This is a genomic window from Deinococcus sp. Arct2-2, assembly GCF_004801315.1.
Taxonomy (GTDB): domain Bacteria; phylum Deinococcota; class Deinococci; order Deinococcales; family Deinococcaceae; genus Deinococcus.
Genome location: NZ_SSNW01000030.1, coordinates 1 through 54,066 on the forward strand (window position 1 = coordinate 1; position 54,066 = coordinate 54,066).

At 61.1% G+C, this 54,066-nt stretch carries 46 protein-coding genes and 2 pseudogenes; 28 read left to right on the plus strand and 20 right to left on the minus strand.

Going from position 1 to position 54,066, the window contains the following annotated elements:
- A partial coding sequence (locus E7T06_RS12935; RefSeq protein WP_136366201.1) for a GGDEF domain-containing phosphodiesterase occupies positions 1–1,034 on the plus strand: 1,034 nt, incomplete at its 5' end.
- A 188-nt stretch (positions 1,035–1,222) separates the two neighbouring features.
- On the plus strand, positions 1,223–2,080 hold the full coding sequence (locus tag E7T06_RS12940; protein ID WP_136366202.1) for a BTAD domain-containing putative transcriptional regulator: 858 nt from the start codon (positions 1,223–1,225) through the stop codon (positions 2,078–2,080).
- A 249-nt stretch (positions 2,081–2,329) separates the two neighbouring features.
- Here E7T06_RS12940 and E7T06_RS12945 read toward each other — a convergent pair whose 3' ends face one another.
- From E7T06_RS12945 to E7T06_RS12960, 4 genes are all read right to left on the minus strand, one after another.
- Complete coding sequence (locus E7T06_RS12945; RefSeq protein WP_136366203.1) at positions 2,330–3,196, minus strand: CBS domain-containing protein; 867 nt, start codon at positions 3,194–3,196, stop codon at positions 2,330–2,332.
- A gap of 339 nt (positions 3,197–3,535) precedes the next feature.
- Entirely contained in the window at positions 3,536–3,769 is a 234-nt protein-coding gene (locus E7T06_RS12950) for a WGxxGxxG family protein (protein ID WP_136366204.1), read from the minus strand.
- 336 nt (positions 3,770–4,105) lie between these two features.
- The gene (locus E7T06_RS12955; RefSeq protein WP_136366205.1) at positions 4,106–4,525 is read right to left on the minus strand and encodes a hypothetical protein; all 420 of its coding nucleotides are present in this window, start codon (positions 4,523–4,525) and stop codon (positions 4,106–4,108) included.
- Positions 4,522–7,041, minus strand: coding sequence for a heavy metal translocating P-type ATPase (locus tag E7T06_RS12960; protein WP_136366206.1), 2,520 nt, complete (start codon positions 7,039–7,041; stop codon positions 4,522–4,524). Before E7T06_RS12960 ends, E7T06_RS12955 begins: the two co-directional genes overlap by 4 nt.
- Before the next feature lie 177 nt (positions 7,042–7,218).
- Between E7T06_RS12960 and E7T06_RS12965 the strand changes: the two genes are divergently transcribed.
- The 6 genes from E7T06_RS12965 (at position 7,219) to E7T06_RS12990 (ending at position 14,264) form a co-directional block, all read left to right on the plus strand.
- On the plus strand, positions 7,219–7,428 hold the full coding sequence (locus tag E7T06_RS12965) for a heavy-metal-associated domain-containing protein (RefSeq protein ID WP_136366207.1): 210 nt from the start codon (positions 7,219–7,221) through the stop codon (positions 7,426–7,428).
- Between the two features lie 83 nt (positions 7,429–7,511).
- Positions 7,512–7,775 (plus strand): metal-sensitive transcriptional regulator, encoded by a 264-nt coding sequence (locus tag E7T06_RS12970; protein ID WP_136366208.1) that lies wholly within the window; start codon positions 7,512–7,514, stop codon positions 7,773–7,775.
- Between the two features lie 1,311 nt (positions 7,776–9,086).
- Positions 9,087–11,537, plus strand: coding sequence for a copper-translocating P-type ATPase (locus E7T06_RS12975; protein ID WP_136366209.1), 2,451 nt, complete (start codon positions 9,087–9,089; stop codon positions 11,535–11,537).
- 359 nt (positions 11,538–11,896) lie between these two features.
- Positions 11,897–12,580, plus strand: a complete 684-nt coding sequence (locus E7T06_RS12980) for an ankyrin repeat domain-containing protein (protein ID WP_240741049.1) — start codon at positions 11,897–11,899, stop codon at positions 12,578–12,580.
- Between the two features lie 113 nt (positions 12,581–12,693).
- The gene (locus tag E7T06_RS12985; RefSeq protein ID WP_136366210.1) at positions 12,694–13,581 is read left to right on the plus strand and encodes a C39 family peptidase; all 888 of its coding nucleotides are present in this window, start codon (positions 12,694–12,696) and stop codon (positions 13,579–13,581) included.
- A 287-nt stretch (positions 13,582–13,868) separates the two neighbouring features.
- Positions 13,869–14,264, plus strand: a complete 396-nt coding sequence (locus tag E7T06_RS12990) for a heme-binding protein (protein ID WP_136366211.1) — start codon at positions 13,869–13,871, stop codon at positions 14,262–14,264.
- Between the two features lie 47 nt (positions 14,265–14,311).
- Here E7T06_RS12990 and E7T06_RS12995 read toward each other — a convergent pair whose 3' ends face one another.
- Positions 14,312–14,953, minus strand: a complete 642-nt coding sequence (locus E7T06_RS12995) for an SMI1/KNR4 family protein (protein WP_136366212.1) — start codon at positions 14,951–14,953, stop codon at positions 14,312–14,314.
- A gap of 408 nt (positions 14,954–15,361) precedes the next feature.
- On the opposite strand from E7T06_RS12995, the gene E7T06_RS13000 reads away from it, so the two are divergent.
- Positions 15,362–17,545, plus strand: a complete 2,184-nt coding sequence (locus E7T06_RS13000) for a heavy metal translocating P-type ATPase (RefSeq protein ID WP_136366213.1) — start codon at positions 15,362–15,364, stop codon at positions 17,543–17,545.
- A 62-nt stretch (positions 17,546–17,607) separates the two neighbouring features.
- Here E7T06_RS13000 and E7T06_RS13005 read toward each other — a convergent pair whose 3' ends face one another.
- The 4 genes from E7T06_RS13005 to E7T06_RS13020 form a co-directional block, all read right to left on the minus strand.
- Positions 17,608–18,294: an aquaporin gene (locus E7T06_RS13005; RefSeq protein ID WP_136366214.1), complete on the minus strand. Its 687-nt coding sequence runs from the start codon at positions 18,292–18,294 to the stop codon at positions 17,608–17,610.
- Complete coding sequence (locus E7T06_RS13010) at positions 18,295–18,756, minus strand: arsenate reductase ArsC (RefSeq protein ID WP_136366215.1); 462 nt, start codon at positions 18,754–18,756, stop codon at positions 18,295–18,297.
- A gap of 7 nt (positions 18,757–18,763) precedes the next feature.
- Positions 18,764–19,087, minus strand: coding sequence for a metalloregulator ArsR/SmtB family transcription factor (locus E7T06_RS13015; RefSeq protein WP_136366216.1), 324 nt, complete (start codon positions 19,085–19,087; stop codon positions 18,764–18,766).
- Between the two features lie 271 nt (positions 19,088–19,358).
- Positions 19,359–21,674, minus strand: coding sequence for a GAF domain-containing protein (locus E7T06_RS13020; RefSeq protein WP_136366217.1), 2,316 nt, complete (start codon positions 21,672–21,674; stop codon positions 19,359–19,361).
- Positions 21,675–22,291: 617 nt separating this feature from the next.
- Between E7T06_RS13020 and E7T06_RS13025 the strand changes: the two genes are divergently transcribed.
- The 3 genes from E7T06_RS13025 (at position 22,292) to dinB (ending at position 25,912) form a co-directional block, all read left to right on the plus strand.
- Positions 22,292–23,986: an ATP-binding protein gene (locus tag E7T06_RS13025; protein WP_136366218.1), complete on the plus strand. Its 1,695-nt coding sequence runs from the start codon at positions 22,292–22,294 to the stop codon at positions 23,984–23,986.
- 287 nt (positions 23,987–24,273) lie between these two features.
- Complete coding sequence (locus E7T06_RS13030) at positions 24,274–24,720, plus strand: DoxX family membrane protein (protein ID WP_136366219.1); 447 nt, start codon at positions 24,274–24,276, stop codon at positions 24,718–24,720.
- 121 nt (positions 24,721–24,841) lie between these two features.
- Positions 24,842–25,912 carry a DNA polymerase IV gene (dinB, locus tag E7T06_RS13035; protein ID WP_136366220.1) on the plus strand — a complete coding sequence of 357 codons (1,071 nt, stop codon included), beginning with the start codon at positions 24,842–24,844 and terminating at the stop codon, positions 25,910–25,912.
- A gap of 90 nt (positions 25,913–26,002) precedes the next feature.
- On the opposite strand, the gene E7T06_RS13040 is transcribed toward dinB, so the two are convergent.
- From E7T06_RS13040 to E7T06_RS13055, 4 genes and pseudogenes are all read right to left on the minus strand, one after another.
- On the minus strand, positions 26,003–26,647 hold the full coding sequence (locus tag E7T06_RS13040) for a class I SAM-dependent methyltransferase (protein WP_136366221.1): 645 nt from the start codon (positions 26,645–26,647) through the stop codon (positions 26,003–26,005).
- Between the two features lie 97 nt (positions 26,648–26,744).
- Positions 26,745–27,674 (minus strand): NAD(P)/FAD-dependent oxidoreductase, encoded by a 930-nt coding sequence (locus tag E7T06_RS13045; RefSeq protein ID WP_136366222.1) that lies wholly within the window; start codon positions 27,672–27,674, stop codon positions 26,745–26,747.
- Positions 27,664–28,140, minus strand: coding sequence for an Rrf2 family transcriptional regulator (locus E7T06_RS13050; protein ID WP_136366223.1), 477 nt, complete (start codon positions 28,138–28,140; stop codon positions 27,664–27,666). Before E7T06_RS13050 ends, E7T06_RS13045 begins: the two co-directional genes overlap by 11 nt.
- 199 nt (positions 28,141–28,339) lie before the next feature.
- Positions 28,340–29,008, minus strand: a pseudogene (locus tag E7T06_RS13055) (IS6 family transposase).
- A gap of 352 nt (positions 29,009–29,360) precedes the next feature.
- On the opposite strand from E7T06_RS13055, the gene E7T06_RS13060 reads away from it, so the two are divergent.
- The gene (locus E7T06_RS13060; protein WP_136366224.1) at positions 29,361–29,660 is read left to right on the plus strand and encodes a hypothetical protein; all 300 of its coding nucleotides are present in this window, start codon (positions 29,361–29,363) and stop codon (positions 29,658–29,660) included.
- A 409-nt stretch (positions 29,661–30,069) separates the two neighbouring features.
- Complete coding sequence (locus tag E7T06_RS13065) at positions 30,070–30,441, plus strand: hypothetical protein (RefSeq protein ID WP_136366225.1); 372 nt, start codon at positions 30,070–30,072, stop codon at positions 30,439–30,441.
- Between the two features lie 142 nt (positions 30,442–30,583).
- Here the strand turns inward: E7T06_RS13065 and E7T06_RS13070 are convergent, their stop codons facing one another.
- On the minus strand, positions 30,584–30,763 hold the full coding sequence (locus tag E7T06_RS13070) for a hypothetical protein (protein ID WP_205750924.1): 180 nt from the start codon (positions 30,761–30,763) through the stop codon (positions 30,584–30,586).
- A 224-nt stretch (positions 30,764–30,987) separates the two neighbouring features.
- On the opposite strand from E7T06_RS13070, the gene E7T06_RS13075 reads away from it, so the two are divergent.
- The 6 genes and pseudogenes from E7T06_RS13075 (at position 30,988) to E7T06_RS13100 (ending at position 37,504) form a co-directional block, all read left to right on the plus strand.
- Positions 30,988–31,710, plus strand: a complete 723-nt coding sequence (locus E7T06_RS13075; RefSeq protein ID WP_136366226.1) for an SDR family oxidoreductase — start codon at positions 30,988–30,990, stop codon at positions 31,708–31,710.
- A 490-nt stretch (positions 31,711–32,200) separates the two neighbouring features.
- On the plus strand, positions 32,201–32,497 hold the full coding sequence (locus E7T06_RS13080) for a hypothetical protein (RefSeq protein ID WP_136366227.1): 297 nt from the start codon (positions 32,201–32,203) through the stop codon (positions 32,495–32,497).
- Between the two features lie 75 nt (positions 32,498–32,572).
- Complete coding sequence (locus tag E7T06_RS13085; protein WP_136366228.1) at positions 32,573–32,851, plus strand: hypothetical protein; 279 nt, start codon at positions 32,573–32,575, stop codon at positions 32,849–32,851.
- Between the two features lie 948 nt (positions 32,852–33,799).
- Positions 33,800–34,715 (plus strand): annotated as a pseudogene (locus tag E7T06_RS21835) (IS630 family transposase); the annotation flags it as partial.
- 579 nt (positions 34,716–35,294) lie between these two features.
- Positions 35,295–36,977: an NPCBM/NEW2 domain-containing protein gene (locus E7T06_RS13095; RefSeq protein ID WP_136366229.1), complete on the plus strand. Its 1,683-nt coding sequence runs from the start codon at positions 35,295–35,297 to the stop codon at positions 36,975–36,977.
- A gap of 98 nt (positions 36,978–37,075) precedes the next feature.
- Positions 37,076–37,504: a hypothetical protein gene (locus E7T06_RS13100; RefSeq protein WP_136366230.1), complete on the plus strand. Its 429-nt coding sequence runs from the start codon at positions 37,076–37,078 to the stop codon at positions 37,502–37,504.
- Positions 37,505–37,700: 196 nt separating this feature from the next.
- Here the strand turns inward: E7T06_RS13100 and E7T06_RS13105 are convergent, their stop codons facing one another.
- Positions 37,701–38,306, minus strand: a complete 606-nt coding sequence (locus E7T06_RS13105; RefSeq protein WP_136366231.1) for a GAD-like domain-containing protein — start codon at positions 38,304–38,306, stop codon at positions 37,701–37,703.
- Between the two features lie 316 nt (positions 38,307–38,622).
- Between E7T06_RS13105 and E7T06_RS13110 the strand changes: the two genes are divergently transcribed.
- Entirely contained in the window at positions 38,623–39,597 is a 975-nt protein-coding gene (locus E7T06_RS13110; RefSeq protein ID WP_136366232.1) for a tyrosine-type recombinase/integrase, read from the plus strand.
- A 153-nt stretch (positions 39,598–39,750) separates the two neighbouring features.
- Here E7T06_RS13110 and E7T06_RS13115 read toward each other — a convergent pair whose 3' ends face one another.
- The gene (locus E7T06_RS13115; RefSeq protein WP_136366233.1) at positions 39,751–40,698 is read right to left on the minus strand and encodes a 2-dehydropantoate 2-reductase N-terminal domain-containing protein; all 948 of its coding nucleotides are present in this window, start codon (positions 40,696–40,698) and stop codon (positions 39,751–39,753) included.
- A 90-nt stretch (positions 40,699–40,788) separates the two neighbouring features.
- On the opposite strand from E7T06_RS13115, the gene E7T06_RS13120 reads away from it, so the two are divergent.
- Entirely contained in the window at positions 40,789–41,394 is a 606-nt protein-coding gene (locus tag E7T06_RS13120; protein WP_136366234.1) for a TetR/AcrR family transcriptional regulator, read from the plus strand.
- A 246-nt stretch (positions 41,395–41,640) separates the two neighbouring features.
- Here the strand turns inward: E7T06_RS13120 and E7T06_RS13125 are convergent, their stop codons facing one another.
- Positions 41,641–43,539, minus strand: coding sequence for an ATP-binding protein (locus tag E7T06_RS13125; RefSeq protein ID WP_136366235.1), 1,899 nt, complete (start codon positions 43,537–43,539; stop codon positions 41,641–41,643).
- Between the two features lie 121 nt (positions 43,540–43,660).
- Between E7T06_RS13125 and E7T06_RS21260 the strand changes: the two genes are divergently transcribed.
- The 5 genes from E7T06_RS21260 (at position 43,661) to E7T06_RS13145 (ending at position 47,501) form a co-directional block, all read left to right on the plus strand.
- On the plus strand, positions 43,661–43,810 hold the full coding sequence (locus E7T06_RS21260) for a hypothetical protein (RefSeq protein WP_168733524.1): 150 nt from the start codon (positions 43,661–43,663) through the stop codon (positions 43,808–43,810).
- 737 nt (positions 43,811–44,547) lie between these two features.
- Positions 44,548–44,748: a hypothetical protein gene (locus tag E7T06_RS13130; RefSeq protein ID WP_136366236.1), complete on the plus strand. Its 201-nt coding sequence runs from the start codon at positions 44,548–44,550 to the stop codon at positions 44,746–44,748.
- 3 nt (positions 44,749–44,751) lie between these two features.
- Complete coding sequence (locus E7T06_RS13135; protein WP_136366237.1) at positions 44,752–45,339, plus strand: cytochrome c oxidase subunit II; 588 nt, start codon at positions 44,752–44,754, stop codon at positions 45,337–45,339.
- The gene (locus tag E7T06_RS13140) at positions 45,336–47,060 is read left to right on the plus strand and encodes a b(o/a)3-type cytochrome-c oxidase subunit 1 (RefSeq protein WP_136366238.1); all 1,725 of its coding nucleotides are present in this window, start codon (positions 45,336–45,338) and stop codon (positions 47,058–47,060) included. The genes E7T06_RS13135 and E7T06_RS13140 overlap by 4 nt, the downstream gene beginning before the upstream one ends.
- A gap of 30 nt (positions 47,061–47,090) precedes the next feature.
- Complete coding sequence (locus E7T06_RS13145; RefSeq protein ID WP_136366239.1) at positions 47,091–47,501, plus strand: cytochrome c; 411 nt, start codon at positions 47,091–47,093, stop codon at positions 47,499–47,501.
- A 391-nt stretch (positions 47,502–47,892) separates the two neighbouring features.
- On the opposite strand, the gene E7T06_RS13150 is transcribed toward E7T06_RS13145, so the two are convergent.
- Both E7T06_RS13150 and E7T06_RS13155 read right to left on the minus strand, forming a co-directional pair.
- Positions 47,893–49,002: a HAMP domain-containing sensor histidine kinase gene (locus tag E7T06_RS13150; RefSeq protein WP_136366240.1), complete on the minus strand. Its 1,110-nt coding sequence runs from the start codon at positions 49,000–49,002 to the stop codon at positions 47,893–47,895.
- Positions 48,999–49,667: a response regulator transcription factor gene (locus E7T06_RS13155; protein ID WP_136366241.1), complete on the minus strand. Its 669-nt coding sequence runs from the start codon at positions 49,665–49,667 to the stop codon at positions 48,999–49,001. The genes E7T06_RS13150 and E7T06_RS13155 overlap by 4 nt, the downstream gene beginning before the upstream one ends.
- A gap of 262 nt (positions 49,668–49,929) precedes the next feature.
- On the opposite strand from E7T06_RS13155, the gene E7T06_RS13160 reads away from it, so the two are divergent.
- A complete protein-coding gene (locus tag E7T06_RS13160) occupies positions 49,930–50,553 on the plus strand; it encodes a DUF305 domain-containing protein (RefSeq protein WP_136366242.1) in 624 nt (207 codons plus the stop codon).
- A 243-nt stretch (positions 50,554–50,796) separates the two neighbouring features.
- On the opposite strand, the gene E7T06_RS13165 is transcribed toward E7T06_RS13160, so the two are convergent.
- Entirely contained in the window at positions 50,797–53,775 is a 2,979-nt protein-coding gene (locus E7T06_RS13165; RefSeq protein WP_136366243.1) for a PAS domain S-box protein, read from the minus strand.
- Between the last annotated feature and the right edge of the window lie 291 nt (positions 53,776–54,066).

Below are 54,066 nucleotides of genomic sequence, written 5' to 3' on the forward strand. Positions count from 1 at the left end.
TTGGCATCGTTCACGGACGGTCACCCTACTCCGATCGCGTTAAGGCAACACAACCCGCCAAAGTGTTCGTCGGGACGCTGGCCACGCGGTTTCTGGTGGGCAACCGCGAACTGTACATGATGGCCTCGGTGGGCATCAGCGTGATTCCGGAAGGGGGCAACGATGCCGAGTCACTGCAACTGACAGCAGATCTGGCGATGTACCGGGCCAAAAGCCGGAAAACGGGATTCGCCGTGTTCGAACGGGAGTTCAATCGCCGCAGCCACGAGCGGTTCGAGTTGGCGAACGCGCTCAGGACGGCTCTGGCGCTCAACCAATTTGAGGTGTACTATCAGCCGTTGGTGAGGCTGGACGATCAATGGCTCATCGGGGTAGAGGCCCTGCTGCGCTGGTACCACCCCCGTCTAGGACGGATTCCCCCCCATCAGTTCATTCCCGTCGCAGAAGAAACCGGGTTGATTCTGGAGATCGGCGAATGGGTTCTCCGAACAGCGTGTCTTCAGGGCGTGAGGTGGTTGCAAGAAGGCTTTCCCCCTGTGCGGATAGCGGTCAATGTCTCTGCGGTACAGTTCGAGAACCCTGACTTTGAAGAGACGGTGGCCCGGTGCTTAGAAACGACTGGTTTTCCGGCGGGCCTCTTGGAACTGGAACTCACCGAGCGGGTCGTCATGAGTACGCCGGAAACCTCTGCGGTTCAAATGAAGCGGTTACGCGCTCTGGGACTGTCCATCGCCATCGATGATTTTGGAACGGGATACTCCAGCCTCAGTTATTTGGCCCGCCTGCCCATCAACATTCTTAAAGTTGACCGGTCGTTTGTCACAGGGTTGAGTGAAACCTCGGCCAACTACTTGATCGTCAAAGCAATTATGGGCCTCGCAGAAGGCTTGCAACTCCTGACGGTTGCAGAAGGCATCGAAACGCGGGCAGAACTTGACCTCCTGCGTGACCTCGGGTGTCACCGGGGTCAGGGCTACCTGTTTGCTCGGCCCAGCTCGGCAAGGGCCATTTCCGCGATGTTCAGGATGCCGTGAGCCAAAAACTGACCGGATGGTGCAACACTGAGACGACTTCTTGACCCGCTTGAGAAGCTTACGCCAGCTCCGGTTCAGGGTGGGCCGCTCCGGTTCACACGGCAGGTACAACCACACGTTGCCGGGCCACTTGGCTCAGCACGGAACAGAGCTGAGCGTGCCCGTTGTTCGGCGTTTTTGGAGGGCCTATGCACGACCTTGATATTCGTACCTTTGGACAAGTGCGCGTCACCATTTCAGGACAAGACGTCGTCTGGCAGGCCGCCAGCGCCCGCAACCTGCTGTTCTTTCTGCTCTCTTTCCCCGAAGGGCGTGGCCGCCACGACATTGCTTTGGCCCTCTGGCCGGACGACGATGAGGCCAGCCCTGTGGTGAGTGCCCGGTTCCGGGTGGCGCTGCACCGCCTACGCGCCGCCTTGGGCGACATCGGCAGCGTCATTGGCGAACGCGAGCGCTACCGGCTCAGTCCCGAGGTGCTGGCCGCCAGCGACGTACACACACTGAGTGCCGCCGAACATGTTCAGGGCGCTGAACCTAGGCAGGCCGCCCTTCAGCAGGCTGTCATGGCCTATCGGGGGGAGTATTTGCCCGATCACCGCGCCGAATGGGCCATCACGGCCAGAGAGCAGCACAAGGCCACCTATGTCCGCGCCGCTTTGGAACGGGCGATGCAGCACTGCGTAGCCTCACAGTGCGGCCTAGCCATCGGGCATTTGGCGCAGGCGCTCAGCACCGACCCGCTTATCGGCGAAAACTACCATCAGGACCTGATGACTTGTCTGGCGAATGTGGAAAGCCATTACTCGGCGGTCGAACACTACCGGCGCTTCATCAAATTTTTGCGGGACGACCTCAGCGATACGCCCATGCTGGAAACGGTGACCCTAGCCGAGCGTCTCAAGGCAGGCGACCTGATCTGTCCTCACAAGATTGGCACGCACGCGCCCTGCACCAAGCACCTGATTCCGAAGTTGGGCTCCGAGGCCGATGGCGCTGAAATTCGTCCAGAAACTGAACCTAGCCAGCGCAGGTTCCCCTCGCTTTAGCTTCCGGAGAGACGCTTGGAATAAAAAGCCAAGTCCATTTCAGATACGAGATTAGACTGAATCCTTGACGTGAAGTGGGAACGCTTGCCCGGTGGCCCCCTCTGCTCCTTGCGCTCTGCGAGCCACCCGGCTGTTTCACAGCGCCCTTCTCCCACAACTGGAGAGGGCAACGACACATGTCCGGGACTCCTTCTAATCCCGGATCGGACGGCGCTCCGGTTGGCCCCTACCACCACTCCGGGCAGTACTTCAGGCTGGTTGAACCGGGTAAACGTCTTGGGCAACCAGCGCTCCGAGGATGTCGCGCACCGTAATGACCCCCAGCAGTTTGTGGCCGTGCCCCACCACCGGCAACCCGTGGACATCCGCGGCCAACATGGCTTCCAGCGCGTCGACGAGCAGCGCCTCTCCTGAAACCTCGGCGGTGGGCGGCGTCATCAAGTCCGCGACCGTCTTGCCTTCCAAGTAAAAGTGGTCTTCCATCACGGTGGGTCCGTGTGCTTCGGCAGGACGAACCATCAGGGCGCGAATATCTTGCTCATGCAGCACGCCCAACAAGACCTGATCCCGTACCACCGGCAAGACGCGGAGCCGGGTGATGACCAAGCGGGCCGCCGCTTCCGCCAAAGGCAGTTCAGGAAGCACCGTGACCGCTTCCGCCGACATGTGATGACGCACGGTGCCTAGGCCCGGCCGGGGATGCGCGACCACCGCCCGCAAGACATCGGTGAGACTCAAGAGGCCCAGAACGCTGCCGTTGCCGTCCACCACAGGCAATCCGCCCACATGCCGGTCGAGCATCGTCTGGATGGCCCGGTTCAGATCGTCTCCGGGACGGGCCGTCACCACCTCCGAATGCATCAGGGCCTGCACCTTCACGCTGCCGATCTGATACGCGAAATCCCACGCACTGTGCAGCGTTCCGAGTTCCGACAACGCGCGTTTGACCTGACCATCCGTTAAAAGTCCCACCAAGCGTCCTTCCTGTAAGACCAGCAAGCGCCGAACCCCAAGGGTTTGAAGCAAGACGACGGCTTCGGGCAGGGTTTGCTGGGCATTGATGGCGACGAATTGGTGGTGCATCGCACTCTGTACAAGCGCACTCTTTACAAGCATAGCGGCCTCCTGAGGCCAAGCATCTCGCGCAGATGTTACAGACCCATTACCTCACTCGGCCTTGCGGCCAACAGAGCAGTCACGCACGGCCCTGAACTTCATCTGACGCCAGAAGACAAGCCTTGATGCACGCCGAACTCGGTGGTGACTGTTGTAGTTCGCCGGGCTGTGTCTGGAAAAAAAGGGTGCTGCTCACCGAAAGGCCGCAGCACCAGAAACATAAGGGCAGGACACGGCTGTGATGCTCCCTCGCCGCATGGACAATTCAGCGTCAAAGTCGTCCTGCGAGCAACACGAAAGCCCAACCCATTGCCGGGCCGGGCTTCCGGGGACTAAGGCTTAGCGCTGGGCAGTGGTAGGCGTAACGATGCGTTCGCGCTCCGGCTCCCGCCGTAGGCCTGCCAGACCTGCGAGGCCCAAGAGGCCGAGCCAGCCCCAATTGAATCCGTCGTCATTGTTGTTGTCGGTCGTAGTGGTGGCCGTATCGGTCGCGGTGGTGTCCGTGGTGTCCTGTGCCAACGCGGGGCTAGCGAGAACCAATGTGCCGAGCAGTAGAGCAGTCTTGATGTTCATAGTGGTCTCCTCAACATCGCAGACTTCGTCCGAATGTTTGAACGCCTACACTGTGCGGGAAGACCACCACAGCAATCCTTGGAGTGATCTCAAGGAGCATTGAAAAACTGCAGAGATGGCCTTAGGGTCAGATTCAGTGACCCTTTAAGCCTGCGTGTACCGATAAGGTTTGCGTCCAGCCAAGGAAATGGAGCCAGAAAATCCAGCTTCTGCACACTGATCTGCCCACTACAGCGCATTTCTATTGGTGGGGGCGTGCCCTATAGACACCGCAGTGGATAATTCAGCCGGGCCACGTTCGCCCCCATCTCAGGGTTCTAGACCACGGCTTCCGACCTACCCCTGCACTGGGGGCCGGAGCGTCTCCAAAAGGCGCGTGAGGAGTTCTTCGGCCTGTCGATACCCTGGCCGCAAGTAGACGGTGGCACACGTCGTCCAGTCCTGCACGGCCGCGACTTCCTGACCGCCGTCGTGCAGCTTGAGGTGCGGATACACGCCGTACTCCACGAAGCAGCCGAACGCGGGCGCCAGTTGCTCCAGCGCCCGCGTGTTGGCGTCTGTCCAGATCAGGGTATAGGGCAGCGCGAAGCAGGGTTTGCCGCAGGAGCCGCCCATGCCGATCAGCGGGAGTCCCGCCACCGTGGGCGTGGTGGCGCGGGTTCGGCTCCGTTCCAGAAACGCGAGACGGTCTAGCGCAAGGTCTTTGCTAGGAAGTTTCTGGGCCGCAACCCAGGGACCGACCGTCAGTTTGGTCAGATCAGGTTTCCTTTCACGGGAGGTGCGGCAAGCAGGTGGGGTAGGGGGCTGGCTGGGCCGGGCTTGACCGGGGGCTTGAAGCGGCGCAGGCGCAGGGCGTTGCTGAGCACGAACACGCTGGAAAAGCCCATTGCTGCCGCCGCCAAGACCGGGCTGAGCAGCCAGCCGAGCGCGTGGAACAAGGCTCCCGCCGCGACCGGAATCAGCACGATGTTGTAGGCGAAGGCCCAGAAGAGGTTGAGGCGAATGTTCTTCAGGGTGGCGCGGCTGAGGGCCACGGCGTTCGGGACGCCGCGCAGGTCACCGCTCATCAAGATCACGTCGGCGGTCTCGACAGCCACATCCGTTCCTGTGCCGATGGCGAGGCCCACATCCGAAACCGCCAGTGCGGGCGCGTCGTTGATGCCGTCCCCGACGAACGCCACCCGTTGTCCACTGGCCTGCAATTCTTTCACGGCGTCGCTCTTGCCGCTGGGCAAAACCTCGGCCAGCACCGTGTCGATGCCGAGCTGCTGGGCAATCGCGTGGGCCGTGCGCCGGTTGTCTCCCGTGATCATCGCCACCTTCAGCCCCTGAGCGTGCAGCGCACGGACCGCGTCGAAGCTGCCGGCTTTAATCGGATCCGCCACCGCCAAAATGGCGGCCAGCTGGCCATCAATGGCCGCGTACAAGGGACTCTTGCCTTCATCCCCCAGCTGGGCTGCCTGTGCTTCAAAACGGGTCACGTCTAGGCCGAGCTGCGTCATATAGCGGTCTGCACCCACCTGAATCAGACGGCCCTGCACAGCCGCTTCGAGGCCAAATCCAGGCACGGCCTCGAAGCGTTCGGGCTGGCGCAGCACCGCGCCCTCCTGCTGGGCCGCTGCCACGATGGCGCGGGCGATGGGATGCTCACTCTGCTCCTCCGCCGAAGCCACCAGAGACAGCACCTCTGCACGTTTGGATCCCGGCGTCAACACGAAATCGGTCAAGGCTGGACGGCCTTCCGTCAGCGTGCCGGTTTTGTCCAGCGCCACGACCTGCACCCGCTGGAGGCCTTCCAGCGCCGCGCCGTTTCTGAACAGCACACCGAGTTCAGCGGCCTTGCCCGTGCCCACCATCACGCTGACAGGGGTCGCCAGCCCCATCGCGCAGGGACAGGCGATAATCAGTACCGCCACCGTGTTCACCAGCGCGTAGCTGAGCGCCTGTGGGCCGCCGAACAGCATCCAGCCCAAGAACGTCAGCGCGGCGATGCCCAGCACGATGGGGACGAACACCGCCACGACCTGATCCGCCAGTCCCTGAATGGGCGGCTTGCTGCCCTGAGCGCTCTCCACGAGTTTGATGATCTGCGCCAGCGCGGTGTCTGCACCGATCTTGGTGGCCCGGAACTGAAAGGCCCCAGTTTGATTGATGGTGCCGCCCACCACCGCCGCGCCCGCCTGCTTTTGCACGGGCACAGGTTCGCCAGTAATCATGCTCTCATCCACGTAACTGCTGCCGCCCGTGACCTCGCCGTCCACCGGGACTTTTTCACCGGGCCGCACCGCGATCAGGTCTCCGACCAGCACCTCATCGGTGGGCAGTTCCAGCTCCGTCCCGCCCCGAACCACACGGGCGGTCTTGACCTGCAGGCCGAGGAGCTTTTTCATCGCTTCGCTGCTGCGGCCTTTGGCGATGGCCTCGAAGTACTTGCCCAGCAAAATCAGGGTGATGACGACCGCCGACGCTTCGTAATAGACGTGCGCTGTGCCTTCCGGAAAAATCTGCGGCATCAGCGTCACTGCCAGACTGTAAAAAAATGCTGCGCTGGTGCCGATCATGACCAGCGTGTTCATATCCGGCGAGCGGTGCCGCAGCGCCGCCCAGCCCTGACGGTAAAAGCGGCGTCCGGGGCCGAACTGCACGGGAACTGCGAGCGCCAGCATGATCCAGTTCATGGCTGCTCCCAAGCGCTCCATCAACCACATTTCGGCGGGCATCCACAGCATTGGCAGCATGGCGATCAGCAGCAGCGGGACGGCAAACAGGGCGCTGAACAGCACCGAGCGCCTCAGTTCCTGCACTTCCCTCTCTTTGGCTTCCCGTTCCGCGTCGCCTCGGGTTTCCCCGGCGGCCGTTTCCAGCACCGCGTAGCCGCTCTCCCGCACCGCCGCTTTGAGTTGACCGGGACTGACCGCAGACGGCAGGTACTGCACGGTGGCCCGTTCAGTGGCGAGGTTGACGCTGGCGTCCAGCACGCCGTCGACCTTCTTCAGCGCCCGCTCCACGCGGCTCACGCAGTTGGCACAGGTCATGCCCTGTACCCCCAGTTCAAGGGTACTGGTGACGGGTTCGTAGCCGACGTCTTTGACCTTGTCGAGCAGCAGTTGCGGCGTGGTCAGGGCGGGATCATAGGTCACGGAGGCGCGTTCGGTCGCCAGATTGACTGTCACCTCATCGACCCCTTCTACTTTTTTCAGGCCGCGCTCGACCCGGCCGACGCAACTGGCGCAGGTCATGCCCTGCACCCCAAGTTCCAGTGTTTTGATCATCGTTGCCTCCAAATCCCCCCTGAGGGGTTTAGAGAAAGCATAGGACGAATCTCGGCAGAGATCAAGCGCAGGTGTCACGCATAAAATGCAGCCCAAATGACCTTTTTATACTTTGGTAGGCTCTGTGAACGTATAAGTTATCTTGACACCCTCCTGGGCAGGGTATAAGATTCGGATATGAATACGGAACTGAACATCAGCGGCATGACCTGCGGGCACTGCCAGACCGCCGTCACCAAAGCCCTCCAGAGCGTTCCCGGCGTTCAGGCCGTTCAGGTCGACTTGGCTACTGGGCAAGCTACGGTCGAAGGTCAAGCAGACCTCTCGGCCCTGCTGGCCGCCGTGACCGAAGAAGGGTACGGCGCGCAGGTTCGGCAGTCACAGTAGTGACTAAAGCCCCAACCCCCCGGCGCAAGCAGGCCGAAGCGTCCACTCCGGACACGTCGCCCCCAGCGCACCCCCACCTCTGTATGCCCGAAGACTCACGGAAGCGGGCGGCCCGGCGGCTCAAGATCGCCCGTGGTCATCTCGACAGCATCGTGACCATGCTGGAAAACCCAGACGTGTACTGCGTCGATGTGCTGCGGCAGATTAAGGCCGTGCAGGGGGCGTTGTCCGGCGCGGGTGAGGTGGTTTTGCGCGGGCACTTGGAAGCCCATGTGGCGACCGCGCATGAACGTGGCGACGGCACCGAGATCATCGAGGAACTGATGGAAGCCCTCAAATACACCTGATTTAGACCGGAGATGAGTTGCCAGAACCATTCGATTTGTGAAGCTGCGAAGCAGAGCGGAACGAGAGGCAGTAAGGACGAGAAGAGTGGCGTCCGTTCACGACGAGGGCGGGCGGCGTTTGCTGAACATTCATTGCTTTTACTGATGTTGGAGAATCGGAGCAAGTCCATATGAGTTGAGGGCAACGTTTGCGTGGGGTGGCAGTGATGCTGCCCTATTTTGTTTTGGGGCATCAGTCGAACGAACGTGCTTCCGTTCTCTGGAGGAACGCGGCTTCTGCGCCCTGTGTCAACGAGCGGTCAGATTGAACGGGTGACAATCTTGGGAAGGCTGCCTGAGGATAAGTGGCCCAGCAAAGTGTTGAAGTCATACGAACTCCGCTTCATTCCGCCCTCCTCTCCCATTCAGGGTTTCGCAAGTCGGATAAAAGCGCCAAACGGTCGCGCCTTCAGTCGGAATTCGCATCATGCCGCACTGGCAAGCTTGCCCTTGACGTTGAAATTGGATCAACCACATGGCTCCCGTGCATTTCTCTGCACACTGGCAGCCAAGTGAACCCGATGTGGTCGACAATCCTGAGCGGCGTCACTTCACCTTCAACTCCCTGCTGAATTTCAAATCCAGTCTGATGCCCGCACTGCCACACCGAAAACGGTTCACAGGAACACGTTCGCAGGCGGAGTCATACGGAGTTGCTCCGATTCCCGACCCTATCGCAACAGCACTGATAGGGTCGTCCATTACCGCCAGCCTTCGTCGTCAACGGACGCGGTTGACCACGCCACTCCTCCCGTCCTTCTTGCCACTCGCTCTACTCTGCTGGGCAGCTCTGCGAGTCGGATGATTCTCGCGCAGTCTCGCAATTTGGCATCACCTGATGCAGCGTTCGCCGTTAGAGGGCAGCGCGGTTGGCGTCCCTCTTTTTGCCGCTTATTGAAATCCTCCCCCGGAGGGTCTAAGATACCGAGAGCGGGAGTGGTGATGGCTTGCCAATGAATGACCTGCACTTGTTGGTCTCTCAAGCGTTCGGAGTGGCGTATTTCGTCTGTAGTGCGATTGATCTCCCGGCTTCTTTGAGCGGCTTCGCTTGGTTTGACCGCCCTGTTTCCACATAAGCTGTGTATCCCCCTCGGGGGGTTACTGCTATGCGCGGATGCTCTCTCCTCCCGTCGACTTCTCCAGAGGGCCAAGATCAGCCCACGGCTCTCAACTCGAACCGCACGGATGACCCCAGCCTAAGGTGGCGCTGAAACGCAGAGCCAGATCTCTCTTCAAGTACCAATCTCAAGCCTGCACGAACGGGAGAAGACCATGCAAGACCACCAGACCCATCATGGCCAGACCTCACCCAGCCCAGTGTCCTCCAGAGTGCTGGAGGTGTCGTTTAAAAACTGCTACGACGCGTCTGAATTTGCCGATCTAGAAGGTCACCTTGCTCGACTGGAGGGCGTTGAGAGTGTGCACCTCGACCGCACCCGCGGCGTCGCTCACCTCGGCTACCTGCCGACAGTGGTGACGGAAAGCGTCTTGCGAGACCGGCTCCATGCGGCTGGCTATGCCTGCGCCTGCACCGATTGCGCCCCCTCTGCGGCTCAGCCGGGCCATCCCCGTGTGGGCCACGAGTTATCCGAAACCCACCATCCGCACAGTCAAGGTGGACACGGAGGGTCGACGGCCTCTGCGCCTGCCCCCGCTTCAGGCCACGCTGCTGCGGGTCACAGTGGACACGGCGACGCCCTCATGAACCATGACGAACACGCCGGACACGGGGCCGAGATGGCCACCGATCTGCTGCGGCGCTTTCTCTTGAGTTTGCTGCTGACTCTTCCCGTGGTCTTGTTCTCCCCGATTGGAGAGATTTTCGGGTTCACGGCCATGCCCCCCTTCGGCCTGTCGATGGCTTGGTTCGGATTGATCTTGGCCACGCCCGTCGTGTGGTGGGGCGGCTGGCCGTTTATTTCGGCGGCGTGGCGTGCCCTGAAACGCGCTGAGGCCAACATGATGACCCTGATCGCCACCGGCATTTTGGTGTCCTGGTTGTTCTCGGTGGTGGTCACGCTCTTCTTGGGCGGAGGAGAAGTCTTCTTCGAGGCCGCCGCGATGCTGACCTCACTTTCTTTGCTGGGGCACTGGCTGGAGATGCGCTCCCGGTTCGCGACCGGGCGGGCCGTGGAGGCGCTGCTGAAGCTCACCCCGGCCACTGCCCGCGTCCTGCGTGCCGGACAAGAAACCGAAGTTCCGCTGGATCAAGTGCTGGTGGGCGACGAACTGACGGTTCGTCCCGGCGACCGTGTGCCCGTCGATGGGGAAGTGATTCGGGGCGAGAGTTACGTCGACGAGAGCATGATCACCGGAGAACCCATTCCTGTCGTGAAAAACGCAGGGGTGAGAGTGACCGGCGGCACCGTGAATCAAAATGGGGCTTTTACCTTCCGCGCCACCGCCGTCGGGAGTAACACGGCCCTGTCACGCATCGTGCAACTGGTTCAAAATGCTCAGGCCAGCAAAGCCCCCGCTCAGCGCCTAGCAGATACGGCTGGGAAATATCTGGTCTTCGTGGCCTTAGGCTCCGGCTTGCTGGCCTTCTTGGTGTGGATACTGCTGGGCGAAAGTGTCGTCTTTGCGCTGACGGCCGCGGTGTCGGCCATCGTCATTGCTTGCCCTGACGCATTGGCATTGGCGACGCCCACAGCGATCACGGTGGGGGTGGGCAAGGGGGCGCGGGAAGGCGTGTTGTTCAAGAATGCCTCGGCGCTGGAAGCGATGGCCAGCGTCAATACCGTCGTGTTTGATAAGACGGGCACGCTGACTGCCGGGAAACCCGCCTTGACTGACCTGATTCCGGCAGACGGCGTGAATGAACTCGACTTGCTGCGGTTGGCCGCTGGAGCAGACCAGCCGTCTCAGCACCCTCTGGCCGAAGCCATCGTGGCCGGGGCGAAGCAACGAGGCTTGGACGTGCGGCCACCGGAAAGCTTCGATTCCATTCCGGGCTATGGCGTGGTAGCCACGGTGGACGGTCAACAGGTGTGGGTGGGCAACCGCAAACTGATGGAGCGGGAAGGCCTGACGCTGGGTGCGCTGGCCGAGCGGGCGGAAGCGCTGTCCTCGGATGGAAAGACCGCCATGTACGTGGCAATAAAGGGCCAAATGTTGGGTGTGGTGGCGGTGGCCGATACCGTGCGTGACACGGCCCGCCAAGCCGTGCAGCTGCTCCATGCGGCGGGCGTACAAACTGTGATGCTCACGGGCGACAACCGACGGACAGCCGAGGCGGTGGCGCGGGAGTTGGGGATTGACGTGGTGATCGCGGACGTCTTGCCTGAGGACAAGGCGGCGCAGATCATCACCCTGAAAGCACAGGGCCGGAACGTGGCCATGGTGGGGGACGGCGTGAACGATGCTCCAGCCTTGGCCCAAGCGGATATCGGGGTGGCTATTGGGGCCGGAACCGACGTCGCCGTCGAGACTGCTGACGTGATCCTGGTGCGCAACAATCCAGCCGATGTGGCCAGCAGCATTGACCTGGCCCGCCGCGTTCGGGGGAAGATCAAACAAAATCTATTCTGGGCGGCGGCGTACAACGTGCTCGCCATTCCCTTCGCGGCGGGAGTCCTGTACCCCAACTACGGAATCTTGCTGCGGCCGGAATGGGCGGCGCTGTTGATGAGTGCCAGCACGGTGATCGTGACGGTCAATGCCCTGCTGCTCAACCGGGTACAGTTGCGCCGTCCAGCGCTGGTGCCCGCGACGGCGGCCTGAGCGGACTCGGCAAAGAATGAACAAAGCGCGCGCGGTGTTCTCATACGGACTTGCTCTGATTCCCGCCTTCTTCGTAAACGGACGCCCATGACTGGCACAGCTCTGCACGGGAGCGCCACTCCTCCCGTCTCTGTTGCCTCTCGCTCCGCTCCGCGACTTGTTCTCAGTTTCTCACCGCGCCCCCTCCAATCACCGTGCAGCTTTTTCGACTGCATTCGGGCGGCGTATTGGTCATGGGCGGCGTACCCACTGGACTGACCGACGGGCAGTGCGCCCCCGCCGCTCTCAAGACAGGAGTAGAACAGTAAGATCATGGCAGGGGCGGCCCCAGTACTGCGTCCTCCTCAGAAGGTGGACTTGTGAATCTCAGTTTCCTCAAACGTTGGTTCCCCTTGCCTGTGCTGGCGATGCTGGTGCTGGGGGTCAGTGCCTCCACTCCGGTCACCGGCAACACTCGCCTTCAGGCAGAATTGCTGCGTGCTGTACAGCGGGGCGACGTTCAAGCGGTGAAGCGTTTCCTAGCAGCAGGCGTCAGTGCCGATGCCCAAGACGCGAGGGGCCGCACGGCGCTGACGGTGGCGGCACTGGGCGACCATGTGGCTGTCGCGGCCCTGTTGGTGGCGGCTGGGGCCAATCCGGATTCTCAGGATGAGGAGCGCAACAACGCCCTGCTCGTCACGGGTGAGACAGGCAGTGTGGCGATGCTGCGGGTGATCTTGCGGGCCACTCCGGACTTGACCCGCACCAACCGCTTTGGCGGCACGGCGCTGATCCCTGCCGCCGACCGGGGCCACTTGGAGTATGTCCGCGAACTCCTCACGACCACGACTGTCAACGTCAATCATGTAAATAATCTGGGCTGGACAGCTTTGTTGGAAGCAGTGATGTTGGGCGACGGTGGAACAACGCACACCGAGATCGTGCGGGTGTTGCTGGAACACGGCGCTGACCGCGATATTGCCGATGGAGCGGGAAAAACGGCGCTGGAACATGCCCGGCAGCGCGGGTACTCGGCGATGGTGCGCCTGCTCAGCCCCCGGTGAGGCCGGAGCTGGCGACATCAGCCTCCGCGCATATGGGCATCCCTGAAGACCTGCTCAACAGCACGGGGAGGCCCTCTTATCTGCTGAAGGGAGGCTGTACGGCAAGATAGGACATGACGTCTTTCCGTTGGTGGCCGGTGGCGCTGTGCCTGTCGGGTTCTCCCGCTTTTGCTGCGCCCACCAGCGCCACCCTGAAGAACATTCGCCACGAGTATCAGCGGCTCAACAATTGCGCCCCCGTCACGGCCCTGACCTTGCTGAGCTACTACGGAAGTCCAGTCACTCAGGCACAGGCAGCGGCGGTGATGAAAGACGGCCCCAACGATCCTCAAGTGACCAGCCTTGAACTGGCGGCGTATCTGGGACGGTTCGGGTTACAGAGCGTGATCCGCTATGCCGGGGACGCCGAAGTGGTGCGGGAACTGGTGTCCCGCGGTCTGCCGGTGGTGGTGCAGCAACGCCTTCAGGCGGGCAGTACGGTGGCCCACTTCCGCACGGTCTACGGCTACAGTGCGGGGCGGTTCTTGGTCAGCGATCCGCTGCGGGGGCCGAGCCTGAGCCTGACGACCGCTGAGTTTACCGAGTTGTGGCGTTACTACAACGGAGAATATTTGGTGGCTTTCCCAGCGGCCAAGGCGGCGCTGGTGCAGGGAATCCTCGGCAACGACTGGAACGTGACGGCCAACTGGCAGCACGCCAAACTGCACGGCGAAGAGGACGTCAAGGCCCGGCCTAGCGATCCTTTTGCGTGGTGGGGCCTAGGCAAAGCCAATCTCAGACTGGGCAATCTTCAGGCCGCCGCCGCCAATTTTGACCGGGCTGTTCAGATTGGAGTACCCACGCCGTATTACGTGTACCGCCAAGAGGCGTTCGAAGCTTGGACGCAGGCGGGGCAGCATCAAAAAACCCTGACGTGGACTCAGCGGGGATTGAGTGTCGATCCCGGCAGCAAAGAGCTGCTCCGCTTTAAAAACTTGGCCAATCAAGCGCTGGGCGGCTGAACACGGACAGTCCTCGGTAGCCTGCGGCATCAGCGCCTCAAGTGGTTAGACTCCGTCGAACATCGTTTTCCCCTTCACAGGAACGAAATCTAAAGCCACAGGAAGGCCAAGCCCACCCAGACGGTTCCGAGCGTGCAAAAGCAGAACCCTCCTTTCGTCAGGCAGCAGTGGTCGCCTTGCCTGCCGCACGTTGCTCGGGCAGTTGCTTGGGGCAAGCCCATTCGGACATCGGTTCTGGGGCCTTGTCCGCGTATGCTGAGCGCAGCACCACCCTCAAGGAGAGTCCTATGTTGACCTTAGACGACGCCCGCAAAATCATTCACGCCGCCGAACAAAAAGCCGCCGAGATCGGTCAGCCGATGAACATTGCCGTCGCCGACAGCGGCGGAAACCTGATCGCCCACGTGCGGATGGACGGCGCGTGGATCGGCAGCATCGACATTTCCATCAAAAAAGCCTATACCTCGCGGGCCTTCGACATCGCCACCAAAGATTTGGCGGGCGAGAGCCAGTCGGGCGGGCAGTTCTTCGGCATTCACGCCTCGAATGACGGGCGGATCATGATCTTTGCAGGCGGAATCCCGCTGAAGCGGGACGGCCAAGTGATCGGGGCCATCGGCGTGAGTGGCGGCTCAGGCGAGCAAGATCACGCGGTAGCTGAAGCCGGAGCCGCCGCTGTTTAAAGCCTAATTGTGGGTGAGTGGGGCTGGAGCTTGGGTCAAGTGCTCCGTCAGGTTTCACCGTGTTTGGCGCGCCATGTATCCAAATCTCCGGCGGACAGCGGGTGTGTTTCATCCAGCGTGTCCCGTGCAGCCAACCCTTCCGAAGCCACATACCAGCCAGCCTCCGAGAGATCGGCGACGTCGTTCAGGTAAGACGCGACTCCGGTAGCCAGGAGGGGACGGTCAGCGGTTTCATGATCGATGCCAATGACCTGACCGAGCTGTCCGCCAGGTGCGGGCTGAAGGTCGAGCGCTGTCCCGTTTCCTCCGCCATCCCGCTCGAAGCTCCACCACGCGCTGTGCCACCAGACCTGCTCCACGCCGTCAATGGAGGGCTGCTCCTCTGTAGGGGAGAGTCCGAGGGCGTGCCGCCGCGACTGGGTCAACGTCCACGCTTCTTCTAAAGGAGGCAACCCCTCGCCGCCGGGCCACAACGCCGCGCCGTCATGACGCTGTAGAGAAGCGCGGAATTCTGCGGGGAAGGGACGGCCAAAGAGGGTTTCCGCCTCAGCAATCTGCAGCTCGGTGGCTCCGGGGTGGAGCAGGTCAGCGAGGGCGGCATGGCGAACTTGGCGGCGGAAGATCGGCAGCAGCTGCGCTTCATACCAAGTTTCGATGCGCTTCCACGCCAGATCAATCTCAGTGCTCATGCCCTCAGTATCGCTGGCGAGAGGAGTGGAGGGGCCGCATCTGTCTTGTCGTGCTTAGGGCATAAGTACGCCAAAGCTGGGGCGCTGCGGTCTTCTGGAGCGGGCGGGGAGAACTGTTCGTGAGTAAGAAAGAGTACGGGCTACGTGGTATGAGGCCGCAAGCAGCATTTTTCCGATTGTGGCGGAATCAGAGCAAGTTCGTATGACTTCCAAAAAGCCTGCTCCGTGCGTCCTGCCCCACACCGCTTGGGTTGATTCGGGTCTGTCGAGCAACGTTTCCAACGTCGGATGTCACCGACAGGTGGCCTAGCCGGTTGCTCCCGCCTGCCTTCTCCTCTGAATCTTGCCAGATCCTAGAGAGATGCCACCACCTAGAAATCTGAGTATCTGCTCAGGTATAGTCTGCCTATGACTGCTCCCGCCCCAGCTTCCGGCACTGCCTTGACGCGACTGGACTACTTTGTGGAAGGGATGGACTGCCCCACCTGTGTCCGCAAGATCGAGGGGGCGCTGGAACGCACGCCGGGAGCCGCCAACGCCAGCACCAACCTGACCAAGCAAAGCCTGACGCTCACCCTCGACGAGAGCCAAACGCCCCGCGCCGCCCTAGAAAAAACCCTGCGCTCACTGGGTCATGAGCCGCGCCTGCTCAACGGAGACGGCTCAGACAGTGTGCATACGCCCAGACCTTGGTACGCCACCCAACAGGGCCGGTTGGTCCTGACCTCGGGCACCCTGTTGGTGCTGGCCTTCCTGTTCGGTCTGGTGGAGCCTGCCTTGGCGACGTGGGGGTATTTGGCCGCCACTTTGCTGGGGACGTGGCCGCTGGCGAAAAAGGCGTGGGCTGCGGGCCGTGCAGGCGATCCTTTCAGCATCAACACCCTGGTCAGCCTCGCCGCCGTGGGGGCGCTCCTGATCGGGGAAGGGGCCGAGGCCGCCGTCGTGGTGTTCTTCTTTGCCATTGGTGAGCTGCTGGAAGGCATTGCGGTGGGCCGCGCCCGCAGCGGCATTCAGGCGCTCGCCGCCCTCGCACCCAAGACGGCGCTGGTTCTGAAGAAAGGCAAAATCTTTGAAGTGCCTGCCGACACGCTGAAGGTGGGCCAATTCGTCCAAGTTCAGCCGGGGGGCCGCGTGCCCGCCGACGGCACCATCTTGGAAGGCCAGTCCAGCCTCGACGATTCCCCCGTGACGGGCGAGAGCGTGCCCGTGTTCAAAACGGTGGGCGACGCCGTGTACGCGGGCAGCATCAATACCGACGGCGTGCTGAAAGTCCGTGTGGACACCGACGCCAGCGACAACACCATCGCCCGCATCATCCACCTCGTGGAGCAGGCCGAGAGCAACAAAGCGCCTGTGGCCCGCTTCATTGACCGCTTTTCGCGGGTCTATACGCCCATCGTGGTGCTGATCGCGGGTCTCACGGCGGTGTTGCCTCCTTTGCTGGCCGGGGGCAGTTGGAGCGAGTGGCTGTACAAAGGCATTTCGCTGCTGCTGATCGGCTGCCCCTGCGCGCTCGTCTTGTCGGTGCCTGCCGCCATCACCAGCGCCGTCAGTGCGGGCGCGCGGCGCGGCCTGCTGATCAAGGGCGGGGCCGCGCTGGAAGCCATCGGCAGCGTCAAGACCATCGCGTTCGACAAGACGGGCACCCTGACGCAGGGGAAGCCCCAAGTGACGGACATCGTGCCGTTTGGCATCGGTGTAGGCGAGGTGCTGCGCCAAGCCGCCGCCGTGGAACAAGGCTCCAGCCACCCCCTCGCCAAGGCCATCTTGGGTCATGCTCAAGGCTTGGCGTTGCCCGCCGCAGAGGACGCCCGCGCCCTGCCCGGCCAAGCGGTGCTGGCGACCGTCGATGGCCGGACTCTGGCTGTCGGCTCTCCCCGCTATGCCCAAGCACAGGGGGCCATGACCGCTGAAGTCGAGGCTAAGGCGCAACTTTTGGAAGGTCAGGGCAAGACGGTGGTGGCCTTGATGGACGGCGCACGGGTGCTGGGGTTGCTGGCCCTGCGGGACGAACCTCGTGCTGATGCGCGGGAAGCCGTTGCCGCCCTCAAAGCACTGGGCATTCGGCCCCTGATGCTGACAGGTGATAATGCCCGCACCGGGCAGGCCATTGGGGAAAGTCTCGGACTGGACGTGCAGGCGGAATTGCTGCCCGCCGACAAGCTGCGCGTCATCGAAGAACTCAAGCGGCAGGGGTCTGTGGCGATGGTGGGCGACGGCATCAACGACGCCCCGGCGCTGGCCGCCAGTGACGTCGGCATTGCGATGGGCGGCGGCACCGACGTGGCGCTGGAAACGGCCGACGCCGCCCTGCTGCGGGCGGAAGTCGGGGGCGTCGTGGAACTCGTTCAGCTCTCCCGCGCCACCCTGACCAACATCAAGCAAAACGTGATCTTCGCGGTGGGCCTCAAGGCGATTTTCTTGGTCACCACCCTGCTCGGCATCACCGGTCTGTGGCCCGCCATCTTGTCGGACACCGGCGCGACGGCCCTCGTGACCGCCAATGCGCTGCGGCTCCTGCACTTCCGGGGACAGCGGATGGGTCAGGTGGCCTCACCTGCGGGCCGTCTGCGCCCAGCCACACGCCGCTAAGCCGTGAGTGAGCTTGCCCACAACCACGGCGAACAGGGGGTGAGTAGCAGCATCAGTTTGGGTTACAGAGTCTCTCTGGTGGGCGCAAATTCCTGCGCCTGATGGGGTTTGGTTTTAACGGGTTCGCTGGGACTCAGGAAGTGATTGGCCGCCACCGCAAGGGCCGCCCCCAGCAGCGGAGCCGCCCAGTACAGCCAATGTGCCGTCCAGATGCCGCTGGCGAGTGCGGGGCCAAAACTGCGGGCCGGATTCATACTCGCCCCCGTAATCGGGCCGCCCATCATGGCTTCGAGCGCCACCACACCGCCCACCACCCACGGCAACCCGGAGCGCAAGGCGACGAGCAAGAGGAAAAACGTCAGCACCGTTTCCAGTGCAAAAGCCTGACCCACGCTTCCGTCGGGCACGGTCACGCCCACATTGCCCTCTATGCCGAAGAGAGCCAGCAACAGGAAAGCCGCCAGCGTTGCGCCAATCAGTTGGGCTAGCACATAAGGCAGAGCGCGACTGATCGGGAATTTGCCCGCCAGCACCAGCGCAAAGGTAGCCGCCGGATTGATGTGTGCGCCGCTGATGGGAGCCAAAGCCGCAATCACCGTCGCCACAGTCAACCCGAAGACGAGCGCCACGCCTGCATGACCCAGTGCCCCGGTTTGCGCCTGCACCACCGCCGCGCCGGGGCCGAAGAAAATCAGCGCAAAGGTGCCGATGCCTTCGGCGGCGAGGGCGCGAGCTAAGGGAACGCTCACCTAGCCCACCGCGACGGCGGGACTGTTTTCGTAGGTCTCAGGTACCGGTTGACCGTCTTTCAAGTTCTGAACAAACGCATCAAATTGAACCTTGAGTTGATCGCGCACGGCCCGCCAGCGATCGAGGCTGCCGCCGCTGGGATCGGTAAAGGGGTAATGCAGGTGGTTCGTTGTGCCGGGATAGACCGGGCAGGCTTCGGCGGCAGAGTCGCAGACCGTGATGACGTAATCGAAGTTCTGCGCGTCTGGCACGTCCCACAATGTTTTACTGGTGTGCGCGTCCAGACTCAGGCCGATTTCCCCCATCACCGTCTTGGCCTCGTCCTTGACGCGGGTGGCCTCGGTGCCAGCGGAATGCACTTCCAGATCGAGACCCGAGCGCGTCGCGGCGTCACGGGTAAGGGCTTCAGCCATCTGCGAGCGGGCCGAATTGTGGGTGCAGAGAATCAGAACGCGGGTCATGTCCTGCCTAGCATATCGAATTATTTTGATGCGTCAAGTGAGGAGGCTGGGCAAAAATTTCGGTGAGTAGAGCGCCGCCCAGCCCAAAGAGTTGCTCTTGGCGCAGGATGTAATACATGTTTTTACCCCGCTGCTCGGCCCGCACCAGATCGGCGTCGCGCAGGATGCCCAAGTGATAGGAGACCTTAGATTGCGGCAGCCCCAGCAACGCTTCGAGGTCACACACGCAGCGTTCGCCGCCCGCCAAATACCGCACCAGATCGAAGCGGATCTCGTGCGATAAGGCTTTGAGTCGATCAAGGACAGTGGGGACAGCGACGGCAGTGGTCATCCATGCAGTTTACTGGGTCTCAATCTAAATGCTGAACCGATCTCGTTCAATGGGACATCAGCTTAGGCTGCGAGACGGCTCCATGTAAGGAACACGCCGCCCAATAGCGCCACAGGGCCGCGCTGAACTTTGAAGACGGGTGAAATTGATCGTACTTCCCGCCCCCAGTTCAGCTCTCACCGGGTTGTCATAATTGGTGATCGGAGCTTAAGCCACATTCCCACACAGGCGCAGTCTGCTTGAGCTTGGTAGCTCGGGGCCTGCTCCCCGCCTACGCTTTGGGCAGCGTGAAGGAAAAGGTCGCACCCTGATCCAGCACCCCTTCTGCCCTGACCGTGCCTCCGTGCCGCGTGATGACCCGGCGCACGTTGGCCAGCCCCACGCCGCTCCCCTCGAACTCTTCTTGGCGGTGCAGGCGCTGAAAGACCCCGAACAACTTGTGGGTATAGCCCGCATCGAAGCCCACGCCGTTGTCCCGCACGAACACGCGCCAGTGTGGTTCTTCCTCTTCGGCCCAGACCTCAATGTGCGCCTGTGTCCGTGGAGCGGTGTACTTCAGGGCGTTGGAGAACAGGTTTTCCATGACCTGCCTCAGCAGCCCGACGTCACCCATCACCAGCGGCACCGGGCCAACCGTCCACTTCACTTGACGGTCGAGGGCTTCGGCTTCAAACAGTTCCCGGACACCGCTCACGACTGCGCCCAAGTCCACTACTCGCAGGTGCAGCGGTTGTTGAGACGTGCGCGACAGTTCAAGGATGGCGTCGATCAGGGTCGTCATGCGCGTGGCGGCCTGATCCATGACGCCCAGATACCGCGCCGACTTTTCATCCAGTCGGTCGCCCAAGGTCTTGCGGAGCAGCTGGGCAAAACTGGTGAGGTGACGAACGGGGGTACGCAGGTCGTGTGAGACCGAGTAGGCAAACGCTTCCAGTTCCTCATTGGCCGCGCTCAGCAAGCGGGTGCGGGCCTCCAGCAGATCGCGTTGGACGGTCAGCTCACGGGCATGCTCAGCGCGTTCTAGCGCCAAGCCTAAGCTGTGCATGGTCGTCTCCAACACCGCTCGGTCGGTGGTCGTCCACGCCCGCTCGTGAAACAGAGCAATCAGAAAGATGCCCACCGTGGTTCCCGCCACTTGCAGGGGCAGCGAGACCACCGCTTGGATGTGCTTGACCACCTCGGCGTCTGTATCGCTGCCCTGCGCGTAGACGTCCTGATACAGCGGTTGACCCGTCTCGAACGGCTGGCGGAGGGTGGGAACCTCCTTTGGAAAGCCGGCATTTACCAAGGCTTGGAGTGCCTCGTTGCCGAGGTCTCCGACTTGAGAGTGGCAGCGCCACACGTCACCTTCCAGTTCGTAGTACACCGCGTAACCGGGCGGCAACAGGGTCAGCACGATGTCTTGGGCCCGGCGCACCAGCGGGAAGCGCTCGGTTTCGAACACGAACTCTTGCGAGAGCTGCGCGAACGCCTCCAGTGCCCGGTTGCGGTTTTGCACCGCTGCTTTTTGAAGTTGCACCTGCTCCACCTGCTCCGCCCGGTCGAGGGCCAAACTCAGCCCCCGGCAGACGGCCAAAAACAGGGCGCGGTCACTGGGCGTCCAGTGGCCCTGATCTTTGAGACCGATCCCCAGCACCGCCTGCACTTCGCCTTGCCGCACATACGGATAGGTGGCGACAGTGTGGTACATCTCGGTGTGTTCCACTCGCTCCTGCTGCGGGTTCCAAGCGTTCACAAAGACGGGCGCTTGGGTCTGAAGTACCGCAGCGAACACGGGAGTTTCCAAAGGCAGACCGGCCCGCAACTGCTCAAGCAGCTCTGGACTCTCGCCCAGATTCTCACTGTGTACCCGCAGCTTCCAGCGTCCAGCTTCGCGTTCGTAGTAGGCCGCGGTGCTGCCCGGAAAGCGTTGATCCAGTACGGCGACGCTGTGCTGCGCCAACAGCGTCACTTCCGTTTCGGTGCCGACGGCCTCGGTAAACGCGATGAAGGCTTCTTGGGCGCGGGCTTCCCGGTATACCTGTTGGGTACGCTCTTCGACCTGCTGCTGCAACTCTGACATCAGACGGGCGCGGCCTAGAGCGATGCCGCACTGGGTACTCAGGGTCCGCAGGAAAAAGCGTTCTTCCTGTGTGAAGTGGTGCGGCTCCGTGAAATCCAGCACGATGAGTCCCAGAGACTTGTGGCTCTCGAACATGGGCAGCACCGCCGTGGCGACCGGGGGTGGGGCTCCGACCCGTTCCTCAAGGTCAGGGTAGGCCAGCATCAGCGCGTCTTGATGCTCGAAGAACAAGGCCGTCTGATCAAGCAGGGCTTCTCCAGCCGGGACGCTGCCGTCCAGTGGCCCGTCCTTCCAGATGGTGGGCACATCTGGGCTGTAGCCGCGACTCTGGGCCAGTTCCAGTCGGTCGCCTTCCGGGGTGACCAACAAGACGGCTCCGGTCGTGGCGTCTACCGTTTCCAGCGCCGAGGTGAGCAGGATCTCAAAGACGCCGTGAACGGTCGTGGACGCGGCCAGGGCATGGGTCACGTCTTGCAGGCGCTCATTCAGCGAGAGCCGCTCAGGCGTGCCGGAAGGAAGGGACATACTCTTTAGCTTAGGGCGGAACAGCGCTGGGCCGCCATGACCTAAAGATCATGTTGAGGGGCACTGGAAGCGGGGAACACGGAGTGAGCGCTGTCTTTAATTGACGTTGGCGTCGCCAAGAATGTTTCTGATCAAGAGAGTTGAACTTCAACAGAAGAAAGGCGACCCCGGAGGATCGCCTTTGATGTCTCAAAGATAGCGTGGAATACGCTCACGGTCAAGACTATGCACTGACACCCGTTTCGCTGCATCCCAGACAGCTCATGCGTCATTCAGTGCAGTGAATAACAGATCGCTTGGAGGCTCTAACTTGGCTCTATGACCCCCCGCTCAAGCCGGGTCAAGGCGGGCTGCACTTGGAAGTTAGGAAACTGCCATTTGACCCGCCGTAACTGGCTCCAGAGGGCGAGCCAAGTCAAGTGCGTCTTGGAGCAGGGTCAATCCCAAACCTGAACATCTTTCCTGCCGCCTTCTGCTGTTGACGTTACATAAGACCGCAAGGAAGATCTGCTTGCACCAGTGTAGCGTGACCTCAGAGGCGAAATGAACGACCTTCTGCGGCCCTGTCTGAGACTCTGCTGCCTGACTCCTCTCCAGCTCACTCCCCGGAGCGCACCATGCTCGCCCGCGTGCGCGAGTTCGACTGGTCGTCGACGCCCCTTGGCCCCCACGTCCAGTGGCCGGGCAGTCTCACCGCCATCACCAACCTCCTCTTGGCCAATCCCTTTGCCGTGATCGTGCTGTGGGGGCCTGAGTTGGTGCAGATCTACAACGACGCCTACCAAGTCATCATGGGCCGCAAGCATCCTGCCGGTCTGGGGCAACCCACCCGCGAGTGCTGGCCCGAGGTGTGGGACTTCAATGCCCCCATTTATGAGGGTGTACTTCAGGGCGGCGAGAGCTTCGAATTTACGGATCAGCCCTTCACCATTCACAGGCAGGGGCAGGACGAAGACGCCTTCTTCACCTTGAGTTACAGCCCCGTCTGGGAGGACAACGGCAAGGTTGGGGGCGTCCTCGTGACCGTGATCGAGACGACCGGCCGCGTGCAGGCCGAGCGCCAAGTCCAGCAACATCAAGAAGAGCTGGAAAGCCGCAACCGGGCACTCGAAGCGTTTGTGGAGCTGATGCATGACCTCACCCTGCATGCTGATCCGCTGACCCTGATTCGGCGGGCACAGGAGATCATGCTGTCCCTATTGCCGGAAGGATTCGTGCTGTATTACGAGCCGGAGGGGCCGCTCTGGCGTCTGAAAGTGCAAACCGGTGACCTGCGGAATGCTGCGCTGCAAGCTGTGATCGATCAGGGTTTGCCGTATCAGACCACGCACAACTTGCCGCGCCCGTGGACGACCCGGACGCCGCTTTACCAGAATGAAGACGACAAGACCCTCGATCAACTGGAGCCTGAGCACGTCGCCCATGTGGAGGCCACCGCCACCCTGCCGCTCCTGGTCAAAGGGGAGCCTCAAGGGGTGGTGGCCGTCGTCGTCTTCCATCCCCATCAATGGACGCCCACCGACCGCGCGGTGTTGGACACGGTGATGCGGAGCCTAGGACTGGCGCTCGAAGGCGCGCAGGGTGTGGCCCGACTGGCTGAAGAGCAGCAGCGTTTGGGCGCGGCCAATGAGGAACTCGGAGCCTTCTCGTACACCGTCTCGCATGACCTCCGCACGCCGGTTCGGCACATCCTCGGCTTCAATACCCTGCTACGCAAATCGCTTCAAGACCAACTGAACGAGCAGTCGGAGCGCTACCTGAAGGTGATCGAAGAGGCGGCAGGACGCATGAACACCTTGATCGACGCGATGCTGGATCTATCCCGCACCTCCAGCATGCTCCTGCGCGCGAGTGTGGTCGATCTAGGCGCGTTGGTGAAAAGCGTGGCTACCGAGCTTGAAACAGACCTGTTCAACCGGCAGGTGGACTGGCAGCTTGCGCCGCTGCCCTTGGTGGTCGGTGACCCGGATACGCTGCGGCAAGTCATGATCAATCTGTTGTCCAGTGCCCTGAAGCACGCCCGCACCCGTGAGGTGAGCCAACTCCGCGTGTGGGCCGAAGAACGCCCGGAGGAGTGGGGCGTCTTCGTGGAGGACAACAGGGTAGGTTTTGACCCCCAGTATGCGGACAAGCTCTTCGGGCTGTTCCAGCGACTGCGCCGCCAAGACGAATTTGAGGGCACCGGGGTAGGACTGGCCAATGTGCGGCGGATCGTGACCCGGCATGGGGGGCAGGTGACGGCCACGGCCCGGCTCAATCAGGGCGCGACCTTCAGCTTGACCCTGCCCAAACAACCGCACTTTGGGAAGTGATACTGATTCCGGTTGAACGCCCGATAGAGGAGTTTGAACTCCGAGCAGAGCGGGTGGGAAAGAGTACGGGCTCCGTGTTACGGAACGGAGCGGAGTCTCGATGATGTCGCTGCTGGCCAGCCAGTTGGGGCCAGCCCAAGGGCACCAGCCAGCAGGATCGGCAACAGCCGTTCTTAGTTCGGTGAGGCTCTGAAGACAGGCCGCCCTCAATCGTCTGAAACCCTCTACTCTGACGGTCGGCTTTGTCTGCCTGTCGGTTCACCGCTGTGTTTCCTCAAGGAGTTTTTATGTCAACGTCCCCCTCTGCGCGCATCACTTGGGTTCACCATGCCGCCCGGTTGCTACTCGGCGGCGTGTTGCTGCTGGCTGGCACTGGGCACCTCACCACCTTGCGTCAAGACTTTCAGGCGCAGGTGCCGACGTGGCTCCCACTTGACCCAGACTTCGTGGTGGTGGCCTCCGGCGTCGTTGAACTCGCTCTCGGTGCGGCGCTGACCGTGTTGCCCCGGCAGCGACTCCCCCTAGGCGCAGTGGTCGCCGCCTTTTTCGTCGCCGTGTTTCCGGGCAATATTTCGCAGTACCTGACCCGAACAGATGCCTTTGGCCTGAATACCGACCAATCCCGGCTGATCCGGCTCTGCTTTCAACCGTTGCTGGTGGCTTGGGCGCTGTGGTCTACCGGGGCGTGGGCGGCGTGGCGGGCCAGTCGCCGGGGACGGCCTGCCTCAGAATGATCTCGCAGGGCTTGATTCAGAGAAGGACGGACAGGGTTGCTAGAGGCTTCGCCAACCCTCTTGCCCATCTCGCAAACCGTCTGAGTGCTGGCCTGTCACACCCCGTAGACTGACCTGAGTGATGCGCAAGATCGTGCACGTGGATGCCGACGCTTTTTACGCCAGCGTGGAACTGAGGGATCAGCCTCATCTGCGTGGCAAACCCGTCGCCGTGGCCTATCACGGCCCCCGCAGCGTGGTCACCACCGCGACGTATGAAGCCCGGCAGTTTGGCGTCCACAGCGCCTTGCCGCTCCGCACCGCTTTGGCCCGTTGTCCTCGGCTCATCGTCATCGAGCCACGTATGGACGTCTACCGCGAAGCCAGCCGGGTGCTGCAAGGGATCTTTTACGAATTCACGGATCTTGTCGAACCCCTGAGTCTCGATGAAGCCTACTTGGACGTGACTGAACCCAAGCAAGGCCCACCCAGCGCCACCCTGATCGCCCGCGAGATCAAACGGCTGGTCAACGCACGGACAGGCGGCTTGACGGTCTCTTGCGGCGTCAGTTTCAACAAACTCCTGAGCAAGTTGGGCAGCGGCATGAACAAACCGGACGGCCTGACCGTGATCTTGCCCGAGGATGTTGAAGCGTTGGTGGCGGGGTTGCCCGTCGGCGCGTTCCACGGTATCGGCCCCGTCACTGCTCGGCGGTTGGAAGAGCGGGGCGTTAAGACAGGAGCCGACTTGCAAGCGGTGTCTCTGCAAGAACTGGTGTCTCTCTTTGGCGTGCAGGGCCGCCAGATGTACGCGGTGGCGCGGGGCCAAGATGATCGGCCCGTGGATCCCAACGGGGAGCGCAAGAGCGTCGGCGTCGAAGAAACCTTCGATCAGGATCTCAGAGAGATGCAGCAGATGCACGGGCAACTCGGGATGATTGCCGAGAAGCTTCAGAAAAGGCTCGAATCCCAAAGCTTGGCCGGACGAACCGTCGTTCTGAAGGTCAAATTTGCGAACTTCGAGTCCGTGTCCCGGCAAATCTCGTTGCCCGTTCCAGTCTTTCTGGAGACTGATCTGTACCGGATCGCCGTGCACCTGCTCACGCCGGAACTGCTGCAGGGCAGGGCCGTGCGCTTGTTGGGGATGACTGTCGGTCATGTCCAGGATCCAGCCGGACGCGACGTGCTGCCCAGTCTCTTCAGCGTTCTCTAGAACAGGTTTCCTTCTTGATGAGGTCTATCTTCAGGCCAGCCTTCGTCTCCCTGAACTCCCACAGACCGTTCTCCCCAACGAAATCTGCCGTCATGATTTCAGCCGCCTCAGAGCGATGATGTTGTCCTTGATGGTGCCGACCTGACCATCGGGGCTAGACGTTTCAGTCACTTGGCGTTCCGGAGTTCCTGCAAAAACGGTCTCCCACTGGTCAAGGTCCTGGCCAATCGTGTCCAGCGCTTTCTGTGCGCTGGGGGACTGAACCTCCGAGTCTTTCACCCAGGAAGGGGCCGAGGCGTGCTCGATCACCAGCAGCAGGCCGCCAATAGCGACGGCGTCCGCCGCTTGCCGCAGCACTATATCCCGGGGAAAGGCTACGGGGGACTGTAAGTAAAGCGCGTACACCAGATCAACCTGCCCCGCTGGAAAGCTCTGTTCCAGATCGTGTTGTTCAAAGCGGGTGCGGGTGCTGACGCCCGCATCCGCGGCGTGCTGTGCCGCGCGGTCTAAAGCCGTAGCCGAGATGTCAACGCCCGTGACTTGCCGGCCCTGCTGGGCCATCCACACGGCGCTGTTGCCCTCGCTACACCCGAGATCCAGCGCGCTGCCCGGCGTCAGCGGCTGCACCCACCGCGCCAGGATGGCATTGGCCTGCCCCGTCCAAGGCCGTGGGTTGTGCTGGTACCGCTGCTCCCAAGAGGCTCGGGCTGTAGAGAGAGGAGATGGGTGATTCATGTCGGTTTCTCCGGGCCGGTGTGGTGAGGTGGTGGGATGGGCAACGGAGTTTCAATCACGTTCTCCGGCGAAGGCTCCTGTGTGCTGCGGCCTGCACTTACGCGGGAAGGACTCCCTCCAGCTGTGCGAGTGGCCCGAAAATCAGGGATTGGTGCAGCGACACGCCCGCCCACACCCCGTCGGCGGCCGCCAGAGAAGCGTTCCCACCCCGCGCCGTGAGATCGCCCGCTGCGTAGACGCCCGCCACGCTGGTCTGTTTGGTCGCGTCCGTCCGCAGGAGCGGCCCCTGCGGACCTTCTTCAACAGCGCACCCCAGTTGTTCGGCCAGATCACTCGCCGGGCGGATACGCGAGGCCACGAACAGGGCGTCTAGGCCGAACAGGCGACCATCCGCCAAGCGAACGCCGTCTAAACCCGGAGCTTCGCCTTCCAGACCGACCACTGTTTCAGGCTCGATCTCGATCTCACGTTCGGCGAATTTGGCCAGCGTCGTCGCGTCCGGCAGCGGCTGCCCATTCAGAAAAAAAGTGACGCGGCCCCAGTCTGAAATGAGGAGCGCTTGGTGGGTGGACTGCGGCAAGGCGCTCAGCACGCCTAAGTGCCCCCCCCGAACTTCGTAGCCGTGGCAGTACGGGCAGTGCAAGACCGTTTGCCCCCAGCGTTCCGCCAGGCCCGGGATCTCCGGCAGCAGATCGACAACGCCGTAAGCCAGCAGCAGTTTCTGAGCGTGCAGGATCTCGCCCGACGCAAGGGTAATGCTGAACTGGTCTCCTTCCCGCCGCGCCTGTGTGGCCAGAGTATCGATCAAGGTCACGTTGGGATACGCGGCCAGATCAGCGCGGGCCTGGGCAATCATGACGCGTGGAGACTGACCATCCTGACCAAAAAAGCCGTGTGAGTGAGGAGCGAAGCGGTTGCGGGGCTGGCGGCCGTCAAGAACACAGACGGAGCGGCCACTGCGCGCGATCTGCACTGCGCCGGACAGTCCAGCGTAGCTGCCGCCGATAATCAGGGCGTCATAGAGCATGGGGGTTCTCCTGTGGAGCGCAGAGGGTTTGGTTAGATTGCGCCTGTTTCAATCGGAACTGAAAGTCGCTCGCCAGGGCCGTCAATGTCAGGGCCTGAAGCTGCGCGGTGATCAGAGCCTCGGCCTGCTGCAATGTGTCGTTCAGAGCGGCATTGACCGCCTGTTCGACCAGACAGGTCGGGCGTTCGGAGCGGTTGCCCAGAGCAAAGAGCGTGGGTGAACCCAGCGCCCGGTACACGTCGAGTAGGGTCGTGTGGGCCGGGTCACAGGCCAGTCGCCAGCCGCCGCCGTGCCCCTTTTCAGAGGAGACCAGTCCCGCGTCCCGCAGCCCAGCCATCGTGCGGCGGACGACCACTGGGTTGCTGTTCAGAGCGGCGGCGAGGCGATCCGAAGGAATGGCATTTTGGGTCTCCATCAGATGAAGGAGCAGATGAAGAACACTAGAAAGTCGGCTGTCGAAACTCATGACACCTGCACTGTTACATGATGGGGCAGCGCTGTCAAGTGGAGGGGCAAGAGGAGGAACGAAGCTGGGTTCCCGTCAATGGAGCACCACTCATCTGGACGGCCACTGAGCCTCTACGTTGCGTTCCATGCCCGCGCACCCAGGGGTTCTGGCAAGTTAATCAGGGACCGGCCGAGTGAGGTCGGTGGCCGTCTGGACTTCAGCTGGCCACTTCAACTGCAGTTCGCCACGCCAAATGAGCATGGTCTTGGTTTGATCTTCGAAGGGCGGCGCGAACAGTGGTTCGGGTGTGCGGGTGGAGGTGCAAGACACGGGCGTGAAGGGCTAAGAATTCCTGTGCTCGCCTTGGGTTCTTGAAGCCGATCTGGCTTCGTTCCTGTTGTCGAGTCGGGCGATGAGATTGCAGGGTCAGGGTATTGCCGCGCGCCGCCGAGATGACCTGGACGTGCTCCGCAGCGTGGAGCACCGGGAGTTCTTTGAGTGCCGCTCCGGAGCTCCAAAGCTTGTCGGTGTGGATCACGTCTGGCACGTCGTGATTGATCAAGAGTCTTTGGAGAAAGGTCTGTGCTGCTTGGGTATCTCGCCGAGCCTGTCAAAGGAGGTCGAGAACGACGCCGGATTCGTCGATTGCCCGCCACAACCCGTGTTTCCTGCCACCGATCCCGATGCATACTTCGTCCAAGAACCACCGAGAACCCCGCCGGGGTTCCCGGTGACGCAGGTCTTCAGTCAGGAGCGGTGCGAAAGGGATGTTCCATTGGCGCAGGGTTTCGTGACTGACCAGGGTGCCACGTTCCTAAAGTCATTCTTGAACGTCACGTTGGCTCAACGAGAAGCGGTGAGAGAGCCAGAGGGCGTACGGAAAGATCTCCGATGAGGGCCACCAAAGGTGCTGGGTTCAAGGCGAGACCACTTCAGGGCAAGAGCAGGGAGGGTGGGGCCGCTTTGTCCGCCCGGTGCTTGGCCAGGACAGGCACTCAGGGCAAGGCTGGTTAGGAGTAGACTGGAGTATCCGCATTGAGACCTCCGAGAGGAGGGATCTCTAGCGTACTGGCTTCCGACTGACTTCAGAGCCAAACAGCTTCGCGCCCACGCCTTGTCGGGTGACTGTCAGACCGAGGCCGCTACCTTGCGTTCATGTGGAGAAACGGGCTCATCACCGCCGCCATCTTGCTGCTGCTGTGCAGTCTGGCCGCCCTGGTGTTCTTTTGGCGGGTCAGATGCTGAGCGCAGCGCTCACCCACTCCACCGGGGAGGGCTTCATCTGGGCCGCCGTGTTTGTCGCCCTCAGTCTCTACACCCTGCTCGCCGTCGTCTGTTTGGGCAGCGTGATCCGGGAAGCGTGGTTCAGCCGTGATATCCGTCTGGGCCGCCTGTGGCCGGTGTTGATTCGCATGACCACCCCGAAATGGACGCTGCTGCGCCCGTGGGTGTGGTTCCTGACGGCCGTGCCCGGGCTCCTTGAAGCCCTGCAAACGCAGGCCTGGCGTCAAGAAGCCCGGTCTGCCGAGGAGGGCTGATCGTGGCCACTCTGCGGGGTGTCCATCATCCCCACGCCGCAAGCGCCCGCCCACGCATCAGCGCAGATCAGGGCGGGGCAGTCGGGTTGTTTCGACTTACCCGCCCTTCTTCGTGCTGCCATCTTTGTCGGGATTGGGGGGCGGTGGTGGGGGCGGAGCCGGCTTGTCTTTCGGCATGATTCAGCGTGCGCCTGACCGTGTTTCAGGAATCTGACAGCTCCAAAGCCTAGACGGCATCAAGTTCCGCCACGCTTGCTTCACGCTCCAGCGGTAGCCAGTTCCGCCATGATAGGCAGGTCTCCTTGGAGCAAGAATTCTTGCCGGGGGTTCTTCTGGTGTTCTGGAACTCCCCCCAATAGGGGCAACAGATGTGCGTCAACTTCATCGCCTCAGTTCAATACCATGAGGTATGTCTGAGAAATCTGTTTTGTTCGGTCACCGCATTGTGGCCATTGTGATCGCCTTTGTTCTGCTGGTTTCAGCCACAAGTATTGTGCTGCCGCTGTTCACCGGAAATCCCATCAAATTCACGTCCTTGATCCGGTTTGCCTTGACTCTTGGCCTCTGCTGGCAGCTGTACCACGGAAAAAAGTGGGCCCGAGTGGTGTCGATTCTCTTGATGACGATCGCGGGCCTGCAAACGGTGGTGGCAGGCGTAGTGCTCATGAGCTATGGATCGCTGGCACTCATGATCATTGCATTCGGAGTGGTTTATTTGGGGGCTGCCGTGGCGATCAGTCTTCCCCCTCAGGTGCGTCATTACTTTGCTTACGTCTCTTAACAGTTGAGCAGCAACTGAACGAGGGAATCTCTGTAAGACCAAGCCACAACCCCCAGCGCTGGGGGTTGCTCAGTTGGGACAGGGCTCGGCGAATTCCACGTCTAGCCAGTCGTGGGCATCATCCTCTTTGATGTCGCCGCTTTCAGCCATGAGCTGCTGCCAAGCGACGCACACTTCGGCCTGCACGGAAGTCGGCGAGTTCCACCTCGACGCCGGAGGTGACGAACAGGGCGGCGATGTCCAGCAAGGTCTGCTCGTTGCGCCGCGCACCGGTTCGCTTGGGAAGGGCAGTGATTTTGCCCGGTTCATGCGGTGCGTTCATCCTGCCGCTGCCTTCAGTCTTGACAAACGGAATCGTGTTCCGTATTGTATTGGAACAGCGTTCCGTTTAACAAGTGTAGCGGATTGAACGTCTGGTGGCGAGGCGAGTGTGGGGCGTCCTGGTGCTCCACTCCGGCTTGACGGCTGCATGGCGGGTCACTGGTCTGGAGACTGAACGTCGATGTTCAGGCAGCTCACCCCACCACTTCCTTGGGAGGAATACCTATGAATGTACAAGACAGCGTCGTTATCATTACTGGAGCTTCAATGGGCATTGGCGAGGCTACCGCCCGCGTGTTCGCCGCGGCAGGCGCGAAACTCGTTCTTGCCGCCCGGTCTGCCGACAAATTGGCCGCCATCGCCCAGAGTCTGCCCAGCGGGGCCAAAACGCTGATCGTTCCCACCGACATGACGGATCCTGTGCAGGTCAACGCCCTCATCGAGAAAACCTATGAGCGTTTTGGGCGAATTGACATCCTGATCAACAATGCCGGGCAATCGGCGATTGGCCCAGTGGCTACCATTGATCCTGAGGTGTACCGCCAGATCATCGAACTCAACTTGTTCGGGCCGCTCTACGCCCTTCAGGCCGTCGTCCCGAAGATGAGGGCGCAGGGTGGGGGCGTGATCATCAACATCAGTTCGAGCGTGAGCAAAATGGCGATTCCGGGTATCGGCGCGTATGCGTCTACCAAATACGCCCTGAACGGGCTGAGCCTGACAGCCCGCAACGAGCTGGCCGCCGACAACATCCGGGTCGTGCTGTTCCATCCGGGCCAGACCACCACCGACTTTGGCAAAAACGCCCTGCGCCCAGCGGATCTGGGCAACTGGCGTCCCGGCGGCAACCAGCCGATGCCCGCCCCCGACTCGGCAGAAGCGGTGGCCCACACTATCTTGAAAGCCGCCCGCACGGAACCCGCTGAAATGGAAATGGCGCGCAGATGAGGCTCTAGAGCAGTTGTCCAAATGGAGTGATCAGAAGACTTTTTCTGATCACTCCATTCTCCGTCCTGCTCAGTACAATTCACTCGCTCCGCTCGGTCATTCTTATGATAAATGATCTAGCGTGATAAAATTGGAGGCACCGGGAGCTTGCCGTACAGCACATCCGGGCAGCAACAGGCGGCTGGGCTTTTCCCTATCAGCTGTCACAAGCCCAGCCGCTTCAAAGCGATGATGTTGTCCTTAATGGTGCTGACCTGACCGTCGGGGCTGGAGGTTTCAGTCACTTGGCGTTCCGGGGGGCCCACAACAACGGTCTCCCACTGGTCAGGGTTTAGGCCAACCGTGTCAAGCGCTTCCTGTACGCTGGGGGACTGAACCTCCGAATCTGTCAACCAGGAGGGGGCGGAAGCGTGCTTGATCACCAGCGGCTGCCTTCAATACCACCAACTTCGACGGCGGCTGGGTCTCGGTCGAGCAAAAAGATTGGATTTTGTCCAACAAGGGCACTACCACCGTTCGGCTTCACTGTCCGCACCCTGCCCCGGCCTACGAACCCGACTCCGACAAGTTCATCGGCCTGGCCTGGAACACGCTGATTGTTCCACGCTACCGCGATATTCAGGGCTACGAGCAGAAATTCGATGCCCTCAACTCCGAACGGCCCCACTTGGTTGACGCGGCTGCCACCAGTCTGGAAACCGGGCAACGCGTGCACGTGGCGCCGTTCAATCAGGCCAGCAGCGGCTGGATTGAACTTGTCATGCCTGACCAAGACGCGTTTATTTAGGAATATAAATTGGGTCCGACAACACATCACGAGGGAGGCTCTGACCGCGTCAACCGCCTCCGTGATCTCCGTGGAATGAACCGTTTCGCCGTGAGCGCCAACGACCTGAAGGGCGAGTGGAGCAGCGACGCTGGCGGCATGACCCAGTGGGTCAACTCCTCCACGGGCCTGAGCGCTGGAGCCACCGGTTTTGCCAGCAACGTGATCGGCGCGCAGACCTTTCAGAGTGCGGCCAGCGGCGGCAAGCTCGCCATTAAGAGAAACTGGCAGATCACCTTCAGTGAAATTGAGCACAAACCCAGGGTGTACAACGCTTACTTCGAGGCCGGCAAAGGCGGCCAGCGCGTTCTGTGACTTCAGGACAGCAGTTACGGCAGTTACAGCGCCTTTGTCCGGGTGAAGTAGACAGCGAGAACTCGGGCTTGAGTGTGTTGTGGACACGTCTGGTCAAGCCAGCCGAAGTCGAATCACGGCGTTGCCGGTCGCAAAAAACCTCCATTCAGATAGGGATTGTTTGACCGAGCCTGTTAGACAGCTTTACCCGAGGAGTCGTAGTCTAGGTCATATCCAGAGGCACTGGCGTTGACAGCAGTCGACGGGGATCGCCCGACGTCACTACGCCTAGAATCGACTTACCGGCTGGCCCGCTACTTTGGGTTCACTCCAGTCCGCTTTCTCGCATTAGGGTTTAAATCTGCTCACACTGAGCGACTGATCTTGACTCAGACCCTAAGTGAGGAAAAAGTGAGCTCGCAGGAAGGCCAAGAAGGGGCCTCCGATTTGTTTTGAGGGGTACACACCTGACCCTTTTGTCAAAGCAGATTTTAGACCGACTCCTTGGATTTGCTGTCTGAGTTGTGCATTTTTCGTCTCGGTATGAAAGTACCGCGATACATAAGGCCCAAGCGTGTTGTTGGCCTGCTCAACACTAGGTTGATCTCAGAAGTAAGGCGTGGCTCGTCTGCACTCCTGCGCTGGCTTGAACTGTGCAGTTGGACGGCCAGACGTTCTCCCGGCCTTCTCCTGACAAACATGCTTATCTAGACATATACCTGAGAATGCTCCTTCTCAGGTAGCATAACCTCTTTGCCTCAGGTATTAACAAAAGGTTCGGTCAGAGACCCCCACACTCAGTCGATGCAAGCGTTTACAGCTCTTTTCTACTAGAGGCGACAAACGGAGGCCGTCGCCGACAGGCAGTCAGCCATCCAGCATGGAGATTCATCAAGACTGACACCTTCACACCAAAAGTACTTTCTGTCTATTGATCACGTTATAAGTCCGCACTCGTATTCTTGGCGTCTGTCCGGCTGGCAGCCCACCCATTTTTCCCGTGCTCAACTTGAAGAGCGCCGCCTCGCGGTGCTCGACTGGATCGCCCAGAACACGCACAAGAATCAAAAGATCGCCGATCATCTCGGGGTCTCGGTGCTCACCGTATACAGCTGGAAAGGCCGATTCAAATGTACGGGGAGTCTTCAGGCCACGGTGGCAGGAGGAGCCGCCTCGCGGCTCACGACCGAGCACGGAGAGCAACTCCGGGAGGGTGCCGTGCAGCAAGGCGTTCCAGACGAGACTTGGACAGCCCGGCGCGTGAAAAACCTGATCGGTAGACGCTTTGACGTGTGGTACCACCACGACCATGTCCGCCACATTCTGCGTCGACTCGGCTTCACTCCGCAGACGCCGGATGGACGCGCGGCAGAACGCAACGAGCTTCGGATCGCTTCCTGGCGGGAACAGGGTGCCCTGAAATTGGAAAAAAAGGTCGCCAAGGGCGCGGCACTCGTGCACCTCGATGAGGTGGGGTGTGCCCTGAAAGGGGTTCGCAGAAGAGCGTGGTCAATCAAGGGCGTGACGCCCTTGGTCACCTTACCCGCAAAATGGGAGAAACTGTCGACCATTGGTGCGATCAACTCAGCTGGGCAATTCTTATAAAACACCAAGACCGGCGCGATCCGAGCTGGAGATGTGGTTCAGTTCTTCCAACATTTGTTGCGTTGCCTCCCGGAGGAAAGTGTTGTGGTGCTGGACAATGCCAGCATTCATTGAGCCAATCTGTACAGGAGGGTCGTGGAGAACCACGACCCTCCTGTCTTTGGTGTATTTGCCGCCCTATGCTCCAAAACTCAACCCCACCTTGTTGGTGTGGGCCTATGTCAAGCGTAATGCTTTAGGGAATTTCTGTGCCCACACGGTGGTGGCCTTAAAGGAGAAGTGAGTCGCAGCATGGCAACGGGTTCGGTACATTGACCTTCCGCAGCACCTTATGGATGCAAACCTACACCGCGATCAATTTATGGACTCCGCATCACCACGCTATGTCCGGGACAGGAGCGGATACGCTCTATACCGCGTAGACCATCTTCTTTCCCACTCGAACAAAAGCGTCAAACTGTAGGGCTTCCACTCGCAATTTCGTAGACCTGCGGCTCTCAGAGGAAGCCGAGGCCCCAGCCTGCGGGCCAACGCTGAGCAATATCGGCGGCAGTGAAGACCAGCCCTGACAGCCAAGCCGCGTCTCATCCCGCCCGAAATGAAACGAGAATGATGAGCTGCACCTATCACACGGGAATGCTTCTATATACTGTTTTATTCCACGGCCTTCATTACACTTCTCTAACCGCCCTTACTGCACTTGCCTTAGCTTTCCCTGCTGAATGTCTGACCTTTAGTGTTGTATTAAGTGCCCGTGGTACAGAAATGCAGCTGTTGCGCCGAGCCTGCATGACAAAATGACTCTACCCCCACTTCCAGTCATCCCGCTTGCACTGCGTTCTGAGGGGCTGGAGGTTCAATGCACGCTTATGCTGCAACCCGGCTGTTTCTCGGTCTCAGTCTTCCTCTGGTTCTTTTGGCTTGCGGCAACAGTGGGCCGGTGGGGCTCTCTGGCCCAAGTCAGAATCTTCCTGCTCCGGCAGACGGCCCTCAGCAACTCGCTCTCGGCGCCGGCACCAATACCTTGCAGTACGAACCCATCCTCTCGCCCAAAAACGCTTGGGGGCCAATCGAGAAAAACCGCAGCAATGGGGAACAAGGGGCCAGTGACGGCCACACGCTGACCCTCAACGGCAAAACCTACGCGCTGGGCTTCGGCACCCACGCGGGCAGCGAGTTGACCTTCAATCTGACGGGCAGCGGCGGCGCGTCCTGCACCCGCTTCACCGCCGATATTGGCGTAGACGACGAGGTGGGCCCTCAGGGCAGCGTCGTCTTTCAAGTGTTTTTGGACGGCGTGCAGGCTTACGGCAGCGGTCTGATGACTGGCACGAGCGTCACGAAAACCGTCGACCTAGACGTGACCAACAAGACCCAGTTGCGCTTGGTGGCTACCGGAGGCACCGATGGCATCCGCTTTGATCACGCCGACTGGGCCGATCCGAAAGTCACTTGCCGCACGGCGCTTCCCCCCACCGCCGTGCGGCACCTGAAATACGTCGCAGTCGACCGAGCCATCAAGGTGTACGACATTGATCAGGGCCACACCCTCGTCAACACCATTTCTCTGCCCGCCATGTACGGTCTGCGCGGAATCGCGGCCAACGCGGTGACCGACCGACTTTACATTCCGTATTGGGGCGACCGTGACGACGCCAAATACCGGGGGCAAGTAAGATTTGGATACCTGATGGCGTTTGACCTGAAGACCGAACAGGTGATCTGGACGCGCAAGTACTCGCCTTCGGTCGATAGCTTGCAGATCACGCCAGACGGCAAGAAGCTGTATATGCCCAGTGGAGAAGACGGCACCAGCAATTTCTGGTTTGTCCTCGACGGCGCGACAGGCAACGAATTGACCCGCATTGTCGTCTCGCCCAGAGCGCACAACACCAACATGGGAGCCAGTGGCGCGCGGGTCTATTTGGGCGGCATCAAGTCCAACTACCTCACGGTGGCAGATACCAAGACCGACCAGATCGTCCAGCGGGTCGGCCCCTTTTTGACCAGTGGGCCGGACTCGGGCATTCGGCCCTTCGTGATCAACCACGCCGAGACACTGGTGTTCGTCAACCTAGACCATTTCTCTGGATTTGAGATCGGTGACCTCGTAACGGGCCAAAAGCTCTTCAGTGTGCCGGTGCAGGGTTTTCCTTGGGTAGACGCGGTGTGGCCGGTTACGCAGAGTCACGGCGTCGCCCTCAGCCCCGATGAGAAAGAAGCGTGGGTGCTGGATTCCTATAACCGCGCCGTACATATCTTTGACATCAGTGGCCTCCCCAGCCAAGCGCCGCGCCAAATCGCGAGCATCGACGTGCGCGACCCCAACAACGCCAACAGCTTGCCGAAATGGGTCAACTTTACGCGCGATGGCCGCACGGCGCAGATTTCGACGGGGCACATTATTGATGGAACTACCCGGAAGATCATCAAGAAGCTGGACGACACCCGCTACTACTTGCAAGTCGATTTTGCGGGCAACGAACCGGTTCAGGCCTATTCCCGCTACGGCGTAGGCTACGCGGGAAGCACCACAAAATAATTTCACCTGCACTTCAATAGAAGCACTCTTGAAGGCATCCAGCCGTCATTGCCGGAGAAAATGCGTTGTCGTTTGCAGCTGCATGTCAGACTCAGACCATGCTGCTCGTCGTCCACGCCGCGCTGACTTGGGCCTTGGCTGGCTTGATCCTCACCATCCAACTCGTCCACTACCCCCTGTTCGCCCGCGTCGGGGAGACAGGCTACGGCGCGTACCAGCAAGAACACGTCCGGCGTATCACTTGGCTGGTCGCGCCGCTGATGCTCGCGGAACTGGCAACAGGCACGGCCTTGCTGTTACGTCCACCACCGCTGGTGTCTGCTGCATCCACCGCGCTGGGACTGGCCCTGATCGTCTTGATCTGGCTCTCGACGGCCTTCTTCCAGTCTCCGGCACACCGCCAATTGGCCGCCGGATTTGACCCGAGTGGGCACGCGCGGTTGGTCAAGACGAATTGGGCGCGAACCCTGCTGTGGCTTGGGCGGAGTTTGCTGGTGGGCTGGTGGCTGCTGCTGGGACTGTCTTGACCCTCCTCACACCGAAGGCGGTGAGAGTTGAGATTTCTGGGACATGCGCCGTCTGGGTCAGGGGGAGAAGGCGTTTTATGTCGGCCTAGCAGTTGAGGAGCCGTGCGAGCACTCCCCTCCCCTGTGCAACGCAGTCTTTCTCGCTCCAGCGGGCGTCGTCAGGTGTACTTCAGCCTAACCATCGTCTCAGTCGCTGTCATTCAGCCAGTTGCCGCAGCAGCTCCAGATGTTCGGGAGCCTGCACGGGAGCAGCCGTGAGCGGGTCAGGTTCTCCGCCGAGCCGCAGCGCCGGAACGAAACCGTAGATCATTCCAGAACCTAGTTCGGTGGCGGCACGGCTTTGGAGGGTCAGCCACAAATCAAAGGGATCCAGATCGTAAGTCAGCTCGTCAGCGCCCAGATATTCGCCCAGAAAAGTGGCCGCGTCCCAAGCCACCACACCCGTATCCGAGTCGTGCGGGTTGATGTACGCCACGTCGTATCCCTCGTAGCGCCCGTCCGGCTGAACCTCGCCCAGTCGCCGCCAGTAGTACAACACCCCAAACGCGCTGAGCAAGAACGGCGTGCGCGTTCCAGTCCTGTCTGCACCGAGCCAGCCGTTCAGAACGTCTTGGTAGTCGGCTGGGTCGATCAGTTCGATCAGCCCACCGCCGTATTTGCCCCACCCTGCCGTGCGCCAGAGAGCCGGCAGTTCGTCGGGAAGAATGTCTTGATACGCGGCGGCGCGTGCTTCCGGAACAGGCCGGGTGTGGGTCGGTGGATGCCGCTGGAGGAAGTGTTCGACGGCTTGAGACGAATCCATGCCGCCCAGAATAGCGTGCCAAATGGACAGTTCCTTGAGTTGTTCTGACGCACAACAAGTGCCTTATTCTCAGATTCTTGGCCAGTCAGGTCATTTGGTTTTGATGAAATACAAGTGGCCCAAAGGCGCGAACAGCTGTTGGTGGTGGTTGACATCACCCTCTCTGCCTCTAGGGTTGACACTGTGAAAAGCGTGCAGTGGACGGGTGTGCAAGTACAAAGTAGGTATAGCAATGGCCTTCTATCTACCTTCCGTCACTTGAACTCCGGCCTAGTCTTCCCCGGTTCCTGTCTAGAATTGCTACACTCACTCAGACATGAGCAGCTTAGAACTGATGGCGGCGAAGCTTGATCTGGCCGGAACGGCGCAGCGGGCCGCCACCATGGAGGTCAGTGAACGTCGCCGCCTCGCGCTCAAGGCGGTGCAGGATCATGACCTTGACGGCATGTGGGAACTGGTGCAGGCCTACCTCGTGCTGCATGGGCGGCGGGGCACCAAGATCAGTCCCAGCACCCTGCGAAAATACAAACTCTGCATCCGCATCTATTGGGCTTGGGCCGATGAGCACGGCGTCATGCTCATTCGGCCTCTGCCCGACAGTGGGCGTGCTTTCTTGCGCCACCTTGAGGGCCGGGGCATGGTCAAAACATCGGTGGGCGGGTACCTCGCCGCGTGCCGCGCCCTGCACGAAACCTTGCAGTGGTCAGGCGTCAAAGCCGACGATCCCTTCAAATTTGCCCGGCCTACCGCCGATGGCCGTCCTCCGCTGGTAAAGGGCAAGCCCTATACGCTGGCAGAAGTGGAAGTGCTGCTGGCGGCGGCCACCCCAGAAGGCGCAGTGGTGATTACCCTCGGGGCCGACTGTGGGCTGCGAAATGCTGAGATTGCGGGCCTGAAGAAACAAGACGTGCACCTGTATGCCGATCCACCGACCGTGCTGGTATACGGCAAAGGGGCCAAAACCCGTGAAGTGGTGCTGTCTACCCGTGCTGAGGCGGCCCTGATCCGCTGGCTGGATCAAGTGGCCCATCTCCCCCATCCGTATGTGCTGATCGCCAATTCCACCGACCGGGTGCAGGACATCGTGCGGCGGTTGTGCGCCAAAACAGGTGTCGCGTGGACCAAACGCAAGGTACACGGCCTGCGGCGAACGGCAGGCACACGGGCTTATACCGAATCCAAAGACTTACTTGATACCCGTGATTTTCTGGGCCATTCACAGGCGTCTACCACCGAGGTCTACATCCATTACGCCCGTGCTCAGGAAAAAGCCGTCAACCGCGACTGGTAGGTTCGCCGGAGCCCTGCTGAACATATCGTCGTCGCAGAACTTCTTGTCTTGGGTTCACACACGTAGGTCTCGCCATTCATCCTGTCCGGTGCATTACCCAGTGGTTGAGTTGCCAATCTGATTTGTCGCTGGTCAGCCGCCTCCGCCCTTCCTTTAATCGGTAAAATACGGTTCCGCCGCTTCCAGTCGGGGAACCGAGACGCCTAATCGTCGGGCTTCCGCCAAAACATCTCGGCAGATTTCGCGCGGCTCCTGCGCCTCAGGGTCGACTTGCGCCTCCATACTCGCGCGCGCCAGTGGAACATGAGCGAGCACCCAGACGAGCAAGGGGACGGTTAGCCAGATGGGCGCACGGAAGGGCAGCAACGCGCCCCGGTGTCGCCGCAGGTCAATGCCGCGTGCCTCAAGGAGCGGCACCAGCTCGCGGTTTACCAGCAGTGCCTCACGCAAGTCGCCCGCCCTGCCGATCAGCTTGGACAACGACCCCAACCTCACGCCCTGAGAGTGCAGGCCAGCGTTAAAGGCGACATGAATCCACAGCCAGCCGCGAAAGTCGGGTTGCTCCTGAAGCCGAAATCCAGCTTGCCGGAACATCTGGCGCACGGCCCGCTCACGCTCGGTTGGGGGCTGCCCGAAGGTGCCAAAAACTACAGAGGGCAGCATGGCTCCGCGCAGAACGCCGTCTGGGCCGAAGCCGCCGCCTGCTTGGGGAAAAGCCCACGCGACTTGGGCGATAGGCAAGTCGCCGATTGCGGCTTGTGGCTCAGCCCAAATATTGCTGAAAACCAACACGATTGCCTTGCCGATGCGCGGCGTCAGGAAGGCGGCGGCCTCCGTGAGTCGGTGGTGCGACACGCTCAACACGATCAGATCGAAGTCGTGGTCTGGTGCCAGCGCCTCGCGGTAGCGTACCGGCCAGTGCTGCACGGCCCGCCGCCCCCACATCCGCCGCCGCGCATCCAGCAGATCGAGCTTGATTGTCTTGCCATACGCTGCCGCGCGGCCTGGCCGGACGTAAAACTCGATCTCATGCCCAGCCTGTTCTAAGGCCCAGCCGTACAGGGTGGCAATCACGCCTCGTCCAAACATTAAAATTTTCATCCTGCACCTCATGGAGTACAATCGAAATGGAAACTCTCTCCACTTCTTAAAATATGGAAATAGTTTCCGTTTGTCAACAGGAGGACTCAGATGACCGCCGCCAAGCCGTTACGCGCAGACGCCCAACGCAACCGTCAGGCCCTCATCAGCAAGGCCCGAGAGATCTTCGACGCCGGAGACTTCGACCTGCGGTTCGATGATTTTGCCCGCTTGGCCGGTGTGGGCATTGGCACGCTGTACCGTCATTTCCCAACCCGAGAAGCGCTGGCCGAGGCCGTCTATCACGGAGAAATTGCTGCGCTGTGTGACCGCGCTCGCCAGTTGCAGGCCACCCTTCCGGCAGAAAAAGCCTTAGCGACTTTCCTGCGTGGCATGGTGAGCCACATGGACGCCCATCAGGGGCTGGCCCGGACGTTTGCCACGCTGATGGCTACCCGCTCGGACGCCCTCGCAGAAGGCAGTCAGGCGCTCGAACAAACCGTGACTGACTTGGTGGCTGCCGCCGTAAGAAACGGCAGTGTCCGAGACGATGTGGGCGCTGGTGCCGTGATGATGGCCTTACACGGCATCGGTGCGGCCCGTGACCGTCCGGGGTGGCGAGCGCAGGCCGACGGGGTCATCACTCTCCTGCTGGATGGACTGCGGCGGCCTTCATCCGGTGAGCGGGAGTCAGAGGATGTCAGCACCTCAAGTTAGAAGTGCCCTCAGCACAGCGTTCCAGAAGTTGCAAGAGTTTAACCTGCCCGTTGACCCCTCACCCGCCGTTCTTGCAACGCCTTCTCTACGAGTCCCACAAGGGCCGAGGGCAACACCAGATGTTCAGGACTTTGATCCCGTGTAAACGCTGTGGTGGAACTACGCAGCTAGATTTGGTGCTTAGCCACGTCCACACATCACGGAGACAAGTCTAGAGATGAGCCATCAGGCAACAAGCGCTTTTTCTCAGACCGACTTGGGCAGGCTCAGCGAAAAGCAGGCTCCCTGCCCCGGCTCACTCTCGGCCCACACCCGCCCGCCGTGCCGCCCCACAATCCGGCGGACATTCGCCAGTCCGATACCGGTGCCCTCGAATTCGGCGGGATGATGCAGCCGCTGAAAGGCTTCAAAGAGCTTGTGGGCGTACTCGGCCTCGAATCCCACTCCATTGTCCCGAACCGTGACGAGGTATTCGCCGTCCTCTTCCTGAGCCGCCACCTGAATCAGGGCTTCCGGTTGAAACTGGGTGTACTTCACGGCATTGTCCAGCAGGTTTTGCAGGGCCAATTGCAGCAGCGCCGCGTCGCCCTGCACGACGGGCAAGGGGGCAAGTTGCCAGTCGATAACCCGGTCTGGGTGAAAAGCGGCCAATCCCCGCACCACGTCTCTGACCACCGCATTGAGATCCACCGCCTCGACTTGGAGGGGCAACCGGCTGGATTTAGACAAACTGAGAATCCCGTCCACCGTAGCCGTAAGCCGTGTGGCCGCCTGCTGAATTTGGTCGAGCAGTCGGGAGGCCCGCGGATCGCTGACCTGCAAGTGCCGGTTGAGCAACTGGGCAAAGCTCGTGATGTGCCGAATCGGTGTTCGCAGGTCGTGCGAAGCGGAGTAGGCAAAGGCTTCGAGTTCTCCGTTCACCTGTTCCAGTTCGTGGGTGCGTTCCTTCACCCGTTCTTCCAGCAGCAGCAACGCGGCGTCAAGCTCCTGTTGGGCCTGCGTCCTCATCAAGACTTCTTGTTGGGCCTGACCATACAGGCTGGCGTTCTCGACTGCGGCACCCGACCGCGCAGCCACCTCTAGAGCAAACGTCAGATCGGCGGGGCCATACACCCGGTCTAGGCTGGTGCGGGCCATGCCCAACACGCCAACCACCCGCCCGCGTGACCGCATCGGCACGGTAATGACGGAACGCAGTTGCAAGCGCCTGACCTCAGCTTTCCAATCTTCAGTTTGAGGAATAACGTCGTACATTTCATCGGTGACCACAGGAACCAGCTCCGGTACGTTGGTCAAAAACACCCGGCCAGAGCCGTTTTCGGCTGTAATCTCGACTGGATTCCGGGCAATGAACTGGCGCAGCAAGTCCACCATCGTAGGGTCTTGATGCACCACCGTCACGGGCACCAGCAGACCATCTGAGGTCGGCAGACTGATCACACACCAATCGGCCAAGCGCGGCACAGCCAACTGGGCAATGGTGTTCAGCGTCACCGTCATATCCAGCGAGCCACTCAGGATTTCACCGGCTTCGGCCAGAAAAGCGAGGCGGTCATTGAGGACTTGAGCCTCTTGCAACGCGGTGGTGCGCTGGAGTGCCTGAGCGCACTGGCTCGCCAGCGACAGCAGATACAACCGGTCGACTTCTGAAAACAACCGCTGAGCATTGAAGCTGAGGCTCAAGACACCCAAGCGTTGATCCTGAACCACCAACGGAAGAGCCACGATGCTGCCCGAAAAATGTTGCAGCGTGTCCTGAAGCAGGGGGTAATCCAGCGTGGCCTGCTGCTTTGTTTCTATAAACAGAGCCTGACTCTGCTTGAACGCTTGGGTGGCTGGCGTCGTTCGGTCAAGAGACAACACACGCCAAGGTTCCACCTGCGCTAGGGTATAACCCGAAAACGCCGCGATGGTCAGCGCTGTTCCGCTCTGGCCCAGCAGCATTACGGAACCCGCCTGCGCCCCCATAGCCCCAATCCCTTCTTGCACCACCGCGTCGGTGACGTGCTGGGGCGTTTGGGCGGTGCTGAGGGCCTGAGTCAGTTGCCACCAGCCCTGCAAGTGAGTGGTGGAGAGGGACGGAGCCGGGCCACTAGGCAAAGCCTGTTCACTCTGGCCCGGCGCGCCTTGGAAAGGCTCGAACATGGCCGCAGCATAATGCAACAGTGTTGCAGTTACCTGTCTTTCAAGTGGAACAAGGTGGGGTTAAGCCGGGTGTGCGATTCTTCGCTGAGCTTTAGCCCAGTCTTTCCAGACACGTACAGTCGTGTACGGTACGCCCCGCACTCTAAATTTCAGTTATGCCGATCTGCTGAGCAAACAAGTGATTGTGGAAGCTAGCAAGCGCATAGAGGCAGACGGTCAGACCAGCGCAATTTGCGCCGCCACACTGAACCAAGCAGGCCGGAGCTATTGATTCCTGTACGGCTGAACAACATCTAAACGTGGCCAGCATTGACCGTTGAAGATTTCAGGCGAACCCCCCAGTCTGCTGTGCAGCCAGCCCCCCTTAGAGGGGAGCGAAGTAGCTGTTGTCCTCCCCTCTAAGGGGGGGCGTTGCGCCAGCAACGGGGGGGTTGACCTTCCAGCTCCATGTTCCCAAGATGTTGCCAACCTAAGCAGGAATCAATAATCTGTGGAGCAACCGAGCTGAGCCAGTTCCGAACATGTGTGATTCCTTCTCCAGCTGTGGGAGAGGGGCGCTGTGAAACAAGAGGGGCCACCCACTGGCGAACCCGCCTTAGTTCAGGGAGTCATTTGAGTTTCGTGTTAGACGCAAATCTCTGCTAGACGCGCCGGAAGGCCTTAATTCTGCCTGCCGCCTATATCTGCGCGACGAGATCGGGCATACGCCCCTGTCCGACACAGTGCAGTTGGCCGAGCGCATGAGCGTCCCTGCGTGTTTGCTGAACTGGATTTCCACCCCGCCCTTGCCCCAGATGAGGACGCGCCTCCAGCTTCCCGATAAGACCATGCAACTGGCCTGAACTTGCCCTCCGGCGACGAAGAAACCCCACAGCCGCTTGCCCCGGACTCCGCGTTGTTTCTGCGTATCCGGCACACCCTGCTGTCCTCACCTGTCGCACGTCTTACCGTCCGCCGTAATGCTCTGGTAATGGGCACGCGAAAGCCTAGCAGCATGGAGTCTCCTCTATGACCAAATCTGCCCTGACTGAACCCGAAGTTCAAACCGTTGTCCAGCCCCCCGGCCCTCCGCCCTCTTCGCCTGCATCTCCGCACCCGCCCGCCTCGCCAGTGGTGCCTTGGGGGACGTTGATGGTCATCGGCGTGCTGCTGCTGTCCATCTTGTGGCTGTGGACTCTGGTGCTGGGCATCCAACAAGGCCGGGCGTAGCGCATGGCCCGGCTTCCCGTCGCCCCCGTTCCCCGACTTGACCACCACACCCTCGAGCGCTACGAAACGATTTGGCTGGTGATCTCTGTGATTCTGTCCCTACTACTGTTTACGGGTGTGCTGGTCAGTTTTATCAGCGGCACCTATCAAGCCGTTCGCAGCGATGGGGGCAGCGCCAGTGGCGGCCACCACATCGCTGGGGTCAAGGGCGGGCGACTCGATCCCCGCGCCATCGCCGCCACACCGTTTGCCACACCGGGCCTGCGTGAAAATGCAGACGGCTCCTTCGAAGCGTTCATTGTCGCCAAAGCGTTCGCCTTTGATCCCGCCGTGTTGCGCGTGCCCGCCGGACGGCCCATCACCATCCACCTGACCTCGCTGGACGTGATGCACGGCTACATGGTGCAGGGCACCAACATCAACGCCACCGTGATTCCCGGACAGGTCACCAGTTTCAGCGTGACCTTCCGGGCACCCGGCACCCTCAGCAGCATTTGCAACGAGTACTGCGGCATCGGCCACCACAACATGCTGGCCCGCGTCATCGTGACGGATCCGAACGCCCCTACGCCCGCAGGAGAACAACCGTGACCACCACCTTGCCCAGAACCGTTCGGCCTGCCGCTGTTTCGGAGGACGCTGCCCACCTGACCCGGCTGAAGACCGTCACCCAATATTACGTCGTCACCGCGTTTTTGGCCCTCTTCATCGGCGTGCTGATCGGGCCGCTGCAAGCCCTGAACTACGGCGGCATCAACGTCTACGAGTTCCCTCTCCTCAAAGCCCTGCTCAAATCCTACTATCAGGGCCTCAGCCTGCACGGCGTCCTCAACGCGCTGGTGTTCACCCAGTTCTTCATCAGCGGTTGGATGCTGTACCTGCCCGTGCGTGACCTCGGTGTCCGCATCAACCTGCGGTTTGCTTGGTTCACGTACCTGATGATGACGGCGGGACTGCTGCTGGCCGCCGTGCCGCTGCTGACCAATCAGGCCACGCTGCTGTACACCTTTTATCCGCCGATGCAGGGCAGCCCGCTGTTCTATATCGGGGCCGCGATCATGGTGGCGGCCAGCCTGCTCGTCGCGGGGCAGGTCATTTGGGTGTGGTGGCAATGGAAACGGGCGCATCCGGGCCGGGTCACGCCGCTGGTGACCTACATGTGTGTAGCCACGTGGATGATGTGGCTGGTGGCTTCGCTGGGCCTGGTCACCGAAGTGGTCGTGATGCTGATTCCTTGGTCGCTGGGCCTCACGGCGGGCGTCGATCCACTGCTGGCAAAAACCCTGTTTTGGTGGACGGGACACGCCATCGTCTACTTCTGGCTGTTGCCCGCCTACATCTCGTGGTACGCCTTCGTGCCGCGCCACGCTGGAGGACGCCTGATTTCCGAACCGCTGACCCGCCTGACCTTCGCCCTGTTCCTGCTGAACAGCACACCCGTGGGCCTGCATCATCAATACAGCGATCCCAACATTTCGGTGCTGTGGAAGGTGCTGCACATGTTCCTCACCTTCTTGGTCGCCATTCCCAGCCTGCTCACCGCCTTTAGCGTGGCGGCCTCCCTTGAAGACGCGGCGCGGGCCAAAGGTGGGCGGGGCGTCGTGGGCTGGATTCGGTATCTGCCGTGGGGCAACGCCATCTTCAGTGCCCAAGTGCTGGCGATGATTTCGTTCATTCTCGGCGGCGCGGGCGGCATCGTCAACGCGAGTTCCACCTTCGCCCCCGTCATCCACAACACGGCTTGGATTCCCGGCCACTTTCACATCACGGTCGGCACGGCCACCACGCTGACCTTTATAGGCATCATGTTCTGGCTGATTCCGCACCTGACGGGCAAGCGCCTGCCCAGCATGAAACTCGCGTCTGCATCGGTCTGGACGTGGTTCCTCGGCATGATGGTGTTTGCCCTCGGCATGCACTGGCAAGGCTTGCTGGGCGTGCCGCGCCGCGCCCAGATCAGCGCCACCGGGTCAGACGTCTACCGCGATCTTCCGATTGCCGTGCCGCAACTGCTGACCGCCATCAGCGGCGTCATCTTGTTGGTCAGCGCCCTGATATTCTTTTACGTCCTCTTCCGTATGCTGCTCTCGCCCCGCGTAGATCAGGGCGAAGTGACCACACCGCTCCCGTACAGCGAAGTTCTCAGCCCCGCCGGAGAAAACTTGGCACAGGCCAGCCGCCTCGTGCGCCTGACCGAACCCCTCTTGGCGCTGTGGGTGGCGGCCCTGCTGTTGGTGCTGCTGATGTACGGCCCCGTGCTGCTGGGCATGGTGACCGACCTGCAAGCCGTTCCCGGCTGGAAGTTGTACTGATGGAATTTCAAATGAAGGGGGAAAGTGGTTATGGCGGGTAAAGGTTTCAGTGTGCGTGAAGTGGGGGTGGCGCTGACCTTGGTGGCGGTGGCGACAGGAATCGGAATTAGTTCTTACCGCACCGGTTTGGGACTGGCCGGCCCTCAAGGGGCGCAGATGTCGCCCGCTTTGGCGGCTGCTCCGGTGAATGGAGCCACCCTCTTCGCGGCCAGTTGTGCCGGATGTCACGGCGCTCAGGCAGGCGGCGGGATTGGGCCAGCCCTCGCAGTGACCCGGAGTTGGTCTACCCCCGAATTTGCGGCGGCGGTCCTGCACGGGCAAGCTCCAGAAGGCCGCGAACTCAGTGCCGCCATGCCGCGTTTTGCCGAGACAGGCCTGAGCGGAGAACCCGTGACCGAAGAGCAGCTACAAGTGATTCGGGCCTTCGTGGCCAATCCTTAAGGAGGCGGTGGATCGCGGCTGATACGGAGTTAGAGTGAGTTCCGAGCAGGTGCGGTTTCTCTCTCCTCCGAGTGGAGGAAGGCGCTGGGAAGCAGAGGGGGCCATGAGTGGCGAACCCGCCCCATGTCAAGGATTCAGTATCAGACGAGCGCCACCGACTGTGAATGCTTATCACCGCTTTTCCTCTGCGTTCCCGAGAAATGCCGAGTTGCTTTCACACCGTCTCCAATCTTGGCGTCACCCAGTCGGGCTTTGGCAGGTCACTTTGAGTAGAGTGCTGACGTTTCTGGCTTGAAGGGAACCTCTACAGACGCGATATTAATTGCTGGGTTTATTCGCGTGTCTTGCTCGATGAGGCGGCTGCGTGTGGGGGACACACCGCCTACTGGCGTCAAAGGGCCACTTCACCGGACGAAACTGGACTGTGGGGCAGGGTAAAACTGAACGTGCTGCCCTCCCCCAGTTCGGCCCTCACCGTCACGTCGCCGCCCATCACGCGGGCCAGTCCGCGCGCCACCGTCAATCCCACACCACTGCCGCCTGCCATCCGGGAACGGGAAGGATCGACCCGGTAAAAACGTTCAAAAATGCGCCCTTGGTCTTCGGCAGTGAGGCCGGGGCCGCTGTCTTGTACATGAATACAGACGTGCGGGGCGCGGAACTCGGCCCAGACATGAACTTGGCCCCCGGCCGGCGTGTACTTCAGGGCATTGCCCAGCAAGTTGGCTAGGATTTGAGCCGCCCGCTCCGGGTCGGTGTAGACGCACGACTTCGGCGCGAGCCTAAAGTCCAACCGGACGTCGCGGCTCACGGCCAACGGTGCGAAGCGCTCCTCTGCCGCCAAAAGCAACGCCTGCACGTCCACGTCCTGAAGGAAAAGGTCTACCGCCCCGGCCTCCACCCGCGAGACCAAACTCAAATCCCTTACCAAACGCTCCATCGCCTGCGTTTCGCGCAGTACGCCCCGCGCCGCCGTTTCCTGCGGCAACACGCCATCATTCAGCCCCTCGGCGTAGCCCCGCAGGGCCGTCATGGGCGTCCGGAGTTCGTGGGCCACCGTGCTGATCAGTTCGGTGCGCGACGCCTCCACCGCCGCCAGAGAGGCCGCCATACGGTTAAAGTTGCGGGCCAGATCGGTGAGTTCATCTTGGCCCTGTTCGGGCAACCGCGAACGGTACTCGCCGCTGGCGACCGCCCGGCTGCCCTCGCTGAGTTGGCGCACGGCCCGCACCACCCGCCCAGACGCCACCGAAGCCGCGAGAAAGGCCACCAGCAGCGCAAGTGGAGCCGCGATCAACAGCGCCCCCGTCAGGGTTGTCCGCATGCCCTGAGTCAGGTCACCTTGTAGGCTCCGGCCGTCTGGCCCCATGACCTGCACCATTTGGGCCACATGGTGGCGAATAAACGAGGACGCGAAGACTTCGGTGAGCAGGAGCAAGGCCACCACCGTCAGGACGATGACCAGTGCGTAAGACAAGAACAGCCGCCAGAACAGCTTCACGGCCCCACCCGGAAGCGGTAGCCCACGCCGCGCACGGTCTCGATAAAGGTGGGGGCGTCGGGGTCATCGCCCAATTTGCGGCGCAGGGCCAGAATATTCACGTCCACCACGCGCTCGGTGCCGATGAATTCTGGCCCCCAGACCCGTTCCAACAGGCGCTCACGGGTCAGCACCGTTCCGGCGTGCTGGGCCAGCGTCAGCAGCAGATCGAACTCCGTGCGGCTGAGGGGCACGTCTTGACCCGCCAGCTTGACTTGCCGGGCAGAAGCATCGAGCAGCAAGGGGCCGAGCCGCAATTGGGCATGCACCTGCACCCGGCGCAGCACAGCCCCCACCCGCGCCACCACCTCACGCGGGCTAAAGGGCTTGACCACGTAATCGTCGGCCCCGATTCGCAGCCCATGCACCCGGTCTTCTTCTTCGCCCCTCGCCGTCAGCAGCAACACGGGCAAGTCGGGGTAGCGCTCCTGTGCCTGCCGGATCAGATCGAGCCCGTTCATACCGGGCAGCATCCAGTCCAGCACGGCCACGTCGGCCTGACCCAATAGGCGTTCGCCGTCATAGCCGTTCTCGGCGGTCAGCACGACGTGGCCTTCGCGCTCCAAATACGCTTTCAGAATTTCCAGAATGGCGGGATCATCATCCACGACCAAGACGTTGGGCATCGGGTCTCCAAGAAACTAAGGTGGGGCAGGCTTCGGCAAGGCGACAAACGAGCCGGAAGCTCGGAGAGGCCGGAATTCTCTAGGAGACAGAGTACTTGCGGCCTGTAAAGATCCCGTAAAGCCACACGGCCCCGAGGCAATTCCGCACTTTCTGCGGAGGCTGATCAGGCGTGGAGGAAGACTGGCGGAGAACCGTCAATCTCGGTTCCTTCAGCATCTGCCGTTTTACACGAACTTAACACGCCGCCCTTACCTTGGGGGCATGAAGCGACTTCCAGTCATTGTGATCAGCAGCGTCCTCTCCTTGGGAGCCTTGGCCTGGGCTCAGGGCAGTATGGGCGGCATGGATCACAGCTCTATGGACGGTACGTCTAAAGCGGCGAGCGCCAGCATGCCCGGCATGGCAATGGGCAGCATGGATCTGAGCGGCCTGAAGAAACTCAGCGGCAAAGCCTTTGACCGCGCCTTCCTGAGCATGATGGTGCCGCACCACCAAGCGGCCCTCGACATGGCCCGCGCCGTAGTGCCGCTCAGCAAAGACGCCACTGTCAAGGCTTGGGCCAATCAGATCATTCGGGACCAAACCCGTGAAATCAACACGATGAATACGCTGCTGAAGAACTACGGCGGCAAAGACGCACCGATGGCCGCCAGCATGACCAAGAGCATGGCGGGCATGGGCGACATGGTGAAGAAGGCCAAGAACGCGGACGTGGCCTTTGTGCAGGGCATGCTGCCTCACCACGCCTCGGCCATCGAGATGGCGAACAGGGCGCTGCAACAGGGCACCAACGACAAAGTGCTGGCCCTTTCGCGCGACATCGTGACCGCGCAGGCCAAAGAGATGTACAGCTTCCGGGGCTGGCTGACGGGGCGCGGCCTCTAACCGATCAAAAACGTGCAGCCGGTTGCCCCCAAGGCTCCGGCTGCTTTTAAATTGACGTCTGTGGTGTGGAGAGGTTGGTGTGAAGCATTCTTGGACATCTCGGCAGATCAACGAAAGCTTCAGCGCCAAGGGCTGAGCGCACAATGCTTCTACAAGGCAGATGCATTGGGGTCACACAGCCTTACAGAAAGTGGATGCGGTGTGCCCTCCCAAAAAGTAAGGCTTTGGGCAGCAGGCAAAGATTCAGTCCAGTCGGCCACCCAGCATCTGTAAGAAGATCTGAACGACCTGAGGGTCGAAGTGGGTTCCGGCACCGCTCTGAATCTGTTGTAGCGCCTGCTCCCGCGTCCAAGCGGCCCGGTAAGGCCGGTCACTGGTCAGTGCGTCATAGACATCCACGACGGCAAACGCCCTCGCACACAGCGGAATCTCCTCGCCTTGCAGCCCTGCGGGGTAGCCCGTTCCGTCCCACTTCTCATGGTGATTCTGCGGGATATCCAAGGCCGGGCGCAGGAACTTGATGGGAGACAGCAGATGCACCGCAAACCCCGGATGCTTGCGCATTTCCACCCATTCCTCCTGTGTCAGTTGCCCCGGCTTCAGCAGAATCGCATCGGGGATCGCCATTTTCCCGATGTCGTGCAGCAGCGCCCCCCGGCGCACATCCACCAGTTGTTCGGAGGAAATGCCTAGGTGCCTGCACAGCTTGACCGTCGTTTCCGTGACCCGGCGGGAGTGGCCCTCGGTCTCCTTGTCGCGCTGATCCAGCGCCCGCGCCCAGCCCTCGATGGTCTCGTCGTAGGCCAGCCGCAGATCTAGGTTTCTCTGCTCCACTTCCTGAAAAAGCTGCGCGTTGTCGACTGCGATGGCGGCCTGAGCCGTCAACATCTCGAACGTCTCCAGCCACGTTGCAGACGGCTCGAAGGGTGCTCGGTGCAGCACCTCCATCACGCCCAGCACCTTGCCCTTGGCGATCAGGGGCGCGCCGTAGTACGCCATCAGCCGTTCTCGGGTCAGGATGTCGCGCCAAGTGGGCGAGAGCGGGCGGGTCTGAAGATCAGGCACGCTCAGGGGGCGGCGGCTGAGGGCCACCTCACCGGCCAAGCCCGCACCCACCCTGACGGTCAAGCCTTGCAGCGGCGTGGTAAAGCCGCGTGTCCCCGCGTATTCGAGGGTCAGGGTAGGCGGGTCGAGCAGCAGCAGGGTTGCGGCATCGGCCCCGAGTTGCTGCGTCACGTTGTCTAAGATCATGCCCAGAGTCACCGGCAGTTCTTGGCTGGAGGCAATCGCCTGATCAATTTCACGCAGGCCCGTCAGGTGCCGAAGCTGCTGCTTGAGATTCTCGTTGAGCTGGCGGATTTCCGCTTCGGTTGCTCGGCGCGCCGTGATGTCGTGCTCGATCTTGGAGACGCCCACCACCCGGCCTGCCGCGTCGAGAACCGGCGAGACCGTGACAAACACAGGGATCTGGCGTCCGTTCTGGGCAAGGCGCACCGATTCGAAGGGACTTACCCGCTGGCCTGCCCCGACCCGTTCCAGCAGTTGGGCTTCTTGGACTTGGCCTTCTGGCGCAACGATGAGGCTGCTGGACTGTCCCACCGCTTCTAGGACGCTGTAGCCGTAAATTCGCTCTGCGCCTGCATTCCATGACCGGATGATGCCGCCCAGCGTGACCCCCCAAATGGCGTCTTGGCTGGCCTGAACGATGGCCGCGAGGTACGCCTGATCCTCTTGGGCCGCTCGGCGCTGGGTCACGTCGCGGGCAACGCCGTAGAGCAGTGGATCACCGGGCAGCGTGACCGCCGTCCACTCCATCCACACGACGCCGCCGCTCTTATGGAGGTAGCGGTTTTGAAAGGTTGTCGTGGGCTGGCCTGCGGAGATTCTGCTGCTTTCCAGCAGGGTGATCGCTTGGTCGTCCGGGTGCACAAAGTCGGTGCAGAGGTGGCCGATCAGCTCTTCAGGGGTGTAGCCCAGAATGTGCTGGCAGGCCGCGCTGACCGTCACGAAGCGTCCCTCGGCGTCAACGGAAGTAATCATGTCCAGTGACAAATTCAGCGTGCGTTGCAGTTCGCGGGAACTCTGGCGGGAGCGGGCCTCACTTTCGGCCAGAACTCGCTGGGCCTGCTTCTCTTGGGTTACGTCCCGCACCAGAGTGACCACGCAGCCTTCCCGCCCGATCATGACCGGAACAATAGACACGACCGTATCGGCCACCGCGCCGGACTTCTGACGAAACTGCACCTCACGGTTACGAACCTCTCCCTGAGCCTGGAGCGTGTTCCAGACCTCGGCCCGTTCCAGCGGGTCTACCCAAAAATTCAGGGCAAGCGAAGTCTGCCCGATCAATTCCTCCCGGCTGTAACCGCTTTGGCGCAAAAACTCGGAATTGACGTCGAGGTAGTGGCCGGTGCTGAGCTGGGTAACGACCAGAGCAATCGGGGACGCTTCAAACACTTTGGTGAAGCGCTCCTCGCTGTCCCGCTGCTTTTCCTGAGCTTGCCGCTGCTGCGTGAGGTCACAGACGAACAGCGAAACGCCGTTACCGGCAGGGTAAGCGGTGGCCTCCAGCCAGCGGCCTACCTGGGTCACAAAGCTCAACTCGCGCTGGACGGAGCCAGTCTCTCTGGCCCGGTGTATGGCCTGACTGATCGGCTGATCGGCACTTGTGGCAAACACGGCGGAAACGTGCTGCCCAATCAACTCGGCCGGGGTTGTGCCCAACATGGCCGCTGCCGCCGGGTTGACGAACGAAAAGTTCAAGTGTTGATCGAATGAAATGAAGCCGTCCATCACCCGTTCAAGGGTCGAGGTGAGGAGCTGTCTGGCCACTTCACGCTCGGTCACGTCATTTTGAAAGCCCAAGTAGTGCGTCAAGGTACCGGACGTTCCGTACACCGGGCTGAGGCTGAGTTCGTTGTAAAAGAGGTTGCCGTCCTTGCGGTAGTTGCGGAGCGTAACGGTTGCATTCCGGCCCTGAGCCACCGCCCGCCTGATCTCCTCCAAGCCGGGTTGGTCACCGTCTTGGCCTTGCAACAGACGGCAGTTGCGCCCCAGAAGCTCGCTGGCCGAGTAGCCGCTCAGCGCCTCGAAGGCTGGGTTGACATACACGATTGGGTAATCAGGCTGACAAGCGTCAGTCATGACCATGCCGACAGTACACGCCGCGAGAGCCTGGCTGAGGAGCTGAGGATCTGGTAGGGATGTCAGGCTGGGGGTCATGGCGTGCTCCTCAATACTCAAAACACACTCATTGGCTTAAGCGTGTCTTAAGATTAAAGCAAAGTCCTCACATATTGCTTTCTATATCTCACACTTAGAGTCATAATGTGAGTCTTGCACCTTACAAATTGTGGTGTGGCGACAGTCAGTGAAGATAAGTCTGTTGATTCGTCTTGAAAGAAGCATGAGAGGAGCATATCGGGGAGCCGCCTGCATTTAGGCGGGAGTTGTATGCATCATACCAAACTAAACTGAGTCCAGAACATGTTTGATCCAGGGGAACAGGGTCAG

Bases quoted from the DNA above. Each gene is read 5' to 3' on its own strand.
- E7T06_RS12990 (WP_136366211.1), top strand. From the start codon at position 13,869: ATGTTGACCTTAGACGACGCCCGCAAAATCATTCACGCCGCCGAACAA.
- E7T06_RS13165 (WP_136366243.1), bottom strand. From the start codon at position 53,775: ATGACCCCCAGCCTGACATCCCTACCAGATCCTCAGCTCCTCAGCCAG.
- E7T06_RS12970 (WP_136366208.1), top strand. From the start codon at position 7,512: ATGCCCGAAGACTCACGGAAGCGGGCGGCCCGGCGGCTCAAGATCGCC.
- E7T06_RS13160 (WP_136366242.1), top strand. From the start codon at position 49,930: ATGAAGCGACTTCCAGTCATTGTGATCAGCAGCGTCCTCTCCTTGGGA.
- E7T06_RS13020 (WP_136366217.1), bottom strand. From the start codon at position 21,674: ATGTCCCTTCCTTCCGGCACGCCTGAGCGGCTCTCGCTGAATGAGCGC.
- E7T06_RS13130 (WP_136366236.1), top strand. From the start codon at position 44,548: ATGACCAAATCTGCCCTGACTGAACCCGAAGTTCAAACCGTTGTCCAG.
- E7T06_RS12975 (WP_136366209.1), top strand. From the start codon at position 9,087: ATGCAAGACCACCAGACCCATCATGGCCAGACCTCACCCAGCCCAGTG.
- E7T06_RS13085 (WP_136366228.1), top strand. From the start codon at position 32,573: ATGAACCGTTTCGCCGTGAGCGCCAACGACCTGAAGGGCGAGTGGAGC.
- E7T06_RS13110 (WP_136366232.1), top strand. From the start codon at position 38,623: ATGAGCAGCTTAGAACTGATGGCGGCGAAGCTTGATCTGGCCGGAACG.
- E7T06_RS13015 (WP_136366216.1), bottom strand. From the start codon at position 19,087: ATGACCACTGCCGTCGCTGTCCCCACTGTCCTTGATCGACTCAAAGCC.
- E7T06_RS13155 (WP_136366241.1), bottom strand. From the start codon at position 49,667: ATGCCCAACGTCTTGGTCGTGGATGATGATCCCGCCATTCTGGAAATT.
- E7T06_RS13070 (WP_205750924.1), bottom strand. From the start codon at position 30,763: ATGAACGCACCGCATGAACCGGGCAAAATCACTGCCCTTCCCAAGCGA.
- E7T06_RS13075 (WP_136366226.1), top strand. From the start codon at position 30,988: ATGAATGTACAAGACAGCGTCGTTATCATTACTGGAGCTTCAATGGGC.
- E7T06_RS13145 (WP_136366239.1), top strand. From the start codon at position 47,091: ATGGCGGGTAAAGGTTTCAGTGTGCGTGAAGTGGGGGTGGCGCTGACC.
- E7T06_RS13120 (WP_136366234.1), top strand. From the start codon at position 40,789: ATGACCGCCGCCAAGCCGTTACGCGCAGACGCCCAACGCAACCGTCAG.
- E7T06_RS13030 (WP_136366219.1), top strand. From the start codon at position 24,274: ATGTCAACGTCCCCCTCTGCGCGCATCACTTGGGTTCACCATGCCGCC.
- E7T06_RS12995 (WP_136366212.1), bottom strand. From the start codon at position 14,953: ATGAGCACTGAGATTGATCTGGCGTGGAAGCGCATCGAAACTTGGTAT.
- E7T06_RS13040 (WP_136366221.1), bottom strand. From the start codon at position 26,647: ATGAATCACCCATCTCCTCTCTCTACAGCCCGAGCCTCTTGGGAGCAG.
- E7T06_RS13100 (WP_136366230.1), top strand. From the start codon at position 37,076: ATGCTGCTCGTCGTCCACGCCGCGCTGACTTGGGCCTTGGCTGGCTTG.
- E7T06_RS13025 (WP_136366218.1), top strand. From the start codon at position 22,292: ATGCTCGCCCGCGTGCGCGAGTTCGACTGGTCGTCGACGCCCCTTGGC.
- E7T06_RS12960 (WP_136366206.1), bottom strand. From the start codon at position 7,041: ATGATCAAAACACTGGAACTTGGGGTGCAGGGCATGACCTGCGCCAGT.
- E7T06_RS13115 (WP_136366233.1), bottom strand. From the start codon at position 40,698: ATGAAAATTTTAATGTTTGGACGAGGCGTGATTGCCACCCTGTACGGC.
- E7T06_RS13065 (WP_136366225.1), top strand. From the start codon at position 30,070: ATGTCTGAGAAATCTGTTTTGTTCGGTCACCGCATTGTGGCCATTGTG.
- E7T06_RS13045 (WP_136366222.1), bottom strand. From the start codon at position 27,674: ATGCTCTATGACGCCCTGATTATCGGCGGCAGCTACGCTGGACTGTCC.
- E7T06_RS13060 (WP_136366224.1), top strand. From the start codon at position 29,361: ATGCTGAGCGCAGCGCTCACCCACTCCACCGGGGAGGGCTTCATCTGG.
- E7T06_RS12965 (WP_136366207.1), top strand. From the start codon at position 7,219: ATGAATACGGAACTGAACATCAGCGGCATGACCTGCGGGCACTGCCAG.
- E7T06_RS12945 (WP_136366203.1), bottom strand. From the start codon at position 3,196: ATGCTTGTAAAGAGTGCGCTTGTACAGAGTGCGATGCACCACCAATTC.
- E7T06_RS13000 (WP_136366213.1), top strand. From the start codon at position 15,362: ATGACTGCTCCCGCCCCAGCTTCCGGCACTGCCTTGACGCGACTGGAC.
- E7T06_RS13125 (WP_136366235.1), bottom strand. From the start codon at position 43,539: ATGTTCGAGCCTTTCCAAGGCGCGCCGGGCCAGAGTGAACAGGCTTTG.
- E7T06_RS12985 (WP_136366210.1), top strand. From the start codon at position 12,694: ATGACGTCTTTCCGTTGGTGGCCGGTGGCGCTGTGCCTGTCGGGTTCT.
- E7T06_RS12940 (WP_136366202.1), top strand. From the start codon at position 1,223: ATGCACGACCTTGATATTCGTACCTTTGGACAAGTGCGCGTCACCATT.
- dinB (WP_136366220.1), top strand. From the start codon at position 24,842: ATGCGCAAGATCGTGCACGTGGATGCCGACGCTTTTTACGCCAGCGTG.
- E7T06_RS13105 (WP_136366231.1), bottom strand. From the start codon at position 38,306: ATGGATTCGTCTCAAGCCGTCGAACACTTCCTCCAGCGGCATCCACCG.
- E7T06_RS12950 (WP_136366204.1), bottom strand. From the start codon at position 3,769: ATGAACATCAAGACTGCTCTACTGCTCGGCACATTGGTTCTCGCTAGC.
- E7T06_RS13095 (WP_136366229.1), top strand. From the start codon at position 35,295: ATGCACGCTTATGCTGCAACCCGGCTGTTTCTCGGTCTCAGTCTTCCT.
- E7T06_RS13135 (WP_136366237.1), top strand. From the start codon at position 44,752: ATGGCCCGGCTTCCCGTCGCCCCCGTTCCCCGACTTGACCACCACACC.
- E7T06_RS13050 (WP_136366223.1), bottom strand. From the start codon at position 28,140: ATGAGTTTCGACAGCCGACTTTCTAGTGTTCTTCATCTGCTCCTTCAT.
- E7T06_RS13010 (WP_136366215.1), bottom strand. From the start codon at position 18,756: ATGACCCGCGTTCTGATTCTCTGCACCCACAATTCGGCCCGCTCGCAG.